General features: G+C 42.9%; 39 protein-coding genes (2 of these 39 cut by a window edge). 24 read left to right on the forward strand and 15 right to left on the reverse strand.

The genetic code is table 11. The features are described 5' to 3' along the window. From Q0R88_RS10790 to Q0R88_RS10805, 4 genes are all read left to right on the forward strand, one after another. Window positions 1-664 carry the end of a GMC family oxidoreductase gene (locus Q0R88_RS10790; RefSeq protein WP_295715926.1) on the forward strand. It extends 1,073 nt beyond the left edge of the window, so the window shows 664 of its 1,737 coding nt (coding positions 1,074-1,737); its start codon lies beyond the left edge, outside the window; its stop codon occupies window positions 662-664. Window positions 665-686: 22 nt separating this feature from the next. Then, entirely contained in the window at window positions 687-1,322 is a 636-nt protein-coding gene (locus tag Q0R88_RS10795) for a gluconate 2-dehydrogenase subunit 3 family protein (RefSeq protein ID WP_295715928.1), read from the forward strand. 415 nt (window positions 1,323-1,737) lie between these two features. Beyond that, window positions 1,738-3,429 (forward strand): serine hydrolase domain-containing protein, encoded by a 1,692-nt coding sequence (locus Q0R88_RS10800; protein WP_295715930.1) that lies wholly within the window; start codon window positions 1,738-1,740, stop codon window positions 3,427-3,429. 168 nt (window positions 3,430-3,597) lie between these two features. After that, window positions 3,598-5,058, forward strand: a complete 1,461-nt coding sequence (locus tag Q0R88_RS10805; RefSeq protein ID WP_295715932.1) for a serine hydrolase — start codon at window positions 3,598-3,600, stop codon at window positions 5,056-5,058. 63 nt (window positions 5,059-5,121) lie between these two features. Here Q0R88_RS10805 and Q0R88_RS10810 read toward each other — a convergent pair whose 3' ends face one another. Continuing rightward, the gene (locus Q0R88_RS10810; RefSeq protein WP_295715934.1) at window positions 5,122-7,620 is read right to left on the reverse strand and encodes a M1 family metallopeptidase; all 2,499 of its coding nucleotides are present in this window, start codon (window positions 7,618-7,620) and stop codon (window positions 5,122-5,124) included. 321 nt (window positions 7,621-7,941) lie between these two features. Here Q0R88_RS10810 and Q0R88_RS10815 point away from each other — a divergent pair, with 321 nt between their 5' ends. The 9 genes from Q0R88_RS10815 (at window position 7,942) to Q0R88_RS10855 (ending at window position 29,951) form a co-directional block, all read left to right on the forward strand. After that, window positions 7,942-10,704 carry an FtsX-like permease family protein gene (locus tag Q0R88_RS10815; RefSeq protein WP_295715935.1) on the forward strand — a complete coding sequence of 921 codons (2,763 nt, stop codon included), beginning with the start codon at window positions 7,942-7,944 and terminating at the stop codon, window positions 10,702-10,704. Between the two features lie 110 nt (window positions 10,705-10,814). Continuing rightward, window positions 10,815-13,244 carry an ABC transporter permease gene (locus Q0R88_RS10820; RefSeq protein ID WP_295715938.1) on the forward strand — a complete coding sequence of 810 codons (2,430 nt, stop codon included), beginning with the start codon at window positions 10,815-10,817 and terminating at the stop codon, window positions 13,242-13,244. A 254-nt stretch (window positions 13,245-13,498) separates the two neighbouring features. Then, window positions 13,499-15,886, forward strand: coding sequence for an ABC transporter permease (locus Q0R88_RS10825; protein ID WP_295715940.1), 2,388 nt, complete (start codon window positions 13,499-13,501; stop codon window positions 15,884-15,886). Window positions 15,887-15,985: 99 nt separating this feature from the next. Continuing rightward, complete coding sequence (locus Q0R88_RS10830) at window positions 15,986-18,358, forward strand: ABC transporter permease (RefSeq protein WP_295715942.1); 2,373 nt, start codon at window positions 15,986-15,988, stop codon at window positions 18,356-18,358. Window positions 18,359-18,468: 110 nt separating this feature from the next. Further along, entirely contained in the window at window positions 18,469-20,841 is a 2,373-nt protein-coding gene (locus Q0R88_RS10835) for an ABC transporter permease (protein ID WP_295715945.1), read from the forward strand. A 186-nt stretch (window positions 20,842-21,027) separates the two neighbouring features. Next, window positions 21,028-23,388 (forward strand): ABC transporter permease, encoded by a 2,361-nt coding sequence (locus tag Q0R88_RS10840; protein ID WP_295715947.1) that lies wholly within the window; start codon window positions 21,028-21,030, stop codon window positions 23,386-23,388. Between the two features lie 105 nt (window positions 23,389-23,493). Then, window positions 23,494-25,899, forward strand: coding sequence for an ABC transporter permease (locus Q0R88_RS10845; protein ID WP_295715949.1), 2,406 nt, complete (start codon window positions 23,494-23,496; stop codon window positions 25,897-25,899). 108 nt (window positions 25,900-26,007) lie between these two features. Continuing rightward, complete coding sequence (locus Q0R88_RS10850) at window positions 26,008-28,407, forward strand: ABC transporter permease (RefSeq protein ID WP_295715951.1); 2,400 nt, start codon at window positions 26,008-26,010, stop codon at window positions 28,405-28,407. A gap of 17 nt (window positions 28,408-28,424) precedes the next feature. Further along, on the forward strand, window positions 28,425-29,951 hold the full coding sequence (locus Q0R88_RS10855) for an alpha/beta hydrolase-fold protein (protein ID WP_295715954.1): 1,527 nt from the start codon (window positions 28,425-28,427) through the stop codon (window positions 29,949-29,951). Between the two features lie 104 nt (window positions 29,952-30,055). On the opposite strand, the gene Q0R88_RS10860 is transcribed toward Q0R88_RS10855, so the two are convergent. After that, on the reverse strand, window positions 30,056-30,466 hold the full coding sequence (locus Q0R88_RS10860; protein ID WP_295715956.1) for a BrxA/BrxB family bacilliredoxin: 411 nt from the start codon (window positions 30,464-30,466) through the stop codon (window positions 30,056-30,058). Window positions 30,467-30,663: 197 nt separating this feature from the next. On the opposite strand from Q0R88_RS10860, the gene Q0R88_RS10865 reads away from it, so the two are divergent. From Q0R88_RS10865 to Q0R88_RS10900, 8 genes are all read left to right on the forward strand, one after another. Continuing rightward, window positions 30,664-31,536, forward strand: a complete 873-nt coding sequence (locus Q0R88_RS10865) for a M23 family metallopeptidase (RefSeq protein ID WP_295715958.1) — start codon at window positions 30,664-30,666, stop codon at window positions 31,534-31,536. 108 nt (window positions 31,537-31,644) lie between these two features. Beyond that, window positions 31,645-32,010, forward strand: a complete 366-nt coding sequence (locus tag Q0R88_RS10870; RefSeq protein WP_295715960.1) for a polymer-forming cytoskeletal protein — start codon at window positions 31,645-31,647, stop codon at window positions 32,008-32,010. Between the two features lie 210 nt (window positions 32,011-32,220). Next, window positions 32,221-32,526, forward strand: a complete 306-nt coding sequence (locus Q0R88_RS10875; protein ID WP_295715962.1) for a GIY-YIG nuclease family protein — start codon at window positions 32,221-32,223, stop codon at window positions 32,524-32,526. 310 nt (window positions 32,527-32,836) lie between these two features. Next, the gene (gene ahcY / locus Q0R88_RS10880) at window positions 32,837-34,153 is read left to right on the forward strand and encodes an adenosylhomocysteinase (protein ID WP_295715964.1); all 1,317 of its coding nucleotides are present in this window, start codon (window positions 32,837-32,839) and stop codon (window positions 34,151-34,153) included. A gap of 322 nt (window positions 34,154-34,475) precedes the next feature. Next, window positions 34,476-36,365, forward strand: a complete 1,890-nt coding sequence (locus tag Q0R88_RS10885) for a gliding motility-associated C-terminal domain-containing protein (RefSeq protein ID WP_295715966.1) — start codon at window positions 34,476-34,478, stop codon at window positions 36,363-36,365. A 355-nt stretch (window positions 36,366-36,720) separates the two neighbouring features. Then, complete coding sequence (locus Q0R88_RS10890) at window positions 36,721-37,089, forward strand: DUF1304 domain-containing protein (RefSeq protein ID WP_295715968.1); 369 nt, start codon at window positions 36,721-36,723, stop codon at window positions 37,087-37,089. Window positions 37,090-37,150: 61 nt separating this feature from the next. After that, entirely contained in the window at window positions 37,151-37,564 is a 414-nt protein-coding gene (locus Q0R88_RS10895; RefSeq protein ID WP_295715970.1) for a DUF4844 domain-containing protein, read from the forward strand. Between the two features lie 210 nt (window positions 37,565-37,774). Further along, a complete protein-coding gene (locus tag Q0R88_RS10900) occupies window positions 37,775-38,236 on the forward strand; it encodes a hypothetical protein (RefSeq protein ID WP_295715972.1) in 462 nt (153 codons plus the stop codon). A 533-nt stretch (window positions 38,237-38,769) separates the two neighbouring features. Here Q0R88_RS10900 and Q0R88_RS10905 read toward each other — a convergent pair. From Q0R88_RS10905 to Q0R88_RS10960, 12 genes are all read right to left on the reverse strand, one after another. Continuing rightward, on the reverse strand, window positions 38,770-38,979 hold the full coding sequence (locus Q0R88_RS10905) for a hypothetical protein (RefSeq protein ID WP_295715974.1): 210 nt from the start codon (window positions 38,977-38,979) through the stop codon (window positions 38,770-38,772). Between the two features lie 153 nt (window positions 38,980-39,132). Beyond that, complete coding sequence (locus Q0R88_RS10910; RefSeq protein WP_295715976.1) at window positions 39,133-40,650, reverse strand: trypsin-like peptidase domain-containing protein; 1,518 nt, start codon at window positions 40,648-40,650, stop codon at window positions 39,133-39,135. A 1-nt stretch (window position 40,651) separates the two neighbouring features. Further along, the gene (locus tag Q0R88_RS10915) at window positions 40,652-41,779 is read right to left on the reverse strand and encodes a TlpA disulfide reductase family protein (RefSeq protein ID WP_295715978.1); all 1,128 of its coding nucleotides are present in this window, start codon (window positions 41,777-41,779) and stop codon (window positions 40,652-40,654) included. Window positions 41,780-42,036: 257 nt separating this feature from the next. Beyond that, window positions 42,037-44,760, reverse strand: a complete 2,724-nt coding sequence (locus Q0R88_RS10920) for a ligase-associated DNA damage response DEXH box helicase (protein WP_295715980.1) — start codon at window positions 44,758-44,760, stop codon at window positions 42,037-42,039. 215 nt (window positions 44,761-44,975) lie between these two features. After that, window positions 44,976-47,777 (reverse strand): PKD domain-containing protein, encoded by a 2,802-nt coding sequence (locus Q0R88_RS10925; protein ID WP_295715982.1) that lies wholly within the window; start codon window positions 47,775-47,777, stop codon window positions 44,976-44,978. Window positions 47,778-47,984: 207 nt separating this feature from the next. Further along, on the reverse strand, window positions 47,985-48,752 hold the full coding sequence (locus tag Q0R88_RS10930) for a LytTR family DNA-binding domain-containing protein (RefSeq protein ID WP_295715984.1): 768 nt from the start codon (window positions 48,750-48,752) through the stop codon (window positions 47,985-47,987). Further along, window positions 48,733-49,779, reverse strand: a complete 1,047-nt coding sequence (locus tag Q0R88_RS10935) for a histidine kinase (protein ID WP_295715986.1) — start codon at window positions 49,777-49,779, stop codon at window positions 48,733-48,735. The genes Q0R88_RS10930 and Q0R88_RS10935 overlap by 20 nt, the downstream gene beginning before the upstream one ends. Continuing rightward, window positions 49,776-50,258, reverse strand: a complete 483-nt coding sequence (locus Q0R88_RS10940; RefSeq protein ID WP_295715988.1) for a hypothetical protein — start codon at window positions 50,256-50,258, stop codon at window positions 49,776-49,778. Before Q0R88_RS10940 ends, Q0R88_RS10935 begins: the two co-directional genes overlap by 4 nt. A 2-nt stretch (window positions 50,259-50,260) precedes the next feature. After that, window positions 50,261-51,223 carry a heme-binding domain-containing protein gene (locus Q0R88_RS10945; RefSeq protein WP_295715990.1) on the reverse strand — a complete coding sequence of 321 codons (963 nt, stop codon included), beginning with the start codon at window positions 51,221-51,223 and terminating at the stop codon, window positions 50,261-50,263. A 201-nt stretch (window positions 51,224-51,424) separates the two neighbouring features. Continuing rightward, complete coding sequence (gene dnaA / locus Q0R88_RS10950) at window positions 51,425-52,852, reverse strand: chromosomal replication initiator protein DnaA (protein ID WP_091150538.1); 1,428 nt, start codon at window positions 52,850-52,852, stop codon at window positions 51,425-51,427. Between the two features lie 429 nt (window positions 52,853-53,281). Next, the gene (locus tag Q0R88_RS10955; RefSeq protein WP_295715995.1) at window positions 53,282-54,826 is read right to left on the reverse strand and encodes a methylmalonyl-CoA mutase family protein; all 1,545 of its coding nucleotides are present in this window, start codon (window positions 54,824-54,826) and stop codon (window positions 53,282-53,284) included. Between the two features lie 5 nt (window positions 54,827-54,831). Further along, a complete protein-coding gene (locus Q0R88_RS10960) occupies window positions 54,832-55,362 on the reverse strand; it encodes a hypothetical protein (RefSeq protein ID WP_295715998.1) in 531 nt (176 codons plus the stop codon). A gap of 93 nt (window positions 55,363-55,455) precedes the next feature. Between Q0R88_RS10960 and Q0R88_RS10965 the strand changes: the two genes are divergently transcribed. After that, window positions 55,456-55,803, forward strand: a complete 348-nt coding sequence (locus tag Q0R88_RS10965) for an iron-sulfur cluster assembly accessory protein (protein ID WP_295715999.1) — start codon at window positions 55,456-55,458, stop codon at window positions 55,801-55,803. Between the two features lie 369 nt (window positions 55,804-56,172). Next, on the forward strand, window positions 56,173-57,057 hold the full coding sequence (locus Q0R88_RS10970; RefSeq protein ID WP_295716002.1) for a patatin-like phospholipase family protein: 885 nt from the start codon (window positions 56,173-56,175) through the stop codon (window positions 57,055-57,057). A gap of 81 nt (window positions 57,058-57,138) precedes the next feature. Here Q0R88_RS10970 and Q0R88_RS10975 read toward each other — a convergent pair whose 3' ends face one another. Continuing rightward, the gene (locus Q0R88_RS10975) at window positions 57,139-57,294 is read right to left on the reverse strand and encodes a lmo0937 family membrane protein (protein ID WP_295716004.1); all 156 of its coding nucleotides are present in this window, start codon (window positions 57,292-57,294) and stop codon (window positions 57,139-57,141) included. Between the two features lie 276 nt (window positions 57,295-57,570). On the opposite strand from Q0R88_RS10975, the gene Q0R88_RS10980 reads away from it, so the two are divergent. Beyond that, window positions 57,571-57,671 carry the beginning of a DUF4287 domain-containing protein gene (locus tag Q0R88_RS10980; protein WP_295716006.1) on the forward strand. 130 nt of this gene lie beyond the right edge of the window, so only the first 101 of its 231 coding nucleotides appear in the window; the start codon lies at window positions 57,571-57,573; its stop codon lies off the right edge, out of view.

The raw sequence follows: 57,671 nt of genomic DNA on the forward strand, positions 1-57,671 counted from the left end.
GTGGCTTGATAATAAAAAGCTTGATTTTCCGCGAGGTTACCATATTGAATATGGTGGCGGCATGCACATGCCATCGTATGGCTTTGGCGGCGGTATCCATAATATGAATGGCGCTGTACCGGGCAGAGATGGTAAAGTGAAAGAAGCCGGTGGCTATGGCGCATCATTGAAAGATGATTACCGCCGTTTTTATGGTACCCAGTTTGGTATGGCCGGCCGTGGTACCGCTATTGCCCGTTATGATAACTATTGCGAGATAGATCCTAACGTGGTTGATAAATATGGTATCCCGGTTTTACGTTTCCATTATAAATGGGCGCCAGATGAAATTAAACAAGCCAAACACATGCAGGAAACCTTTCAGGAAATTATGCATAATATGGGTGGTGCTATATACGGTGGTCCGCAGGGGCCCGAAACCAATTATGGTTTAGAGGCACCAGGTAAGATCATTCATGAGGTAGGTACAGTACGTATGGGTAACGATCCTAAAAAATCGGCCTTAAACAAGTACTGCCAGGCACATGATTGTAAAAACCTTTTTGTAGTTGATGCCGCTCCATTTGTACAGCAGGGCGATAAAAATGCAACATGGACAATTCTTGCTTTATCTATGCGTACCGCGGAATACATATTACAGGAAAGAAAAAAATTAAACGTTTAACAAGCTAATCCAATAAAATATTATGAACAGACGTGACTCCCTAAAAGCATTAGGCTTTACCACACTTTCAGCAGGATTATTACTGGAAGCTTGTAAACCAGGTGCCCCAAAAGTTGATGAAGCGGCCCCGGCAGCAGAAGCCGCGGCAGGCAGGCAGCCCTTTGAAGTTGAACGTGATAAAAAACTTAATGCTGATAAGTTTTTCACCGCGGCCGAAATGGCTACCATTACAGTTTTGGTCGATATTATAATTCCTAAAGACGAAAAATCGGGTAGTGCATCAGATGCCAAGGTGCCCGATTTTATTGAGTTTATTGTGAAGGATATGCCCGATCATCAAACCCCAATGCGTGGTGGCCTGCGCTGGTTGGATATGCAATGCCTTAACCGTTACGGTAAAGTTTTTACCGATAGCAGCAAAGCCCAGCAAATTGAATTGATAGATATGATAGCTTACCCCAATAAGGCCAAACCAGAAATGGCCCAGGGTGTGGCATTCTTTAACCGCATGCGCGATTTAACCGCATCGGGCTTTTTCACCAGCGAAATTGGTGTTAAAGACGTAGGTTACGCCGGTAACACCCCCAACAAATGGACTGGTGTGCCTGACGATGTGTTGAAGCATTACGGCATGCAGGATGTAAAAGCCGGAGTTTAAAATATCAACAAAAAAGAGGCCGTCTCATAAGTAATTATGAGGCGGTTTTTTGTTGGGTTAGTTTTTTACCAGTTTTTGGTCTTTCTTCCGTTACCCGGTAGACAATCGCTTTTAAAAAGGAGGCACCTACGGAGCCAAAAAACAAAATATTTTTTCGCTATAAACACGTAGCTCCGCTGGAGTTGGAAATGGTTGGTGTCTTATTTACTCCGTAGGAGTAGCGTGTTTATAGCAAATACCCCCCCCCCAAAAAAAAAGCCGGGCTCCGTAGGTGCCTCCTGTTTGTTTTTAATTTAAAAACGATTGCCCTGAGCTATCTGGTCAAGTAAAAAAGGTTGAGGTTTTTTTTGTTAAATTTATCCCAGTCCGCTTGCGGCGATTATCCCAACCAAAAACTAACCTAATTATCACGTAAATGCTTAAAACACTTGTATTTTGCCTTTTCCTTTGTTTGATCCTAACAGCGGATACTAAATTACGGGCCCAGGCATTACCTGAGTCTATTGTCAAAAAAATCAATTCTCTTTTTAGAAGCTGGGACAATGCTCAAAACCCCGGTTGTGTGGTAGGCATTGTCAGGAACGACTCCCTTATTTTTTCCAAAGGATATGGAATGGCAAATCTGGAATATGCTATACCCAACTCACCAGAAACTGTATTTCACCTGGCATCAGTATCTAAACAATTCACAGCCTATGCTATTGTTTTGCTGGCGCAACAAGGTAAGCTTAACCTCGACGACGATATTCGTAAATATCTGCCGTGGTTTCCAAATCTCAAACAAAAGATAACCATCCGTAATCTGCTAAACCATACAAGCGGAATAAGAGACCAATGGCAACTGCTTGGCATTTCGGGAACCCGGATTGATGATGTGATCACCCAGGAACATATCATCAAAATTTTAAGCAAGCAGCAGGCACTCAATTTTAATCCCGGCGACAAACTCATTTACTCCAACAGCGGATATACCTTACTGGCAGAAATTGTGAAGTCGATATCCGGCCAGTCGTTAAGGAAATTTACAGACTCGGCGATATTTAAACCTTTGGGAATGACCAGCACTCATTTTCATGATGATTATACCGAGATAGAAAAGAACAGGGCGTACTCTTACGACAGAAAAGACAATACCCGTTTTAGTAATAGTATTTTAAGCTATTCTACCGTAGGGCCCACCAGTCTTTTTTCTAATATTAATGACCTGGCTAAATGGGTTATGAATTTTTACGATACCAAGGCCGGAAATCAACAATCCATATTACAGCTTACCCAAAAGGCAAAACTAAATGATGGAACTGAACTGGATTATGCGGCAGGAATTATTGCTGCAAATTATAAGGGATGGAAACAATACAAACATGATGGGGCAGATGCCGCTTACCGCACCTATATTACTGTTTTCCCGGAGCTGAAAACAGGGATTATTGTTTTAAGTAATTTGAGTGAAATATATGCCCAGGAAAAAGCCGGCCAAATTGCCGATCTTTTGATTGCTGAAAAAACAGCCCTACCAAAAGCGGAGGAAAAGAAAAGGGATGTCAAAATACCTGTTGCCGAGCTGCCCTTTATGGCAAAACAACAAGGGGATTATTTCAGTAACGAAGTGAATATGACTATGAGTTTGACGCTTAAAAATGATAGTTTGTATCAGCACATGGGAACGAATACCAATGATTACCTGCTGACAAGGGAATCGAAAAATACTTATTCTATTTTTTATGTTCCCAGTATTAAATTCAATTTCAATCAACAATCGGATAACGATTTAACCATGAATACGCCGGGTGATGCATACCATTTTACCAGATTACCAACTAAGATGCAAGCCGACGATAAAAGCTTGTTGGAATACACCGGCATTTATTATAGCCCCGAATTAGATTGTACTTATAAAATAACATTAAAAGACCACCAGCTTTATTTAATCAACAGCAAGTATAACGACACGAAGTTGACGCTATTTGGACCTGACCATTTACTTAATGATACCTGGTATATGAAGCACCTTTTAGTCACCCGGAATAAAGCAAAGAAAATTACAGGTTTTGAAGTGGATAGCTGGCGGGTAATGCATTTAAAGTTTGTTAAAACTAAAGCACTATGATCACTGCACAGCCGAATTTTTTGTTTACACCGTTCAATATCGCACAGCGCTGTTCACATGCGAACATATTTATAATGGGATGCTTTGTAATGTATTGATTGTTAATTTGTTAAATACTGGCTTTGTATTTGAGGCGGGATAATTATACACCTATATTTAATCACTCATATGAAAACTTTACGTTTATTTTTTGTGTTAATGACATTGGCTTTCAACCAATCATGTGTTTATGGGCAGGATGATACCAATGATAAAATTAAGCAGGTTGAATCCAATTTAATCAGCACCATACAATTCAAAGATGAAACACCCAAAACTTTGGAGGAACGTATGGCTTATTACAAAGTACATGGATTAAGCCTGGCCGTGATTCAAAACTATCACATACTTTGGGCAAAGGGCTATGGAACAGCAGACGAGAGTTTAAAAATACCCGTCACCCCGCAAACACTCTTTCAGGCTGCTTCCATCAGTAAATCTATCAATGCCGTAGGCGTTCTGAAGCTGGTGCAGGAAAAGAAAATAGACTTATATGCAGATATTAATACCTATTTAAAAAGCTGGAAATTTCCTTACGATAGCCTTGCTAAGGGCAAAAAAATAAGCATGGCAAACCTGTTGAGCCATACCGGCGGCTTAACCGTTCATGGTTTTCCTGGTTATGAACAAGGCAAGCCATTGCCATCAGTGGTTCAAATATTAAACGGCCAAAAGCCGGCAAACTCCGACCCAATTCGGTCCATGTACGAGCCTGGTTTAAGGTCGGAATATTCGGGGGGAGGTATTACCATTTCTCAAATGGTAGTGATGGATGTTACCCACCAGCCGTATGCAGATTATATGAAAAAAAATGTGCTGCAGCCTTTGGGCATGACCTCCAGTACTTATGCACAACCACCGGTTGGTGTAACGCCCTCTTTGTTATCTGCCGGTTATGATTCCAATGGAAAGACTATTCCCGGTAAATACCATATTTATCCCGAGCAGGCCGCTGCCGGTTTGTGGACAAATCCAACAGATTTGGCCAAGTATATTATTGAAACACAACTGGCTTATGAGGGTAAATCGGCTAAGGTATTGGATCAGCAAACTACAAAGCTCAGGTTAACGCCCTTCCAAAATGCCGACGCGGCCCTGGGCGTATTTATTACAACCACTAATGTGGATAGTACAAAATACTTTCAGCATGGGGGAGCAAATGAAGGCTTCAGGTGCCAGTATTACGGAAGCCTTAAGGATGGTAATGGTATCGTTGTAATGGTTAACTCGGATAATGGTGAAATTTTGCAGGAGGTGGTTAATAGCGTTGCCAAAGTTTACAACTTTAAAGGCTTGCTTTTAAATACCGTAAAAACATTGGTTAAAGTTAGTGACTCGGATCTGGAGAGTTATACAGGCCAATACGCGCTTAAGCCCGATTTTATAATAACCCTAAGCAGGGATGGAAACCAACTGTATGCGCAAGCTACAGGTCAGCCTAAATTTCCTATCTACCCCGAAGCGCAGAATAAATTCTTCCCTAAAAATTTCCTTGCCGATTTAGAAGTAATTAAAGATGCCACAGGGAAAGTAACTTCGGTTATCCTCTATCAAAACGGGCATAAAAACGAGGCGAAGAAAATTAAATAAGGAGATGTTATTAAAGCCATATGAAGTTTTCAAAACTTCATATGGCTTGTTTTATTCATCAATCTACTTAGCGTCTGTTATCAGTTTTATCGCCTCTTCAGCAGCTTTTATTGTTGCATCATCATGCAGCTTTTCGCTGTGGGCTTTAATATCAGTAATCAGTTTAATAGCGATATCGCCGGCGCCAAAGGCTTTGTATTTTATGCCAAGGTCCTTAAGGTCATTGATCCCTTGCTGGGCGTATGCCGGTTTTTCAACGCGGGCAGCCAACGCTCCAAATTTTCTTACCGTATTAAATTTACCCTGGGGGGTAGCATCCTCAAATTGTTTGGCTACAAATGGCCATTGGGCGTCGTTGCCATTGGTGCTGTAAACATCCAATATGGCAACGGTAAGGTTGCCTTTGTTATCCTTTTCAAAACCATTGGCCAATGTCATAGCCTGTGCAGGATCTAACAAGGCAATAGCATTTAAGGCAGCGCCCTGTACCGCGTATGATTGGCTGCTTAATGCCTGTTTAAATATATTCATATTACCTGATGCCTTTAAACTACCCAAAGCGGTAATGGCTGCAGCACGTACCAGTGTATTATCATCTGTTTGCGCCAATGAAGCCAGGATAGGCTGGGCAGCATTGCGGATAGCATCATTATCAAGCTTTAACGTTCTGATGGCTTTATTGCGCAAACCGTAGTGTTTATCCTTTAATGCGGCAATCAATATCCGTTGTCCATCTTTTTCTGTTTGCTTATCAGCGGCAGCGTTAATGGCTTCCAGCCTGTCTAAATAAAGCGGCGCGTTAAAGTATTGGAACGCAAATTCTTCCAGGGTTTTATGGTCGGTTTTTTTGGTGAGTAATATTTTATCGCCATCAACATTCACAAGATCTGGTTTTGAGGCCAGTTTAAAAGTAAGGGTATCATTCTGGTCGTTCATCCATACTTTGTGGCGTGTTTTTTTGCCACCCGCGTAGATGTCAATAGCCATTGGCAGTTTAAAGATCTGTCCGTCCTGGCTTTGCTGCAGGTAAACGGTTTGGGTTTTAGTGGCATCATCCCATTTATAGCTGATATCCAATATAGGGTGACCGGCACCATAATACCATTGATTAAAGAACCAGTTAAGGTCAAGTCCGCTGGCTTGTTCAAGGGCTAATCGTAATTGCTGGGCTTCGCCATTTTTGAAGGCGTTGGTAGTAAGGTAAATATTCAATCCTTTATAAAAGGCTTCATTACCTAAATAGTTGCGCAGCATGTTCAGGATCCTACCACCTTTTTGATAGGTCACTACATCAAAAACATCCTCCTTATCGGCATAATGAAAACGAACCAGGTTCTTGTTGCGGGCATCAGGCGATCTTAAATAGTTTTGCATATCAGCATAGTTATGCTCATCGGCCACATCTTTGCCATATTTATGCTCGGCCCAAATGGTTTCGCTAAAGTTGGCGAAAGACTCATTGACGGTAAGGTTGCTCCAGCTTTCGGCAGTTACATAATCGCCAAACCATTGGTGGAAAAGTTCATGAACAATGGTGCTGCGGCCATCATTGTAATAGGCATCCAAAAGCTCGCGCGGAGTGGCCTGTACATAAGCGCCATGCAAGGTAGCTGAAGTGTTTTCCATAGCTCCGCTTACATAATCGCGCACTACAATTTGCGAATACTTGTTCCAAGGATAATCAACCCCTAAGGTTTTGGAGTAAAACTCAATAGCCTCGGGTGTCATCCCAAAAATTTCTTTGGCGTATGGGGCGTATTTTGGTTCCAGGTAATAGCTCACTTCTTTATTGCGCCATTTATCCTTATAGATCTTAAAATCACCAACAGCCATCATGAACAGGTATGGCGAGTGTGGCAACTCCATTTTCCAGGTATCGGTACGGGTGCCATCGGCATTCTTCTGTTGCGATGCCAGCCTGCCGTTTGATAGCGTAACGTATTTGGCAGGTACGGTCATGCTGATCTCTTCGGTAGTTTTTTGGCTTGGCTTATCAATGGTAGGGAACCAGGCAGATGAGCTTTCAGTTTCGCCCTGCGTCCATATCTGGGTTGGTTTATCCTTTTCGGTACCATCGGGATTAATAAAATACAGACCCTTGGCATCATTTATGGCAGCGCTGCCTTTTTCTTTCAGCTCGTTTGGCTTGGCGGTATAATCAATATAAATGGTATAGCTTTCGTTGTTATGATAAACCTTATCCAGTTTAATGGCAACGCTCAGGCTATCCTCATAAGTAAACTTAAGCGGGATGTTTTTGCCGTTTTTTACAACCGAAATGTTTTTAAGGTCCATACCCTTGGCATCAAGCCTAAGGCTATCGGTAGGGTAAAAATGAGGTTTTAAAGTAACCCATTCTTTGCCATACATATAGCGTTTTTTGTAATCGAAACGCACATCAAGTTTGGTGTGAATCAAATCGTTAACCTTTTTGGGTGTTTCGCGATAAATTTTCAGTGCCGGGTTTTCGGCCGGGGGCGCTTGCTGCGCCTGGGATGAGGTGAAAACTGCTGTGAGCATGCATGATAGCAGCAGTGTGGAAATGGGTTTCAGATCAGTCATATTTTTTTGTAATGATGCAAGGTAACAATGGATGGATAAAACAATTATACATCCGCATGGCCAAAAAGTTTTCGGCCATAAAATACCTAAGACGCTGCAAAATATTTTATGTTACCAACGATAGCAATTTTTTGCCCGCTCTATCTGGTCCGGAAAAAACTATACACCATGTAAAAGCGTACACCACCTGTTCGTATTCGTACAGTAGAGGCTGTTAAATCTATTTAATATATTGATAATAAGCTATTTAAATAAATGGCACATATTTTATTCTATGTGTTTGGTAGAATATGCGCATTTACCTAAAGCAATTTACAAAGTATGAACATAGAAGATCATGTTTGGAGCCTTGCAGCAAAAAAAATGGCTAATGAAGCGTCGGAAGATGAGCTGCAGGAGTTAGATATGCTGCTGGTGAAAAATCCACACCTGAAAACTGCAGTAATGTTAATGTATGACTGGTGGGAGGATGAGCCGCAAGCTGCCAAAACCAATAATTATTTGCTTTTTGAGCGAATAATGAAAAAGATAAAACCGGTTGAAGAGGGTTCAAAACTAAATTCAATTAAGCCTGTGCCTCCACGACCCGAATATATAGAAACAAAGAAGCCGATAAATAAAATTCACTTTTTAATTAACACGGGGATGATTAAAAATTATGTAAAGATCGCTTTTAGGCAATTGCGCAAACAAAAAATGTACACGGCCATAAAAATTGGTGGCTTTGCATTTAGCATTGCTGCCTGTTTACTCATTGCTTTGTATATCCGTAACGAAGTTAGCTTTGACAAAAGCTACCCTGATGCCAACCGAATTTACCGTATTGTGGGAGAATACCAGGATGTTGGCATTCACGAAAAAGGTGTGGATTGGCCCGCAGTGATGGGCAGAACGGTAAAATCTGATTTTCCTGAAGTGGAGAAGTTTGGCAGGCTGATGCCTAATTCGCTGTTTTGGGGCGCCGGCAGTAATGAGCTTAAACGTGCCGATGGGGTGGAGAATACCCATGAAGAAGGTTTTGCTTATGCAGATCAATCACTTCTGGATATATTAAAACTACCTATGGCTTATGGTGATAGGGCTCATGCGCTTACCGAGCCTTTAACCATGGTGATATCAAAAAGCAAAGCCAGTAAATACTTCCCCGGCCAAAACCCTGTTGGCAAGGTAATGTACCTTAACAATAATAAAAGCAGGCCATATAAAATTGGCGGTGTGATGGAGGATCTTCCCGAAACATCGCATTTACGCTATGATTTTTTACTGACACTTACAGGCATTGAGTATTGGAATGGCGAACAGACAACCTGGGGAGCAAGCAACTATAGCGTTTACCTGCTGATGAAACCGGGAGTTAATATCCCGGCTTTTAACAAAAAACTCACCGATGGCATAATTAAAAATTATTATATCCCCGATATGCTAAAGAACGGGGATAAAAACGCGCTTAGGATTGCCGGGCATATGAAAATGTTCATGCAGAATGTAAAAGATATCAACCTTAAATCATATGATATCCACGATGGCATGTCGCATGGGGATATTCGTTTTGTGTGGCTGTTTGGCGCTGTTGCTGGTTTTATATTACTTATTGCTTGTATCAATTTCATCAACCTTTCTACCGCTAAATCTGCCAACCGGGCAAAAGAGGTAGGCTTACGCAAAGTGGTAGGCTCGCAGCGCAGCGGGCTCATCAGCCAGTTTTTAACAGAATCATTATTGTATAGTTTTTTCTCGTTTGTGCTGGGCTTAATATTGGCTGCAATACTACTGCCTTATTTTAATGTGCTGGCGTCAAAAACACTCAGCATACCATGGCAACAATGGTGGTTGCTGCCCACCGTATTGGTTTCGGCAACGGTAATCGGGGTGGTTGCGGGCATCTACCCGGCATTTTACCTGTCGGGCTTTAAACCTGTAGAAGTGCTTAAAGGCAGGTTAAGTGTGGGCAGTAAAAGTTCGGTGCTTAGAAACGGGTTAGTGGTTTTTCAATTTACAACATCCATTATTCTCATCATTAGCACAGTTGTTATTTATAATCAAATGCAGTTTATCCTCAATAAAAAGGTTGGATTTGAGAAAGACCAGGTATTGATGATCCAGGGTACAAACACGCTGGAGAATGAGGTTAAGAATTTTAAAAACGAATTGCTAAAACTCTCATCTGTAAAAAGTGTATCCATCAGCGATTTTCTGCCTGTATCGGGCACCAAGCGTAATGGCAACGAGTTTCACAACGAAGGTAAAGAAAAAATAGAGGCCGGCGTCGGCGGGCAGTTCTGGGATGTAGATGCGGATTATATCAAAACCTTCGGCATGAAGATAGTTGCCGGCCGTAATTTCAATCCAACCATGAAAACCGATTCGGACGCGTATATCATCAATCAAACGATGGCTAAAAAGCTCAACCTCAAAAATCCGGTAGGAAAACGGATCTCCAACTACGGGCGGCCAAAGCTGATCATCGGTGTGGTACAGGATTTTAATTTCGAATCGTTGAGAGACAGGTTAGATCCTTTGGTAATGCACCTGGGTAACAGTAACTCTATTGTATCTGTAAAAATAAAAACCGGCGATGTGAAAAGCACACTGGCGCAGATCACCTCAACCTGGAAAAACTTTTCGCCCAACCAGCCTATTCGTTACACGTTTATGGATGAGCGCTTTGCCAATATGTATGCCGATGTGCAGCGCATGGGCCGCATATTTACCAGCTTTGCCGTACTCGCCATTATTATAGCCTGCCTTGGCCTGTTTGCTTTAGCAGCCTTTATGGCCGAGCAGCGCAGCAAGGAGATAGGCATCCGTAAGGTGCTGGGCGCAAGCATTGGTAATATAACAACGCTGCTGTCAATGAATTTTATAAAGCTGGTATTCCTGGCCATTATTATAGCATCGCCAATAGCCTGGTGGGCTATGAACAAGTGGCTGCAGGATTTTAATCCCAGCAACCGCATCAGCATAAGCTGGTGGATGTTTGCCCTTGCGGGGATAACGGCTATACTGATAGCGGTATTTACAGTAAGCTATCAAAGCATAAAAGCCGCGCTAATGAACCCCGTAAATAGTTTAAAAGCGGAGTAAAAGCTTAAAGCCGAAGGCATAAAGCTGAAAGCAAAAAAATTGAACAGTTAAATTAACGACGAAAAAGCTTTAGGCTTTATGCCTTTAGCTTTAAGCTAACCAACATAACAATGATTAAGAGTTATTTAAAAACAGCATGGCGGTTTTTGTTGAAAAACAAAACATTTAGCTTCATCAATATTATTGGCCTGGCTACGGGCACGTTGTGTTGCCTTTATATTTTGTTGTACGTACAGGATCAGTATAACTATGATAAGCAGCATAAAAATGTAAAAGATATATACCGTATTACTACCGATTTGGAGTTGACCGGCGATAAGCACCATGGCGCGGCAAGCTCGCCGCCTATTACTCCGGCCATGAAAAGTGATTTTGCCGAAGTGGTACAATATACACGCGTGGTAACTACCGAAGGTTTCGGGGCGAAACAACACCTGCTGCGCTACAAGGAGAAGTCATTTTACCAACAGGACGCAGCGTACGTCGACTCCACTTTTTTTGATATGTTTAACTATCATTTTGTAGGTGGCAACGCCTCAAGGGTATTGGCCGAACCTTACACCATTGTGCTTTTAAAACCCGTTGCCGATAAGCTTTTTGGGAAAGAAGAGCCGGTAGGTAAAATGATATCCATCGATAACTCATTTGGTAAACATGATTTTAAGGTAACCGGCGTGATTGATGAAAGCGCAGGCAAAACGCATATTCATGCCAATATGTTTATGGCGATGAACAGCGGCGGTCTGGGCCAATATGTGCGCCAAAACAATACCTGGGGCGGCAATAACTTTTTGTATGCCTACATTAAGCTGCGCCCGGATGCCAACCCAGCGACATTTGAAAAAAAGCTGCCCGAGTTTTTAAATAAATACGGCGCCGCCCAAATGAGGGAAATAGGCATGAAGAAATCGCTGCACCTGCAGCCGGTTTCCACTATACACACCACGCCGGGTTTTGAACATGAGCTTACCAAAACGCTCGATCCCTCGTTTCTTTATATCCTGATATTGATTGCTGTAATGATCCAGGTTATCGCCTGTATCAATTTCATGAACCTGTCAACCGCCCGCGCATCCAAACGGGCTAAGGAAGTTGGCGTGCGTAAAGTAATAGGCGCCGGACAGGGCGATTTAATTAAACAGTTTTTAGGCGAATCGTTTTTGCTGGCGTTAATTGGTGTAGCTATAGCGTTGCCATTGTTAATGGTGTTGCTGCCCTATTTAAACCAGATCACCAATACCGAGATCCGGCTATCGCTTTTTACCAATTACAAACTCTGGATCATGCTGATCAGCCTTGTGTTGGTTACCGGGTTGGTGGCGGGCAGCTATCCTGCATTCTACTTATCGGCATTCAAGGCCATAAAAGTGATTAAGGGGAATTTTACCAGCCATATTTCAGCAGCAGGGATCCGCAAATCATTGGTGGTTTTCCAGTTTGTGTTATCAATAGTGCTGGTTACCGGTATCATTGTTATCTACAGTCAGCTTAGTTTTATTAAAAATAAAGATTTAGGCTTTGATGTAAAGCAAAAGCTCATCTTCAACTTTTATACGGGCGGCACGCAAGCCAAAATGAAAAATTTCGCAAATGATTTAAAGTCGTTGGCCGAGGTTAAGATTGTAAGCAATGCCGATAATTATTTAAGCCAGTTTGTACCGCATGACCATGGTGTTTACCCGGCCGGTGGTAACATGACCACTGCTATTGATGCCCAAAATATAAATACCGACGAATTTTTTGCAAAGGCCAATGGCATCAAAATCATCAGCGGCCGCGATTTTCGGGATCATGATTCAACCCGGGTGCTCATCAACGAAACGCTGGCCAAAAGGCTGGGCTTAAACCCGCAAACCGCGCCAGGTAAAAGGTTGTACACCAAATACGAGCCAAACCCCGAAACTTTCGTTGAAGTGGCAGGCGTAATGAAGGATTTTAATTACAACTCGCTGCATAGCGAAGTAAAACCATTTATGCTGGTGTATGATAAAAGCATCAACGATTTTAATACGATGGTTGTAGCTACCGATAGCAAAAATTATAAAGCATTATTAACCAAAATAGAAGGCCTTTGGCGTAAAGATATTGCAGATGCCCCTTTTGAATATTCGTTTTTAGATACCGAAGTACAAAAACAGTACGAAAACGAGGTCATGCTATCGCGCATCATCAACACCTTTACGCTGGCAGCAATTGTGATTTCATGTTTGGGCTTGTTTGGTTTAGCCGCATTTAGCGCCGAACAGCGGAGTAAAGAAATAGGCATCCGTAAAGTATTGGGCGCCAGCGTAACCGGCATTGTGCAACTATTATCAACCGACTTTTTAAAACTGGTTATCATAGCTTTCGTTTTAGCCACACCTTTAGCCTGGTGGGGCATGAACAAGTGGCTGCAGGCATTTGAATACCGCGTGCCCATCAGCTGGTGGATGTTTGCCCTTGCGGGTATCCTGGCAGCTATTGTTGCCTTGTTTACCGTAAGTTTCCAGGCTATAAAAGCCGCGCTGATGAATCCGGTGAAGAGTTTGAAAACGGAGTGAAGGAAAGAGAGTTAAGAATCAAGAATCAAGACAGAAGCAGCATGGCGGTGAAGACTCACCCGACGAGGCTGCGCCCGTCACCCTCTCTTCTGCTGCGCAGGAAAGAGGGGTTTTGAATCAGGCGAACTCCCTCTTTCCACCGCAGGTGAAGAGAGGGTGGTCCAGCGAAGCGAAGACCGGGTGAGTCTTCGCCAGTATACAGAGCCGGTACTTATCCCGAACGATAAGCGTACAAATTAGGATTTCAAAATATTATGATAAAAAACTATTTAAAAACAGCCTGGCGTAACCTTATAAAAAATAAAGTTAACTCATTTATTAATATCGCGGGCCTATCTGTTGGTATGGCTGTGGCTATCCTTATCGGGCTATGGATCTGGGACGAATTATCGTTTGATCAATATCACCAAAACTATAACCGCATTGCCCTGGTTGAGCAAAATTTAAAAAATAACGGCAACATCGATACCTGGGCAGCTACGCCCTACCCATTGGCTAACGAACTGCGCAAAAACTACGGCAGTAATTTTAAAGCTGTGGCAATGGCCGCCGGTTTGGGCAATCACCTGTTAAGTTTAGGCGATAAAAAGCTGAATAAAAGGGGCGTTTATTTTGAGCCGCAAGCGCCCGAAATGCTTACACTTAAAATGTTAAAGGGAACCCGCGATGGGCTTAAAGATCCTTACTCGGTTTTAATATCCGCATCAAATGCCAAAGCCTATTTTGGTGATGCCGATCCGATGAACAAAGTTTTAAAGATTGATAACAAGCTCGATGTAAAAGTAACCGGGGTTTATGAGGATTTGCCCCGTAACTCAACCTTTGCCGATGTCTCGTTCATTGCGCCATGGCAACTCTATTTTAATAACACCGAATGGGTGCGTACAGCTGCCGACCCATGGCGGCCAAATGCCTTCCAGATATTTGTTCAATTGATTGATAATACCAGCTTTGCCGATGTATCGCTAAAAATAAAGGATGCCAAATTGCGCAACCTCAATACCGAACTGGCCAAAAAGAAGCCCCAGCTATTTTTACACCCGATGAGCAAATGGCATTTATACAGCGATTTTAAAAATGGTGTAAACATTGGTGGTCGGGTTAAATACGTTTGGTTGTTTGGTATTATTGGGGTGTTTGTATTGCTGCTGGCATGCATCAATTTTATGAACCTGAGTACTGCCCGTAGTGAAAAACGAGCCAAAGAGGTAGGGATCCGCAAGGCAATCGGCTCATTACGCAGCCAGCTCATTTACCAGTTTTTTAGCGAGTCGCTATTATTTGTGGTATTGGCGCTTGCCTTATCCATATTGTTGGTTCAGCTCAGTTTGCCATTTTTTAATTCGGTATCTGATAAAAGCATGTCTGTTTTGTGGAGCAGCCCTTTGTTTTGGTTAATGGTTGTGGGCTTTAGCTTATTTACCGGGTTAATTGCCGGCAGTTATCCCGCATTATACTTGTCATCATTTGAGCCTATTAAAGTTTTAAAAGGATCATTTAGGGTAGGCCGTTTTGCCGCCGTGCCGCGCAAGGTGCTGGTTGTAATCCAATTTACGGTATCTATTACGCTCATCATCGGTACTATAATTGTTTTCAGGCAGATACAGTTTGCTAAAGACAGGCCTATCGGCTATAGCCGCGATGGCCTGGTTTCTATACCGGTACTTAATGAGGATATTCATAAGCACCTGGATGTGGTAACAGCCGAATTGCTAAAAAGCGAGGCCGTTGTATCTGTGGCCGAAGCGGGTGCCTCCCCAACAGAATATAGCTTAAGCAGCAGTGGCTTTGACTGGAAGGGCAAAGACCCTAATATGAGTGTTGATTTTCCGACTGAAGGCGTTTCTTATGATTATGAAAAAACCATTGGCTGGAGCTTTAAGCAAGGCAGGGGTTTCTCGCGGTCGTTCCTTACGGATTCATCAGGCCTGGTGATCAATGAAACCGCTGCACGCTTTATGGGCTTTAATAATAATGCCGTTGGCGAAACCATTAAATGGAACGGCGATCAATTAAAGGTAATAGGCGTAATTAAAGATATGATTGTAAACTCGCCTTATGAAGAGGTAAGACCGTTCATTTACTACCTCTCCAAAAATTCGGAATCTACCATACTGTTAAAAATTAACCCGAAAGTTAGTGCAACAGAAGCACTTGGTAAAATAGAGCATGTTTTTAAACTATATAACCCTTCACAGCCTTTTGAATACCACTTTGTTGACGATGAATACGCCAAAAAATTTGGCAACGAGCAACGCATCGGTAAACTGGCGGCTTGTTTTGCTGGTTTAGCCATCTTTATCAGCTGCCTGGGTTTATTCGGCATGGCATCCTTTTTAGCAGAGCAGAGAATTAAAGAGATAGGTGTACGCAAGGTACTTGGCGCATCGGTATTTAGCCTGTGGCGCTTAATGTCTACAGATTTTGTGGTGCTGGTTATTATTGCCATACTGATAGCAACCCCGGTTTCTTATTACTTTATGTACGGCTGGCTGCAAGGTTATCAATACCATGCCGGCATGGCCTGGTGGATATATGCTGCTGCTGCTATTGGCGCCATGGCAATCACTTTATTAACAGTGAGCTATCAAAGCATCCGGGCAGCCATGCTAAACCCTGTGAAGAGTTTGAAAACAGAATAGGAGAGAATCAAGAGTTAAGAATCAAGACAGGAAGCAAGTGGGGAAGGCCGATAGAAAGGCACCAATGAACTAATGAACAAGTAAACCAATGAACTAATCATGATCAGGAATTATTTAAAAATAGCGTGGCGTAACATCATCAAAAACAAGGCGCACACTTTTATTAATATCGCGGGGCTGTCGGTAGGCTTAGCTTGCAGCCTGCTCATTTTGCTTTGGGTGCAAAACGAATTGGAGATTGATGCTTACCATAAAAATAGCAAACGCCTGTTTTCGGTATTTGAAAGGCAGTACTACGATAATAAAGTTTTTGGACAATATGGTACACCTGGATTGCTGCCCGATGAACTTAAAAAACAGATACCAGAAATTGAAGCCGTCACCGGGATAGCCTATGGTGGCGATAATACCTTTAAGGTTGGCGACAAGGTTTTGAAGATGAGCGGTACCTCCGCGGGCGAAGATTGTTTTAAAATGTTCTCCATCCCTTTATTACATGGCGACGTTAAAACTGCATTAAGTTCTCCTTTAAGTTTAGCAATATCGCGCAAAATGGCAGAGGCTTTTTTTGGCAGCACACAAACGGCTGTTGGTAAAACCATCCGCTACGAAAACCGAAAAGACTTTACCGTTACCGCTGTTTTTGAAGATATGCCCAAAACATCCTCGCAGCGCTACGATTTTTTAATCAACTGGACCAGCTTTTTGGCCGACAACAGCTGGGCTGCACAATGGGGAAATAACGGGCCGGCAACAATTATCATGCTGCGGGCTGATGCCGACCCAGCAAAAGTTGAAAAAAAGCTGACTCATTTTTTAGATAACCTGAATAAAGATCAGAAAAAGGGCACGTTTACTCTTGAGCTTGGCATGCAGCCTTTTGCCGATGGATACCTGCATGGTAATTTTGAAAACGGCAAAATTACAGGCGGGCGGATAGAATATGTACACCTGTTCTCTATTGTAGCTGTTTTTATATTACTGATAGCCTGTATCAATTTTATGAATTTGAGTACGGCACGGTCTGTAAAACGGGCACGCGAAATAGGTGTTCGTAAAGTGGTTGGCGCTGTCCGTTCTGTACTGGTAAAACAGTTTATAGGCGAATCTATGCTCATCACTTTATTGGCAGTTATAGTTTCGTTGCTCCTATTGGTGCTATTATTACCTGTATTTAACGAAATTACCCAAAAGGAGATCGATTTGCCGTTTCGCCAGTTTGATTTTTGGCTTAAGCTTGTAGGGTTAACACTTGTTACCGGGTTTATATCCGGCAGCTATCCCGCGTTATTTTTATCATCTTTTAACCCGGTGAATGTTTTAAAAGGGACAATTAAATTAGATAGCGGCACCACTATATTTCGCAAGGGCTTGGTCGTATTTCAGTTTACTTTATCGGTAATATTGATAACTGCCACCATTATTGTTTCAAAACAAATGGCCTTTGTACAATCAAAAAACCTGGGTTATGATAGGGAAAACCTGATCTATATCCCAATGGATGGCGAGCTTATACCCAAATACGCTTCCTTTAAAAACGAAGCGCTTAAAACGCCGGGCGTTCAATTGGTAACCCGGATAACCGCCACGCCAACCAATATGCAAAACGGCACAGGGGGTGTAACCTGGGATGGTAAAGATCCTAATGTAAATATTGAGTTTACACAGGCATCTGTAGGATACGATTTTGTGAAAACCATGAAATTAAAAATGGTAACGGGACGCGATTATTCTACGGCTTTCGGTACCGACTCGGCCGGATATCTTATCAACGAGGCTGCTTTGAAAAGAATAAATTATAAAGATCCCATAGGTAAACCGCTTACACTTTGGGGTAAGCATGGTAAGATCATTGGCGTACTAACAGATTTTCATTTCCGGTCGATGCATGAGCAAATCCCACCCTTAGTGATCAGGTTTGGCGAAAAAGAGGGTTATGGCAATATCCTGGTACGTACACAGCCAGGCAAAACCCGCGAAGCTTTGGCCGGTATCGAAAAGCTTTGTAAACAGCTCAACCCTTCGTTCCCTTTTTCCTATACCTTTTCGGATGAAGAGTACCAGAAAATGTATCAAAACGAACAGATCATCAGCAAGCTGTCAGATGCATTTGCTTTCCTGGCCATATTTATATCATGCCTTGGCCTGTTAGGCTTAGCTATGTTTACCGCTGAGCAGCGAATTAAAGAGATTGGCATTCGTAAAGTATTGGGCGCAAGTGTACGCTCGCTGTTTAGCCTGCTATCGTCGGAGTTTTTAATATTGGTAGTGATATCCTTATTTATAGCCTTGCCTATATCATGGTATGCTATGGGGGCCTGGCTACAGGGTTTTGCTTACCAAACGCCCATGCAATGGTGGGTATTTGCCCTGGCTGGGGGTATCATCATGGTAATAGCCCTGGCAACAGTAAGTTTCCAGGCTATAAAAGCGGCATTAATCAACCCGATAAAAAGTTTGAGAAGCGAGTAGGAAAGAGTTAAGAATCAAGAGTCAGGAATCAAGACAAATGTTAAGTGGCGTTATTGAAGGCTCAGCAAACTGACAAAACCAATGAACCAATGAACTAATGAACCAACGCGATGATAAAAAATTATTTAAAAATAGCGTGGCGCAATCTTGTTAAGAACAAGGTGCACTCGTTTATAAATATTACCGGCCTTTCGGTTGGTCTGGCTTGCAGCCTGCTTATTTTATTGTGGGTGCAAAATGAGTTGAGCATTGATGGCTATCATCAAAATGGCGACCGGCTATATAAAGTTTATGAACGTGAATACTACGATCATAAAATAGATGGCAATTATGATACACCGGGCATGATGGGCGCCGAATTGAAAAAAGGACTGCCCGAAGTGGAATATGCCATTAACATGGAGGATGGAAATGATGATCACACTTTTAGGGTAAATAATAAAATATTGAAGGTGGATGGCACCTTTGCCGGAGCCGATATTTTTAATATGTTCAGCTACCCGCTTGTAAAAGGCGAAGCAGGTACTGCATTAAATTCGCCTTTAAGCATGGCTATATCGCAAAAAATGGCAGCTATGTTTTTTGGCAATCCCGATATGGCCATGGGCAAAACCATCCGGTTTGAAAACAAAAAAGATTTTACAGTTACGGCTGTGTTTAAGGATCTGCCGGAAAACACTTCACGAAAATTTGAATACGTAATTAATTGGGACGCCTATTTAGCCGAAAATCCCGGTTCAAAAAGTTGGAATAACAGCGGACCTTTAACGTTCGTAATGCTACGCAAGGATGCAAACCCTGTGTTGGTGGATAAGAAAATAACACACTTTTTAGATACTTACCGAACCCAGGAAAAAAGTTATCGTGTTGAACATGGCCTGCAGCGTTTTGACCAGGTTTACCTGCACGCCAATTTTGAAGATGGCAAAATAACCGGCGGCCGTATCGAATATGTGCGTCTGTTTAGTATCATAGCCTTATTTGTATTGCTTATTGCCTGTATTAATTTCATGAACCTTACAACAGCACAATCTGTTAAAAGGGCCCGGGAGATTGGAGTACGCAAGGTAATGGGCGCTGTAAGAGGCGTGTTGATCAGGCAGTTTATTGGCGAATCGTTACTGCTTACCGTACTGGCTGTTGTGGTAGCTGTGGTTTTAACTGCTGTGCTTTTGCCGGTATTTAACCAGGTTACTCAAAAGGAAATAGTTGTGCCTTTTGGCGAGGTTTCTTTTTGGCTTAAACTAATTGTAATTACACTAATTACCGGCTTAATTTCGGGTAGTTACCCGGCGCTTTTCTTGTCATCATTTAACCCGGTTAAAGTACTGAAGGGAACATTAAAGCTTGATGCCGGCGCGGTATGGTTTCGCAAGGGGCTGGTTGTAATGCAGTTTATACTTTCGTCTGTATTGATCATTGCTACCATAGTTGTATCAAAACAAATAAACTTTATACAAACCAGGAACCTGGGTTATGATCGTGAAAACCTTGTGTATATCCCTATCGAGGGCGATTTGGGTGCCAAATACGATATTTTTAAAAACGAAGCGATGGGTATACCCGGTATTAAATCGGTTAGCCAAATGTCAAATAACCCCACATTTATTGATAATAGTACTATTGGCGTTACCTGGGAAGGGAAGGACCCTAACAACACCGTGGCTTTTCCCAATATTGCGGTTGGGTATAATTTTGTGCATACCTTGAAGCTGAAAATGTTATCTGGGCGCGATTTCTCTGCCGATTATCCTGCCGATTCCAATAACTATATCATTAACCAGGTAACGCAACAAAAATTAGGTTTTGCAGATCCCGTTGGGAAATCGATAACGATGTGGGGGAGGAAAGGGAAAATAATCGGACTGGTAAAAGATTTTCATTTTCAATCGCTGCATAAACAAATCCTCCCGTTGATCATTCGCCCGGTTCGGGGAAAATTGAGTCGGGGAAATATCCTGGTACGCACCCAGGCAGGCAAAACAAAAGAAGCATTGGCCGCCCTCTCAAAACTTTGTAAAGAGATAAATCCAAATTTTGCTTTCAGCTATAATTTTTCTGACGAGCGATATCAAAGGCTATACAGGAGCGAACAGATCGTTGGTCGCCTGTCGAACATATTTGCGTTCCTGGCCATATTTATATCGTGCCTGGGGCTGTTAGGTTTAGCCATGTTTACGGCCGAACAGCGGATTAAAGAAATAGGTGTACGCAAAGTACTGGGAGCGAGTATAGCATCCATATTCGGGTTACTGTCGTCAGAGTTTTTGGCCTTGGTAATAACGGCGATGCTCATCGCAACGCCTATTGCCTGGTATGCCATGAATAGCTGGCTACAAGGTTTTGCTTACCGCACTACTATACAGTGGTGGATGTTTGCCCTATCGGGAGCACTTATAGTATTAATAGCCCTGGCAACAGTAAGTGTACAGGCCATAAAGGCTGCGTTGGTTAACCCGATAAAAAGTTTGAGAAGCGAGTAAGGAAAGAGTTAAGAATTAAGAGTCAGGAATCAAGACAGAAGCAACAGGGAAGGGCTGAAAGAAAGTTTGAGAAGCGAGTAAGGAGCTGAAAGCCGAAGGCTTAAAGCTAAAAGCAATGGACAGGATTATATTATATAAAAGGCTTTAGGCTTTTGGCCTTTAGCATTAGGCTTAAAAATCAATACGATGATAAAAAATTATTTAAAAATCGCATGGCGCAACATTGTAAAAAATAAGGTTCATACCTTTATTAATGTGGCGGGGCTTTCTGTTGGTATGGCGGTGGCCATGCTTATCGGGCTGTGGATCTGGGATGAACTATCCTTTGATAAGTATCACCAAAACTATGATCATGTGGCGCAGCTGATGACCACTCAAACGGCCAATGGTGAAACGGTAACTTTCGGATCAACCGTGGTGCCGCTTAGTGCAGAACTGCGAACCAAATACGCGGCCGATTTTAAAATGACCGCCCTTACCTGGGAGAGTACACATATACTGGCCGTTGGCGATAAAAAAATCTCGCAAAACGGCATGTGGGCCGAACCTGATCTGCCGTATATTCTTTCATTAAAAATGATAAAAGGGAGCTATGCCAACTTTAAAGATCCTTCATCTTTTGTATTATCGCAATCAGTAGCTATCGCCCTTTTTGGCGATGCCGATCCTATAAATAAGGTAGTACGGATTGATAACAAAACCGATATGAAGGTAGCCGGCGTTTACCAGGATCTGCCTCATAATACCACCTTTTATCCAACTAAATTTATGCTGCCCTGGAGCAGTCCGGCAAATTGGTGGAACAAGCAAAGTGGTGCATGGGATAACCATGGCTGCCATTTATTCGCACTGATGAACGCGAATGCCGATTTTGATAAAGTATCGGCAAAGATCAGGAACATTACCAAGCCTCATTTTAAAATGAACGACGAGGTAATGCAAATACATCCCATGGCCAAATGGCACTTGTACAGCGATTTTAAAAATGGTAAAGCAGTTGGCGGCCGTATTGAGCTGGTATGGTTGTTCGGGATCATCGGTACGTTTGTATTGCTGTTGGCCTGTATCAATTTTATGAACCTGAGCACCGCCCGCAGCGAAAAACGTGCTAAAGAAGTGGGAATCCGCAAAGCGATTGGCTCTGTTCGCTCGCAACTGGTGAAACAGTTTTTGAGCGAATCGCTGATGTTTGCGTTTTTGGCTTTGGTGGTTACGCTCGTTGTTGTTTTAGTGACCCTGCCATATTTTAATAACCTTGCCGATAAGCAAATTGCCATGCCATTTGCTAACCCCTGGTTTTGGGCAGCCGCTTTGAGCTTTACCTTTTTTACCGGAATTATTGCAGGTAGCTACCCTGCATTTTACCTTTCGGCCTTTGAGCCAATTAAAGTATTAAAAGGGACTTTCCGTGTTGGGCGCTTCGCTTCGCTGCCACGCAAGGTTTTGGTGGTTGTGCAGTTTACGGTATCTATTGTGCTCATTATCGGTACCATTATCGTTTTTAGGCAAATTCAGTTTGCGCGCAGCAGGCCTATCGGCTATACCCGCGAAGGCTTAATTACGGTGGGTATGAACACCCCCGAAATTTATGGCCATTATGAAGCCATGCGGAACGACCTGATCCAAACAGGTGCCGTGGCCGATATGACGGAATCAAACAGTTCAACAACCCAGGTATGGTCAAACAATGGTGGCTTTGAATGGGCTGGTAAAGCCCCCGGCTTCGATCCAACATTTGGTACAATAGCTGTAACTTATGATTATGGCAAAACCGTTGGCTGGAAGATAATTGAAGGCCGCGACTTTTCGAGAAGTTTTCCTACAGATACCGGGGCGTTTATATTAAATGAATCGGCAGTAAAACTAAGCGGACTTAAAAACCCTATTGGCAAAATCATGCATTGGGCAGGTAAAAATCACGTTGTAACCGGTGTGGTAAAAGATATGGTAATGGAATCGCCATATAAATCTACTATCGCTACCGTTTTTCACATGAATCCGACCTGGGTTAACGTCATCACCTTGCGCATAAACCCTAAAATGCCTATGCGCGAAGCCCTGGGCAAAATTGAGCCCGTATTTAAAAAATATAACCCCGGCAGCCCTTTTGAGTTTAAGTTTAATGATGATGAATATGCGCACAAGTTTAGTGACGAGCAGCGCATTGGTAACCTGGCTACCGTGTTTGCGGTGCTGGCCATCTTTATCAGTTGTCTTGGTCTGTTTGGGCTCGCCTCGTTTGTTGCCGAACAACGCATAAAGGAGATAGGGGTGCGTAAAGTGCTTGGTGCATCGGTAGCAAACCTGTGGCGTTTACTGTCAACAGAGTTTGTGGTGCTGGTGGCTATTTCATTACTTATTGCAATCCCTGCCGCTTATTACTTTATGAGTGGCTGGCTTCAGCAATACCAATACCGGTCGCCAATATCCTGGTGGATTTTTGCACTATCTGGTACTGGGGCAATTGCCATTACTTTAATTACGGTAAGCTTTCAGGCAATCAAAGCAGCGCTGACTAACCCGGTTAAAAGCCTGCGCTCGGAATAGAGTCAAGAATTAAGAGTCAAGAAACAAGACAGAAGTTAAGTGGGGTTATTGCAGGCTCCACAAACTGACAGAACCAATGAACAAGTAACTAATGAACCAACAGTGATGATAACAAACTATCTGAAGATCGCCTGGCGAAACCTTACCCGTAACAGAGCGCATACTTTTATAAATATAACTGGCCTCTCGGTGGGTATGGCTGTGGCTATGCTTATTGGTTTGTGGATATGGGATGAACTATCATATGATAAATATTTTAAAAATTATGACCGCATTGTGCAGGTAATGCAACATCAAACTTTTAATGGTAATGTAGGCACACAATCGGATATACCTATGCCATTGGGTTATAAACTGCGGGATGACTATAAGAATGATTTTAAGTACGTGGTACTATCTACCTGGACATACGCACACATTCTCGCATTCGGTGATAAAAAATTAACCCAACAGGGAAACTATATGCAGGCCGAAGCACCGGACCTGTTCACCTTAAAAATGATCAAAGGAACACGAGCAGGGCTAAAAGATCCATCGTCTATCATTCTCTCTGCATCACTGGCTAAGGCCCTTTTTGGTGATACTGATCCCATGTTTAAAGCCTTAAAGATCGACAATAAATGGAACGTTAAGGTTACCGGCGTTTACGAAGATCTGCCGCATAATAACAGCTTAGCTGAAATAGCATTTATTGCACCCTGGGATCTGTACATGACTACCTATGAAAAAACAAACATTACAAAATGGGGTAATAATTCATGGCAGCTATTTGCACAGCTAAGCCCCAATGCAGATATAAACAAGGTATCGGCTATAAACAAGGTATCGGCCAGGATAAAAGATTTGAAACTGAATGCTTTTACCGCTGAGGGCAATAAGCTGGGTTTATCATTTAAGCCAGCTGTGTTTTTGCACCCGATAAGCAAATGGCATTTATATTCGGAGTTTAAAAATGGTATTAATACCGGTGGTGCCATACAATTTGTATGGATGTTTGGCATTATTGGTGTATTTGTATTATTGCTGGCTTGTATCAATTTCATGAACCTAAGCACGGCCCGGTCCGAAAAACGGGCCAAAGAAGTAGGTATACGCAAAACGGTAGGATCGTTGCGAAGCCAGCTTATTGGTCAATTTTTGGTAGAGTCGGTGCTGATCTCGGCATTTGCGTTCCTGTTTTCCATACTTCTTGTACTGCTTATTTTACCCTGGTTTAACCAGGTAGCCAATAAAACCATGCAGGTATTATGGGCCAACCCGATGTTTTGGGTACTGGGAATTGGCTTTAGCCTGGTAACCGGCCTTATTGCGGGTAGCTATCCTGCCTTTTACCTGTCATCATTTAAGCCGGTGAAAGTTTTAAAAGGAACATTTAAGGCCGGGCGTTTTGCTGCTTTGCCGCGTAAAGTACTGGTGATATTGCAATTTACGGTTTCGGTTACTTTAATCATAGGTACTATCATTGTTTTCAGACAGGTGCAATTCACCAAGAACAGACCAATAGGTTATGATCGCACCGGCCTTATACAGATAGAAATGAAAACGGATGCCATTCATCAGCACTTTACAGCAGTAAGGAATGACCTGCTGCAGTCGGGAGCAATAGTTGAAATGGCCGAGTCTGATAGTCCGTTAACAGGAGTATATTCCAATAATAGTGGTCTTACCTGGAGGGATAAGGACCCCAGTTTACAGGATGATTTTGGCACTGTTGCTGTGAGCCCCGAATTTGGAAAAACAGCTGGCTGGAAACTTACCGACGGACGCGATTTTTCAAGAGATATTTTAACAGATTCATCGGGAATAGTACTGAATGAAGCGGCTGTAAAATTCATGAACTTTAAACACCCGGTTGGCGAAACCATTAAATGGTACAAAAATTTTAAAGTTATAGGCGTAGTGAAGGATATGGTTATGTCATCACCATATGACCCCGTAAAACCAACTATATTTTATATAATTCCCTACGCTCCAGGGATAGTTGATGTCAGGCTGAACACCCGCAAAAGCGCCAGCGAAGCATTACATAAAATTGAAGCTGTATTTAAACAGTATGACCCGGCCAGCCCTTTCGAATATAAATTTACAGATGATCAATACGCCCAAAAATTTGCGAATGAAGAGCGTGTTGGCAAACTGGCGGGTTTCTTTACCCTGCTGGCTATTTTCATTAGTTGCATGGGCCTGTTTGGTATGGCATCGTTTATGGCCGAACAGCGTACTAAAGAGATTGGCGTGCGCAAGGTGCTTGGCGCATCAGTATTTGGTTTGTGGCGCTTACTGTCGTTAGATTTTGTGGTGCTGGTTTCTATATCATTACTGATAGCTATACCAACCGCTTACTATTTTATGCAAGGCTGGATAAAAGATTACAAGTACCACGCCGAGCTTTCCTGGTGGATTTTTGGGGCGACTGCCATCGGTTCTATCACGATCACCCTGCTTACGGTAAGCTACCAAAGTATTAAGGCCGCGTTGATGAACCCGGTGAAAAGTTTGAGGAGCGAATAACAGCAAAGAATTAAGAATTAAGAGTTAAGACAGCGGCGGTAGGAACTGGGGCAGACAGAAAGGTACCAATGAACTAATGAACAAGTGAACCAATGAACTAATACAGCAATGATAACAAACTATCTGAAGATCGCCTGGCGAAACCTTACCCGTAACAGGGCGCATACTTTTATTAACGTTGCCGGCCTATCGGTGGGTATGGCAGTGGCTATGCTTATTGGTTTGTGGATATGGGATGAGTTATCATATGATAAATACTATCAAAGCCATGACCGTATTGTGCAGGTAATGCAGCATCAAACCGTTAACGGTAATGTGTTTACGCAAACCGCTATTCCCCTGCCTTTAGGTGCAAAACTGAAGCAGGATTACAAACGCGATTTTAAATACGTGGTATTATCGACCTGGACAGGCGGTCATATCATTGCAAATGGATATAAAAAGCTAAAGCAGCAGGGTAACTATATGCAGGCGGAAGCCCCTGACCTGCTCACTTTAAAAATGCTGAAGGGAACCCGCTCTGGCTTAAAAGATCCATCGTCTATTTTGCTTTCCGCATCACTGGCTAAGGCATTGTTTGGGAATGCCGACCCCATGTTGCAACCTGTAAAAATTGATAATAAATGGAACGTTAAGGTTACCGGCGTTTATGCAGATATGCCCCATAATACCAGTTTTAGCGAATTGGCCTTTATTGCCCCATGGGATCTGTACATGACCACCGAGCCGTGGCTAAAAAGAAATATTGCAAATTGGGATAATAATTCATGGCAGATATTTGCTCAGCTGGTCCCCAATGCTCATATAGATAAGGTATCTGCTCATATAAAAAACATAAAATGGGATGCCATTATTGCCGAACGCGCCAATAAGTTATTTCTCGCTTCTAAACCCGCCATTTTTTTACATCCAATGAGTAAGTGGCATTTATACTCGGAGTTTAAAAACGGTATTAATACAGGAGGGGCTATACAATTTGTATGGATGTTTGGTATTATTGGGGTGTTTGTACTGTTGCTTGCCTGTATTAATTTCATGAACCTGAGCACTGCCCGCAGCGAAAAACGGGCAAAAGAAGTAGGTATTCGCAAAACGGTTGGCTCATTGCGCAGCCAGCTCATAGGTCAGTTTTTTCTCGAATCGCTATTGATCACCTCATTTGCCTTTTTGTTTTCAATATTGATTGTGCAGCTTATTTTGCCCTGGTTTAACCAGGTTGCTGATAAAACCATGTATATACTTTGGGGCAACCCGGTGTTTTGGCTGTTAGGTATAAGCTTTAGTTTGCTAACCGGGTTAATAGCCGGCAGTTATCCGGCCTTTTACCTGTCGTCGTTTCAGCCTGTAAAAGTGCTGAAGGGGACATTTAAGGCTGGTCGTTTTGCGTCTATTCCCCGTAAGGTACTGGTGGTTTTGCAGTTTACTGTTTCGGTTACTTTAATTATAGGTACTATCATCGTTTTCAGGCAGGTACAGTTTGCCAAAAACAGGCCAATTGGTTATAACCGTACCGGGCTGATACAGGTTAGTATGAATACTGATGATATTCATAAACATTTTAGCGCTGTGAGGAATGAGCTGCTTCGATCGGGCGCGATAGTTGAAGTTGCTGAATCTAACAGCCCGTTAACAGCGGTATGGTCAAACAGCAGCGGGTTTAGCTGGAAAGATAAAGATCCCAACCTGCAGGATGATTTTGGAGTTATACCGATAAGCCCCGAATTTGGAAAAGTGGCCGGATGGCAAATTACCGATGGCCGTGATTTTTCGAGAACGATTTTAAGCGATTCATCGGGTGTAATACTGAACGAGGCAGCAGTGAAATTCATGAACCTGAAACACCCTGTAGGTGAAATTATAAAAAACGGAAGTCAGGGTATTAAGGTCATCGGTGTTATAAAGGATATGGTAATGTCATCGCCCTATGAACCTGTAAAACCAAGCATGTTTTTTATGATCAATTATGCAGGTGAGTTGATTGATATCAGAATAAACCCTAAAATAAGCGCCAGCGAAGCATTGGGCAAAATTGAGCCTATATTTAAGCAATATAACCCGGGCAGCCCCTTTGATTTTAAGTTTACAGATGAAGAGTACGCCCAAAAATTTGCGAATGAAGAGCGTATTGGCAAGCTGGCGGGATTCTTTACCCTGCTGGCTATTTTCATTAGTTGTATGGGCTTGTTTGGTATGGCATCGTTTATGGCCGAGCAGCGTACAAAAGAGATTGGCGTGCGCAAGGTGCTTGGCGCATCAGTATTTGGTTTGTGGCGCTTACTGTCGTTAGATTTTGTGGTGCTGGTTTCTATATCATTACTGATAGCTATACCAATCGCTTACTATTTTATGCAAAGTTGGATAAAAGATTACAAGTATCACGCTGAGCTTTCCTGGTGGATTTTTGGGGCGACTGCTATCGGTTCTATCACGATCACCCTGCTTACGGTAAGCTACCAAAGTATTAAGGCCGCGTTGATGAACCCCGTAAAAAGTTTGAGGAGCGAATAACGAATAATGCAATAAAAATGAAAAATACAATTCGCGTTTTTTTGATCCTGCTAACAATGATTGGTAGCCTGGGTAACATGGCCAAAGCGCAGGATACTGTTCTTCGAATACCCGTTAATGCAAGGCTCGACTCTTTGAAGTCGGGTATATTAAACCAGGAAAGGCTTATACAGGTATTTATTCCACCCAAATACAAACCGGGGAGTACCGATAAATATGATGTGCTGTATGTGCTTGATGGTGGCAACTGGAATACAGGTTTAATAAACGAGGTTCAGCGCTTTTTAGAGGGAGAAGGCAATATGCCTCCAATCATAATTGTAAGCGTTTTGGGTATCGACAGAAACAAAGACCTTACACCAACTCATTTAGAAGGTTGGAAAACATCGGGAGGGGCGGACAAATTTCTTGGGTTTATTAAAAATGAGTTGATCCCCTATGTTGATAAAACATACCCCTCCAATGGCGATAATACGCTTTGGGGGCATTCATTGGGCGGCTTGTTTGTGATGTACGCGCTGTTAAATGAGCCAAAAGTGTTTAAATCGTATATTGCTGTCGACCCCAGCTTCTGGTGGGATAATAACTATCTGCCAAAAATAGCGGCCGGTAAGCTGCCCGCCTTAGCCGGTTCAAATACCACACTTTTTATAAGCGGCCGGGAGGGTAAGGATGGTAAATCGATGAAGATTGATACCATGGATACCATCCTTCAAAAAAGTGCTCCCGCAGGTTTGACCTGGAAAATTCTTATGTATCCCGATGAAACACATAGTTCGGTAAGGCTTAAAAGCATTTATGACGGGTTAAAGTTTACCTATGCCGGCTCCATCGGTTCTATTGAATTTCACCCGATGAATGGTATTGTTTTGAAAGACAAACCCATTAAAATATGGTATTTTAACGACACCACAAAAGTGCGTTATACGCTTGATGGAACAGCCCCCACAATCTTATCTGCAAAGGCACGGTCCGAGATAACTTTAACCGGCGCCGCCACGATTACTTTTAAACGTTTCACCAGGCGTAACCGCTATAATAAAACCTCAACGGGTAATTTTACTGTCGAAAAAACGCTTCGCCCTGTTTCAAAGCAGAACAACGCAAAACCGGGCGGGTTTAACTTTGCCTATTATGAGGGAGAGTGGGATAAATGGCCGGATCTTAAAAACGTAAAACCCACGAAGACAGGGATAACAAACAAAGAGTTTGATGTAAATAATCTTCCGCGGAAAAATAATTTCGCCCTGGTTATTGATGGATTATTGGAAGCAAAGGAAGATGGTTATTATATTTTTGCATTAGATGCCGACAACGGATCAAAACTATCTCTCGGTAATAAGCCATTGATAATTACGGATAGTTTACATCGCGACGGAAAATCATTCATACTTCCGCTAACAAAGGGGTTTTACCCTTTCAGGCTGGAGTACCTGCATAAAACCGGTGACCGTAAATTGAAGCTGGTGTACCTTACCCCCGGTAGCATGGCGGCTAAAAATCCTGTCACAATCCCCCTGGATTTGCAGTATAACCGTAATTAGTGGGGAACGATTGATAAAAGAAAAGATCCGGTATTTTCACACCGGATCTTTTCTTTTATTCTTTCTTTTTAGCTTTCAGCTTTCAGCCATCGGCTTTAAGCTAATTAGCAGTATTGCTCAAAAGCACCGATCAGGTTATCGGCTATCATTTGTGCTGGGCGGCCTTCTATCTGGTGGCGCTCAATAATGTGTACCAGTTTACCATCTTTAAATAAAGCCATTGCCGGTGATGATGGAGGATAAGGCAACATGTAGTTACGTGCAGCATCAACAGCCTCTTTTTCCATACCTGCAAAAACAGTCACAAATTTATCTGGGTGTTTCTCATTGGCAGCAGCAATCCTGGCAGCAGGACGCGCGTTAGCAGCAGCGCAACCGCATACAGAATTTACCATTACAAATACAGTTCCTTCGCTTTCAATTGCGTTTTTTACTGCGTCGGCATCTTTCAACTCCTTAAATCCTACCCTGGTCAAATCTTCCCGCATTGGGGCAACTAAATATTCTGGATACATAATGTGTTTCTTTTTTACAATTTATCAATAACAAAAATAAGAAATGATTAACAGTTTACGTTTAAAAAACGCAATAATAACATTTTGCTGACTATATACATTTTAACGTAACCATCAGGCCATAAGTTGTTTGTTTATAATCATATTGATTTATACACAGTAATAGTTATATTGCAGACCCTAATTAATTGATTTTGATGAAACAAAAGACATCTGATATCAGTACTGTTGTTATTATTAACAAAAATCAACAGCCTACCCGTTCTTTACAAATAAAAACAAAACACTTGAGCAGGCTTAAGCATTATGCGCTCGGCATCTTGTCGGTAATAGTGGTTTTGGTGGGATGTATTATTTATTTAAGATCGCAAAACACGCAGCAGGAAATCGAAAAGCAAAAACTGCTACAGCAAATTGTAAAGCTTAAGGGTGCTATCCCGGCACAGGTTGTGGCGCCGGCCAATAATAAAGAAGGGAGCGCGCAATCCTATATTCAGGCTATTGAAGGCAAGTTAAAAACCATCAATGATTATTTACGCCGCCGTGGACTAAAAGGTTTCATCACCAAAGGGCTTGGTGGCGATAGCAATGCCGAAGGTAAAAAACTATCCGACAACGAAGTCTACTCCCTGTATAACGATTACCTCAATCACCTGATGGGTACCATTGCTTTTACGCCGATGGGATACCCCCGCATCAGTTCATTTACCTCGTTTTTTGGTTACCGCAGCGATCCATTTGATACCGGTAACGCCGAGTTTCATCCGGGTATTGATTTTAAAGGCAAACGGGGTGATGAAGTAAAATGTACCGCAAGCGGCAAGATAGTTTTTGCAGGTTGGGCCGGTGGATATGGCAACTGCATCCGCATTCAGCACATCAACAATATCCAAACAGTTTACGGGCACCTATCCAAAATAAAGGTAAAAGTAGGGCAGGAAGTAAACGTAGGCGACGAGATAGGTCTGGTAGGTTCAACCGGCCACTCCACCGGTGCGCATTTACATTACGAAGTACGCGTGAACGGCAAACCTGTAAACCCGGTTAAATATTTAACGTTAAATAAATAGGTGAATGGGGAGTGGTGAATAGTGAGTAGGAGGTTAATGTTAAATAAACTTACTACTCACTATTCACCACTAATCATTCACTGCTCACCATACACCCCTCACAACAATATGTCTATTTTCGGAAAAAAAGATAAAGTGGCACTTGATCTTCAGGCAATATCAACCCTTATAAGCGAGGGCAGTATTTTAGATGGCAGTTTGAATGCACCTGCATTTGCCCGTATTGATGGGTTGGTAAATGGCGACGTAACGGTTGACGAAGGCCTGATCCTTGGCGAAAAAGGGCAGGTAAAGGGTAACATCATCACCAAAGAGATAGTTGTTTACGGCACCGTTAACGGCGATATCCAAACCGGATCCCTGGAAATAAAAGCAAGCGGCGAAATTACCGGCAGCATTAAAACCCAAACCCTGCTGGTTGAAACAGGCGGCGTTTATAATGGGCAGCTAACTATGCAGGCGGCAACGAAATAGGGGAAGGTGTTTTTTTAATTTCCCCTATTTTAAAATACTTTGTGTGTGCACATCTTTTTTAATAAAAGAAATTGTCATTTCGAATGAGCGGGTTAGGGTAGTGCGAGGGCGCGAAGAGAAATCTTCTGCGACTATGTATGTCCGCCCTATGTAACAAACTATCTCTCCGTAAGAATAAAAATCTTGTATACGAGCCATATCGTTTAAAACATGTGGAATCACAATTATTATGTCTACATTACCACTAATCCTGCAAAGACTGTATTATATATTGGGGTTACTAACGATATAGGTGTTAGGTTGCGTCAGCATAAAGAAAATAAAGGCACCAGGAAATCTTTTACAGGTCAATACTATTGCTATAATTTAGTTTATTATGAGCATTTCTCACATATTGAACATGCAATCGAAAGGGAAAAAGAAATTAAGAAATGGCGCAGGGAAAAGAAAAACGCGTTGATAGGATCCTTAAACCCCGATTGGGTTTTCCTGAATAACCAGGTGGGGGATGATTAATCGATGGCCTAAATAAAATAGCAAGGTTGTCATTTCAAATGAGGAACGGAGGAATCTTCTACAGCCCAGCAAAGTCTGTATAAACGCAGTATAAGATTTCTCGTTCGCGCCGCGCTCAGTCCCGCCCTTGCTCACTCGAAATGACAATTCGGTTTATAAAACTTTTTCTTTCGCCCAGGCTTTTCCTCCCTTGCTCTATCGAAATGGGAAATTCGATTTTTTGCAACTTTCCCTATAACAGCAAACCTCACTATTCTTCATTTCATTTTCACAAACTTATAAGTTAAATTTGCATCAAAATTGAAATGATATGTCATCAGTAGAAACTGCATTTGTTAAATACAAAGTAAAAGACCTTTCGTTAGCCGAATGGGGCCGCAAGGAGATTGAACTGGCCGAGGCTGAAATGCCGGGCTTAATGGCTTTACGCCAGGAGTACGGACCAAGCCAGCCTTTGAAAGGTGCACGTATTGCAGGCTGCCTGCACATGACCATCCAAACAGCTGTATTAATTGAAACATTGATTGAGCTTGGCGCCGAAGTTACCTGGTCGTCATGTAATATATTTTCAACCCAGGATCATGCCGCCGCCGCTATTGCTGCTGCAGGTATTTCTGTTTATGCCTGGAAAGGTATGAATGCCGAAGAATTTGACTGGTGTATTGAGCAAACCTTATTTTTTGGCGAAGACCGCAAGCCATTGAACATGATTTTGGATGATGGCGGCGATTTAACCAACATGGTATTAGACAGGTTCCCGGAACTGATCGCCGAGATCAAAGGTCTTTCTGAAGAAACTACTACAGGTGTTCACCGCTTATATGAGCGCATGAAAGCCGGTACATTGCCAATGCCTGCAATTAACGTGAACGATTCTGTTACCAAATCAAAATTTGATAATAAATATGGTTGCCGCGAATCGTTAGTTGATGCTATTCGCCGTGCAACAGACGTGATGATGGCCGGTAAAGTAGCCGTAGTATGCGGTTATGGCGACGTAGGTAAAGGTTCTGCCGATAGCTTAAGAAACTCTGGTGTGCGCGTTATTGTTACCGAAATTGACCCTATCTGCGCATTACAGGCAGCTATGGAAGGTTTCGAGGTTAAAAAATTAGGCACCGCCATTAAAGAAGCCGATATTGTGGTTACTGCAACAGGCAACAAAAACATCGTTCGCGAAGAGCACTTCCGTGCCTTGAAAGATAAAGCCATTGTTTGTAACATCGGTCACTTTGATAATGAGATTGATATGGCCTGGTTAAACGGTACTTACGGCAATACCAAAATTGAAATTAAACCACAGGTTGATAAATACACCATTGATGGCAGCGATGTTATCGTGTTGGCCGAAGGCCGTTTGGTTAATTTAGGTTGTGCTACAGGTCACCCAAGCTTTGTAATGAGTAACTCATTCACCAACCAAACTTTGGCCCAGCTGGAGCTTTGGACAAACAATGCAGCTTACAAAAACGAGGTTTACACTTTACCAAAACACCTTGATGAAAAAGTTGCCCGTTTACACCTTGCTAAAATTGGTGTAGAGCTGGAAGTACTTGATCAGGATCAGGCTGAATACATCGGCGTAACCGTTGATGGTCCGTTTAAACCGGAGTACTACAGGTACTAATTTTTAAGTAAAAGGCAAAAGCCGAAAGGTTTTTGCATGGATATACAAAAGGCATGGTTTTAGGATCATGCCTTTTTGTTGACAGGCAGATGGGGTTAATTTACTAATGCCGCCGGTCCTGCTACTTTCGTAAGGAGGTGTTGGTTATTGCGCAAAGACATCTGTTAATGAACAGACAAATTAAGTTATTCTATGGTTACGATGCACTTACACCGGGTATGAGGGAACGATATCATGTATTTTTAATGGTATTATATTTATCAGCTTTAAAAAAAATTATGGTAGTTAATGTTATTTTTAATATGCAGGTTAACAAAGCTGCATGAAAAAATATCTGCGTTTAATAAGTGCCATTGTATTTTCACTGATTGCCACAGTTGGTGCGCAGTCTGCGCAGCAGGTAAAGCATATATTATCAACAACGGCTGCACCGCAAATTATTGTTGGCGATGTAGCAGGCGTCATTTCGGCCTGTGCCGGTACACCATCTGTAAGCCCGGCTATTCAACAATTCCCGGTTTCGGCAAGTGGTTTATCTGCCGATGTAACGGTTACAGCCCCCAATAATTTTGAGATCTCGCTTGTTGCCAATGGAACTTATAGCAATAGTGTAACGCTTACGCAAACCTCAGGGCTGATCTCCAATATCATCATTTATGTGCGATCATCGGCGCAGGCCGTAACAGGCAATATATCCGGAGATGTCATGCTAAGTTCGGGTTCGGTTAGCCAAACAGCAAAGGTAACTGGTTATATCACCGTGTTACCTTTGGTTAATCCGGTCGCTAATCAAACCAAACAAAACGGGCAACTTACAGATGCCGTTAATTTTACCGGTACAGCAGGCAGTTACGCGTGGACAAATGATAATACAACTATTGGTTTAGCCCCCAACGGTACCGGGAACATCGGCAAATTCATTGCGGTAAATACAGGCACCATGCCTGTTACTGCTAATATTACGGTTAGTCCGGTGCCTGCAAATTATGCCTATGCACCCAACGCTTTATCAAATTCAGTTTCATTAATAAATACCATTACCAACAAAGTAGAGCAAGATATCGCCCAGGGGATACCGGATCATTCAAACCCGTCGAGGGTAGTGCTGAGCCCCGATAAAAGCCTGCTTTATGTGGCCAATCCGGGCTCAAATACAGTAACAGTAATCAGTACAGCTACCAATAAAGTACTTACTGCTTTTGCCGCAGGGGTTAACCCAACGGGCATGGTGATAAGTCCAGATGGCAGCAGGCTATATGTTAGTGGTGGTACATCTAACCGCTTAAGTGTTATTGATGCCAATACGCACGCCATTGTAAAAACGGTTACAACCGGCCTTAACCCTGCTGATCTGGCCATCAGTGCCGATGGTAAAAAACTATACATCATCAATGAGGGTTCAAATGCAGTTCAGTTTTATGATACTGCCACTAATATCTTTGAATATGGTTTAGTTACCGGTATAACCCCAAACAGTATCACCATAAGCCCGGATAACAAGGAGCTATATATAGCCAATTATAATTCACATGATATAGCGGTGGTTGATATTGCCAGCAGGTTACTTACTTATAAAATTGACGTTGCAACGCCGGCAGGGGGCGTTGCCATAAGTCAGGATGGCACCCGGTTATACGTATCAAACATAACAGCAAAAAAGGTTACCGTTATCAACACCTTAACCAATAACATACTTACTACTGTAGATGTTGGCGATAGCCCATCCGATATTACCATTAGCAGCGACGGAAGCAAGGTTTACGTGGTTAATTCGCTTTCGGCTTATATATCGGTTATAGATGCGGCAACCAATATAGCTACGCAGCAAATTTCTGTGCAACCCGGCGGAAATTTCATGGCTATATTCAGTGATAATTTATGCGCTGGTTTGCCGGTGCAGTTTACCATCACTGTTGATCCTTTGCCAACGCCTCCTGCAACCCCGGGGGATATCAGCATTCCCAATAGCTTTTCGCCAAATGGCGACGGCAGAAATGATCTGTTGGAGATAAAAAATTTAAGCGCTTACCCTCGTAATACGGTTGAAGTATTCAACAGGTATGGGCAAAGGCTGTTCAGATCAATTGGTTACAATATTGCCTGGGATGGCACTTTTAAGGGACAGCCCGTTCCGGAGGGTACCTATTATTATATTATCAATCTTAAAAATGGCAACAAATCGTTGTCGGGGAGTGTAACCATCGTCAGGTAATCGGAGTGGGTTGAAAAAAGGAAAAAAAAAGAAAATAGCGGACGTCGTGCCGTCCGTCGGCTGACGGATCGGCATCCCACAGGACAGATAAACCACCTGCAATGTTCGCTGCCTAATATCACCTAATTGCGTCTTGCTACTTGATATTAATTACTTGCTACTAATGTGGGCGTTCCCTGCGGGCCGGGTTTTACGCTCATACTACACAGGCCTTAACCACTTTGGCCGGTATCCGCTGCACCCCCTAACGCAAGAAAGGGATGACATCGGGCGCCGGTATAAAAACTAAATGTTTCGGACTCGTTAAATAGACTGTAATTCCCTAAATTAGAAAAACCTAACCAATTAGAAAATAATGGAGATAATAGCCAAAATTTTAGTAGGACTCGTTGCAGTCGAACACTTATATATCCTTTATATGGAAATGTTTGCCTGGGAAACACTTGGCCGAAAAACATTTAAGGGCGCTCTTCCCGATAGCTTATTCTCCCCAACAAAAGGGCTTGCTGCTAACCAGGGCTTGTATAATGGTTTTTTATCCGCGGGTCTTATCTGGACATTCTTCATTTCGGATAAATTATGGGCGTTTAACATCAGCGTGTTTTTCTTAAGCTGCGTAATTACTGCAGGTTTATACGGAGCGCTTACAGCAAGCAAAAAAATATTTTTTTCACAGGCATTGCCAGCAATTATTGCTCTTGCTTTTGTGTTGCTTAGTAGGTAATATGCTTTATGTGCGCTACTGCGTTGTTTATTACCGCATTACATATATATTCGGTCGCCTTATGAAATCACTATTCACCTTAATGTTCATAGCTGTAATGACAACAGTTTGCGCCCAGGAGCAATCAACAATGAAAGTAAATCCTGACGCCCGGCAAAAGCTCAGCCAGTTTATTCAGCAATCGAAATTTGACGGCGAGCCTAATACCTCATTTAATGGTCTATCGAACCCCAAATTAAAACCTCAGTTGAATGCCCTTTTAAACCTGGCCGCGAAAGATTTTTTAGCAACAGTGAGTATGCATCCAACCGAAAAGAAATTCCAGGATAATATAAAAAAGGGTTTAGACAGGTTTAATACCTACGCTGATGAACTGGATACGGAAGACAAGGAAAGGATATGCCATTATTTTGAAGAGTTAATGGATTGCGTTGGACTGCAAAGTTCCAATGGTCTGTTAAATAAATGGATTTAGGGGTTTGACCCTGCAAAGAAGAATTAGGCTCAAAACGGCGATAATTTCAGGCTGATACCAGTTAATAACATAGCGCGTCACGAATACCCCAACGCACATGGCCGGCGCTGCATGCTCGTGTCAGTCAGCGTATGCGGCGTGGGGCTGCGGGCGGCGTACTCGTGACTAAAGAGATTATACCCATAATTATAGGCCATAAAAGATAAAGAGATGAAGAAATTATTAATTATTTGTATTGCGCTCGGTGTTTCAACAAATAGTCTTTATGCTCAGAATAAAACCATTAAGGGAAGAGTGATCGATGATTTTTTGGAAACGACCCCAGGAGTGCTAATTATGATTAATGACACTGTTGAAGTAGGCAAAACAGATCTAAACGGTTTTTTCCAAATAGAGATACCTGTTTCCGTGAAAAAAATATTATTTAATACAGTTGGAATAGAGTTGGCATCTATAGAACTTGTAGATGAATGTGATGAAGTAGAGGTTGTAATGATGTTAAGAGATTCTTATGATTTTATAAAGCTCAAGAAGATAGATAGACTTCGAATGAAAAGATTTAAGCAGCTGCCAGAATTACATAAAGAAGCATTTGAGAAAGGTATTTTTAAAACGGATAAGGCTTGTTATACACAAGAGTTTATACCTTATTATAAGAAAAAACAAAAGTGATATGAATTCCCTTTCGCTGTCACAAGCCAGGAGCCTTGGCAGCGGTTGACTTAACCTCAGATGATCTTTAATTTTTCGTTATAAAGATTATAATTTTTATGTCAGGAATTGATCAACTACCATGTAATTGTGTCAAAGAAACGCCGGCAACTTTTTGATTGCCGGCGTTTATCTTGAACTAAGGGAAATTGAGAAGAGCTATTAAGCTTATAGCTCGTCGCAGCTTTTAGCCGGTGTAATATGCATCTAATTATCCAAATGTTAACAACATAGCCCGTCACGAGTACCCCAACGCACATGTCCGGCGCTGCATTCTCGCGCCAAATGGTGTCGGGGAACTTTACGACCATAACGGAAAGTCTACTTTTCACATCACCGTGTCCGGTCAGATCAATTTTGCAGCGCATTTAAAAAAAACACATACAACTATTCAAAAATATCGAAAATGCATTAGCTTAAACAAATCAACTAATTAAACCCCGGCGAAAATGCAGAAAAACGCCGGAGTAATAATTTATGTGCAGTTTAACTGTTTATTTATAAACCAGAATCACCAGTTCAAGTACCTTTACATAACTCAAAACGATCTTTGACCGCACCGCATTGAGCTGTTTTTTACAGATCCGGAAAATGTTGCGGTGATTGGTGCTATCCTTGTCCATCAGGTCGTAACACTCTGTAACTTCTTTTACGACGCTTTTCTTGATTTGTTCATCGAGCCAGGTCTTGACCTTTGCATTCAACGCTGCTTTATTAAACATCCTGCTACTTTACTTTATAATAGCACTAATATACGGCTATTTGAATTCAGCACCCCGGATTATCTAAATGATCAAACACATGCTAAAGGGCATGACCTATAATCTTAAGGCTTTAGAGATTTATGCTCCATGATATTATCGCGAATTGACTACGATAAAGTCTTTGATAGCTTGTGTGCTAATCAATACAGAATTAGCTCTGCTAAAGCGTGCTATATTAATGCCTATGAAATGATTCTGCATATCAAATACAGGGCCTCCGCATTGTTCGGGGCGCAAGATCAGGTCGGTACTGTAAATATTCCTGAACCCATCATTACGCTGGCTGCTGCCACCGGCAAAATGGTAAGCCGGATGATCATGAACTATTAATGGCGGATAAGTGAGCACGACGCTTTTCAATATGTTTTTTGAGCCTCTTTGCAGTTTAAGTTGCAGTGTGTCGCCTGGCCAATGAGCTTTCAATGAGTCATTCAGACCAGGGATTATATCCCCGGAGCGAATATCCAGCTGCGCCGCCGGTGAACCAGGGCGAACAAAATAAATTTTTTCAGGGCTGCTGCCATGTTGAGGTGTAGCGCCTAAAAAGCCGGCACTATTAATTTTTCGAAGGCCGATCGGGCCACCGCTAACTATACCTGTCACCACTGAATCTATTACGGGTGCAAACAAGACCTCCCCAGGATCGGGGCTGATGATCTGCTTAATTTTTAGGCCCTTAAGCTTTTGCGCCGGACGGATCAACACAAGGTCATGTTCTTTGTCCCGCGCTATTACTATGCCCGGTTTACCAAGAATAAAAACTGAATCGCCGACTATTGAACTCTTTGAAACTACGAACGATTGAATCACTGTCCCAAGCACTGTTTGCGCTTTACCATCTAACCGACTTGTGATCCTGACACAGGTACCGGTATAAGTTCCGGCTTTGGGCCAGGTAAACTCCAGAGTTCTATTATCTTTCTGGACGGTGTCTGCCCGCTCAGGCCAGTTTCGATAAATAACCGGTTTCTGTAGCGCCGACCAATATTCCTGGTACAAATTTACTGGCACATCATAATTTTCCGATTCCGGGATTCCGATCGCACTGTGTAACCCTATGAGCTCTCCACTTAAATTAAAGAGAGGACCGCCTGAATCACCTGGTTCCATCAAAGCTGTTGACCGGATAAATCCGCGGCTATTCAATGGTTCGATAACCTTGCCAAGACGAATAGTGGGCTGTTCCTGGTCAAGGCTTTCAGGGTAGGCAATGCTAAGGCAGGGTTGATCCTTATGCAGATCAGCTAAACTCATCACTACTCCCGGATGGTTTGTGCCTTTCAAAATTCTCATGAGCGCTACGTCAGGACGTGTTTTGTCTTCAGACAATTCAATCTTTCCCAGCGCCTCCGCGATGGTTTCTTCACCGTTTGGAAAAAAGATTTTGTAGGTGCTGCCGGGCGTAATAACATGAGCGGCTGTAAGGATATAATTGCCTTTTACCACTACGCCACTGAACTGTGCACTGGTGCGTTGTTGTTGCAAAGTATCGAAACCCCATATACGGACACAGGCGGGCCGGACTTTATCCACTGTTGATTTAAGATCCTGAGCAGCTGCATAACGGTTAATTATGAAACTACACAGGATCAGGAGAAAGCGTGACTGCATCTTAATTCTTAAAAAGTTCTGCCAGTTTTTTATTAAGATCTTCACCGCGAAGATTGGTGCTGATGAGTTTGCCTTCACGATCTACCAGGAAGGTTGCAGGTATCGCTGAAACACCATAAAGACGGGCGACGCTGTTGCTGCTGCCATTCAGATCACTGACTTGCTGCCATCCCATGCCTTCCTGCTGCACAGCCTTCAGCCATTTGTCACGGCTGCTGTCCAGTGATACAGATAGGATCTCGAACCCTTTATCTTTATACATTTTATACTGGCTCAAGAGGTTTGGGATCTCCTGGCGGCAAGGTGAACACCAGCTGGCCCAGAAATCAACCAGCACGATCTTGCCTTTATAGCTGGCTAAAGAAACCGCTTTACCTGCCGGGTTTACTTGTGTGAAAACTGGTGCAGCCGCTCCAATTTTAAGGCGGTAATGCGCCTCTATAAGCTCCTTGATGGACTTGCCATTATCTGTTGCCTGGATTGCCGGGCTGAAGGTTTTGAATACCTGTTCGGCTATCGTAACAGTTTTATCATTTGCAGCGGTACCGAACAGCGCAACCGGTGCAAAGAAAGAATCCGGATGGGTTTTGGCGAACTCCAGGTTATTGACTTGAAGATCAGCAACCATTTTATAGTGGTGGCGAGCCACCTGGTTGGTGAACGCGGTATCGTTCACAAGTTCGGGTGCAGCAGCGATCTCCGCATTGGAAATATGGTCAATATCCCATGGCATCGGACCTACGGCTTTCACATAAGCCGAATATTCTTCATAGGTTTTAGAACCGCTCATTCGCGCGTTTGCCAAAGAGTCCTTAGAGTCAATATTCAGCGTTTCGTTTGCAAAATTAAAATAGATAACATCCCCGCCATGAGTAGCGATTTCACGTCCAAGGCCTTTATGATCAAGTGCTAACCGTACTGAACTGTAGGGATTCATTTGACCGGTAAAGTGAAAAGTCCCGCTGGCCAATGTAGTCGAATCCTCATGACCTTTACCATCTGTCATAAAGCTTAAATAAACTTTTTTACCGTTGAGATTACCAATCTGCCCGTTAATAGTAAAGTGGGAAGTTTGTGCCGCAGCGTTCAATGCAGCCATGCTTAAAATAATGCTTAATAGTTTTTTCATACATTTTTTGTGAAATCCTTTTAATACATGATCTCCGAAAACGAAAAGAGCCCATCAGGTGCAAAACTTTATTTCGCTATCTTGATTAACAGGAAGTCAATCTCTACTTCTGTTCAATAAATTGACCAGGTGAATCCTATCAAGAACTGACGAAGCCATGCGGTTTTCAAGCCATTCAAAGTCCCAGTAAAAACGCATAACCTCTAGGCAGCCCGTGAAAACCTATTTTAGGAGCGAACACTCACCTGTACACCTGTTTAATACCCTTTCTTCCGGGTAATTCCCGGCTTCCTGCTTTTTTTACTTTCATTAACCTCACCAACGCCTTCGGCCCCATAGCTCCTGGCCATTTTGGCAATGCGTTCTTCCATGGTTTCGGTGGTTAGTCGTTCCCTTCCCAGGCTGTCAACCATAATAGGGAACGCGAATGGGGTAGGGCGTTCAATCGTTTTCAGGATAATGGTTTGGGTGCCAATGCGCTGTAAGGCAGCCCTCAACCTAAATTCTTCCAACTGAAAAGCCAGGGCCTCATTATAGGCCTGCCGTACCAGCAAATTATTTGGCTCGTACTCGCTAAACACCTCGAACAGTAGCGAGGTAGATGCCTGCAAATGCTTGTTCTTCACCTGCTGACCGGGGTAACCTGTAAATACCAGTCCGCCGATATGGGCGATATCCCTGAAACGGCGGCGGGCCATTTCGTTGGCATTCAGGCTGTGCTGAATATCATCTATCAGGTTATCTATAGAAAAAAAACTGGTATCTTCCAGCACCCGCTCAATGGGTACGTCCTCATCGGTAAGCAGCTCGAAGCCATAATCATTCATGGCGATAGAGAAGCTGGCATTCTTGATCTTGCTGATGCGATAGGCCAGTAGTGATGCCATGCCTTCATGCACCAACCGCCCCTCAAACGGATAAAACAACAGGTGATGCCCTTGGCGCGATTTAAACGATTCAATCAAAAACTCATGGCTCTGCGGCAAATGCGACAGTTCCTGCTGTAATTTAAATAAAGGTTTAAGGGCTATCACTTCTATATCCTTCTCGATACCATGAGCAACCTCATCCAGCTTATCACGAAATACAGCCGATAGTTGAGAAGACAAAGGCATGCGGCCACCATTCCAACTCGGTATAAGCCCCTTGGTTGAATTTGATTTTTTAACATAGGCAGTCATCTCCTTCACCCTGATAAACTCCAGGCTACGGCCTGCAAACCAAAAGGTACTGCCCGGTTTGAGCTTGGATACAAAGGATTCTTCGATGGTGCCTAAACTGCCCCCGCTAAGCCATTTTACCCTGATGCTTAATTCGCTGGTAATAGTGCCTATACTTAACCTGTGCCGCATAGCCACCCGGCGGCTGTTCACCTTATATAAGCCGTCCTCAATCTCCACCTTTAAAAACTCATCGTACTGGGCCAACGTTTTGCCGCCGCTGGTTATAAACTCCAAAAGCTCGCCAAATTCCTTGCTGGTGAGGTCGGCAAAGGCATAGGTGCCTTTTACTTCTTTAAACAGTTCGTCGGCCCTGAAACCATCCGATACCGCCAGCGTAACCATATACTGGATCAGTACATCCATAGTAAGCAGCATCGGGTCGCGGCTTTCAAAAATGCCTTTCTTGATGCCTTCCTTAAGCGCTGCGCCTTCCAAAAGCTCCAGTGAGTGGGTGGGTACAAAATACGCTCTTGATACGGCCCCCGGGTGGTGGCCGCTTCGCCCGGCACGCTGCATAAAGCGGGCAACACCTTTGGGGCTGCCCACCTGTACCACAGTATCAACCGGCCTGAAATCAACCCCAAGATCCAGGCTCGAAGTGCATACTACAACTTTCAGCGCCTCGGCGTGCAGGGCCTGCTCAACCCAGTTGCGTAACTCGTTATCCAGCGAGCCGTGGTGCATGGCCATGATACCGGCATACTCCGGGTAATTATCTAAAATAGCATGATACCAGATCTCTGATTGCGAACGGGTGTTGGTAAATATCAGCGTAGTTTTACTGCGGGCCACTATCTCCATTACCTGCGGCAGCAATTTTAAGCCGATATGCCCCGCCCAGGAATAATTTTCGACGTTATCCGGGATGATGGATTTTATCTCCAGTTTTTTTTCCAGGTTGGCCCGTACCATTTTAACCTGCTCCGGAGGAAAATCGTTACCTAATAAAACCTCGGCTGCCTGCTCCAGGTTGCCAATGGTGGCACTGATACCCCAGATTTTGAGTTGGCGGTTGGCGGTTTGCAGTGGGCAGGTCTCAGTTGGCAGTGGGCAGTTGGCAGAGGGCAGTTCTGGATTTGCAGTCTTATGCAGAGATTTATCTTGATTTTTTTTTTCCGCTGCTAACTGAGGACTGCTGTCTGCTAACTCTTCACCTCCCATTGCCGGCTGCTCCCTGTTAACTGCTAACTGAGAACTGCCAAGAGAGGCAAGCGCTTTAAGCCGGGACAAACCCAACTCCACCTGTACACCTCGTTTAGTGCCTAACAGTTCATGCCACTCATCAATGACCACTACCTGTAAGCTGTTGAATATTTTGGGATATTCCTTTTGAGCCAACATCAGGTGCAGGCTCTCGGGTGTGGTGAGCAGTACTTCTGGCAACTTTTTCTTGAGGGCTGCTTTTTCTGCAGCCGGGGTGTCACCTGTTCGGGTAGCAATGCGCCAGGGTAATCCCATTTCATCGCAGGCTTCCTGCATGGCTTTACGGATATCGTTGGTTAAAGCCCGCAGCGGGGTTATCCACAGCATGAGTAAGCCGTTGTTTTTTTGCGTAGTATAGGTATCTGGGTGTTTATTAATAAAATCGGCCAGGAAGGGTAAAAACAAGGCATAGGTTTTACCGCTGCCGGTAGGCGCGTTCAGCAAACCCGAATAGCCGGCAAGATAGGTAGTCTCCATTTCCTGCTGAAACGGGAACTGATGCCAGTTTTTTTGCTTGTACCATTGCTGTATAACCTGCCGGCCTTTTCCTATCATCGTTTAATTAACAAAGGAATAACACTTTAGTTGGATAATCAAAAAATTAGCGTGCCGCAAGAGGTTATTTCTGTACGTGACCTGATTTACCCGCCATGGTTGTATACATGGGCTCCATAGGTGTAAGTAGCTTATGATTACCTTAATATTAAAAAATAGCAGGATGCGCGTTAGAGGTAGTATAATTTCGGGCGGAGAAATTACACCTTGCCATTTTACCTGATGATGGTTAATGAGCCAGATAGGGTGCTTCGCCCGTGTTTGGGGTTGATGATGTAATAATACACGCCGCCGGGTACCTGCGTGCCGTTGTAGGTGCCATCCCAGGGAACGGTATACCCTGTTGATGCAAATAATTTGGCCCCATAACGGTTATAAACTTCAACCGTGCAATTGGTGTAGGTATCAAGGTATTTAATATTCCATTGATCGTTAACGCCATCGCCATTGGGCGAAAACGCGTTTGGCACTACCGGCCCCTGCAATACCGAAACGTTTACCTGCCCGCTTACCGTGCATCCGGCGCTGTTGCTTACCGTTATGGTATATGTAATATCCTGCAGTGGGGTAACCGTTGGGTTTAATACGGTTGCATCGTTCAGGTAAGTAGTCGGATTCCAGGAATAAGTAAGGCCGTCGCCCTTAGCTGTTGCGGGCAGACTTGCACTTCCGCCGGCGAGTACAGTAATGTCTGGTCCAGCGGTAATAACCGGTATGGGATTAACCGTAATGGGTTGGCTTACCGTAACAGGGCAGCCATTTGTCGCACTATAAACGTAATTGATGGTAAAGGTACCTGCCCCGGCTGTGGCCGGATCAAACAATCCGGTATTGCTTACGCCGGTGCCTGTGTAAACACCTGTGCCGGCTACCCCTGCAATTTCCTGCGCTGCCAGCTGCACGGTACCGCCATTGATGCACACGGCCGATGGCGCGGTGAAAGTTAACTCGGGCACAGCAAGCAAAGTAATGGTTTTATCCATAACAGATACGCAACTGCCGCCCGAATAAGCTATCATACGCACCTGGTAATTTTGTGTGGCCGGGGTATGGAAGGCAGTGTAGGTATGGTAGTAAATTTTACCATAGGCCGGGCTTTGGTCTGTAACTACGGTGGTAGGGCTATTACCATAGTCATAATACCATTCCACTTTGGTAATGCTGCCAAAATCTACTGTTGATGTATTGGTAAATGTAACCTGTTGATCGCTGCAAAGTGTTGAGGTGTTGGCTACGGTAAATGAGGCTACGGGAATTGATCCGTTTACGGTAAAGTTTTGGGTTAGGGCGGAGGTACAGCCGCTTGCCGATGTTACCGTAAGCGTAACCGGGTACACTGCTGCCTGTGTGTATTTATGCGGTGGGTTTTTTAATGTAGATGTATTGGGGTTAGCTGTTGTAGCATTGGCATCGCCAAAATTCCATAGATAGGTAAAGCCGCTGGTGTTATTATCTGCAATGGTGCTGTTATCTGTAAAAGTTGCAGAGGCATCGGCCAGGCAAACATCGGGCATAGTGAATGCCGCAACAGGCAGGGGACTTATGGTAATGCTTTTTGTAGTGGTGGCCGTGCATCCGCCGGAGTTGGTTATGGTAAGCTTTACACTATAGGTGCCGGCAGTGTTGTATAGGTGCTCAAATGCCGTGCTGCTGGTTTTGGTTTCAGTAGTTCCATCGCCATAGACCCAAAGTCGGCTGGTTATGGTTCCGGTGGTGGTTGTGGATTGATCTGTAACAGTAACCGCTTTGGTTAAACAATCCGGTGTGGAAAAGCCGAAGGCTGCAACCGGCAAGGCGCTGATAGTTATGGTTTTAGTTGCTATAGACGCTGTGCAGCCGGTATTGCCCGCCACGGTGAGTGAAGCTGTATAGGTGCCGGTTTGGGTGTATGTATGGCTTGGGTTTTGCAGCGCCGAGGTTTGCCCGTCGCCAAAATTCCAGGCCCATGAGGTTATGGTTGATCCGTTGGTAACAGAAGCATCTGTAAATACGGTGGCGGTGCCCAGGCAGGTAGCGTTCGGTACGGTAAAACCGGCTACAGGTGATGGCGTTACTACTAAAGTAAGGTTGTTGGACGCAACAACACAGTTGGCCGAAGTAATGTTGCCAGTTGTTGCCGAAACCAGCCGGTACTTATAGGTGCCAGCCGTAGTGGGTGAGCTTATGGTGTAGGTGGTTGCTGTACCGGCGGTGCCCAGGTCTGTCCAGCTGCCGTTGGCATACATTTGTAGTTTTTGTACATATCCACTGGCCAGGGTGCTGGTGGCTTTAATAGTATAGCTTTGTGCCGAACCTGCGCATGTGGTAACTGTACCATTGGCCGACGCGGTAAAAACAGCCGAAACTGTTGATCCATACGGGCTAAAGGTAATATCATCCACCGCGAAATCATTACCCTGTGTGCCGCTGGCATTGCTAACCAATTTAATAATCACATCGCCTGTGCCTGCGGGCAAGGTAAAGTTGGCAGTATAATTATGCCATACGTTGCCAGAAGGCACATCGCCGGTTGGTACCCCGCTGCCCAGCTCTGTTACGCCATCGGCGGCGTAGATATGGAAAATCATATTGGGTAATATGCCGCCCGATGCCAATACATTCTTAATCCACACGCCAAACTGGTATTGTGTATTACCACACAAACCCGGCACGGTTCGGGTGTATACGGTACCGGCAGTCAGGTTGCCGTTTACCACCATCATATAGCCGTTGGTATTGCCGGTGGTTTCGTAATCATGGTCATAACTGGTAACAAAACCTCCGTGAACCGTGGTGGTACTTTGATTGGTGATGGTATAATAATTTTCGCCAATCTGGCCGCTGCCGCTGTAAACATAAGTGGTGGTGCCCGAGTCGGCAGATAACGCACCGCCACGGGAGGCTGTGCCTGATCCAAAAGTGATTTTAACAACCGGATCGCCCAGGCTTTGCGCCCGGGCGCTGTTACCTAAAAATAGCGTAAATAAAAAGCATGCAACAAAGACAAGGGGTTTTTCGGGCTTTAAGGCAACCAACATTTATAAGCATCATTAATTATGGTGGATTAACGCACCAAAGCGCGCCGCTGCTTAACCAACATGCGCAGGTAAGCAGCTCTTGAAGCTTAAAGATGTTTCAACAATTGCATATGCACAGCTAAGTGTCGATTAATGGGGCAATTGAATCGGTAAATGATTCGCTATGAAAGTGCTGTTGGGCGGTTGGGCATTATGGCGGCTTGGGTTTTACCGGTTTTCCAGCCAATCTAAAAACGCTGTTGCTTTATCTTTTCCTATTAGTAACTGATCCGGACTGGGGATAACCAGCCTGATTAATAATTTACGTGCAAAATAATGTTCTACTTCTTTTACCGCGTTGAAGTTGATGAGGTATTGCCTGCTTAACCTGAAAAACTGACTGGCTGATAAAAGTTTGTGTACTTCATCTAAAGATTGTGATATGGGGTACTCCTGGAGGTCAAATGTGGTGATGGTAGGTGTTTCGTTCCGGATATAAAAAAAAGCGATATTCTCTGTTGCAATAGTTACATACTTGTTGTTCTTAAATACCAGGAAACTCTTTTTATCCTGTTTATTATCAAGCCGGTTGAGTAAGGCTTCAATTCCAGGCAGATCATTCTTAGGGCCCTGGAAAAAGCTCTGTAACTTACTTACCTTATCAAAAGCCTGCAAAATGTTTTCCTTTAAAAATGGTTTAAGTATATAGTCTATACCATTTGCTTTAAAGGCGTCTATGGCATAATCATCATAAGCGGTACAAAATATTACAGGCGATTCAATTTTCACTTCTTTAAATATCTCAAAGCATAAACCATCTGCCAGCTGGATATCCATAAAGATCAGATCGGGCCTGGCATTGGTATTAAGGAAGCTGATGGCTGTGGCCACACTTTGTATCGAGGCTATTATTTGCGCGCCCGGTTGTACCGCAACAATAAGCCGGGCAAGTGCTTTCGCGGTTTTAACCTCGTCTTCAATGATGAGTATAGTCATATATTACAGGTAAATAAACCTTAAAGGATGTACCATCGGCAACTACATCTACTTTTTTATGCAAAAGGTGCAGGTAACGCTGGTTAATATTTTCTAACCCTACCCCGGTAGATGATTCCGGTGTTTTTTTGAGTTGCAATTGATTTGTTATCACCAGCATTTCTCCTTCAGAATACAAGGCAATGTTTAAAGGCTGCTCCAACGAAACTACATTATGTTTAATGCAATTTTCAACCAGTAACTGTAACGTAAATGGTGGTATGTATGATGACAGATGTTGGTTGCTAATTTTAAAAGTAATTTGGATGCCATCTTCAAAACGGGCCTTTAGTAAATACAGGTAGGCATTTAGTATGTCTAATTCTTCGGATAATGGAATGATATCCATTTTTCTGCTTTCTAATGAAAAGCGATAAAAATCAGCCAGTTTAACTATAAAATCGGCTACATGCTCATCTCCAATATCCACCATTGACTTCAGTGTTGTAAGACTATTAAACAAGAAATGGGGATTTACCTGTTGTTTTAGCAATTCATACTGCGCCCCAAGGTTGTCTGTTTTAATCCGATCCATTTCAAAGCCCATTAACTGCGCGCTATAACTTTGGTATAGCAAATACAGAAACATGTAGATGGTTAAGTTGATCAATACCCCCCTAAACTCATACATCAACGTCATGGATTGAAAATGGTAATAAGGAAATAGCGCCTGGTGAACAGCAACAAGTATCAGCATCAGCATAATGCCTAAAAACAAACTACTGCTTAGCCGCCGGTTAAAAAAACGCGTAGTAATTTGCTGATTAGAAAATTTGGGCAGACTGTAAATGTTAAAATACCAAACAAACAGCGAAAATAAAAAAGCGATGGATGCATCTACAACCAGCTCAATTCCCCGGATATGTAGCTGAAGTATTTTGGGTACCGATGCCAAGATCCCCATGAACAGCGAGCTGAACCAGATGATGCGGGCCGATACCCTGAATACTTTTTTGTTATTAGTTTTAACGTACCCGGTAAAAATCATGGCATTACAGATGGTTGCTGCTCAAAGATATATTTAATTCTATCTTGCTGATGAAGTGTATCCGGGTTTGCAACCAAATCTTTGCCTTCAATTTTTTTGTAGCTGATGACGGTATGGTTGACTATAGCCGTAGTTTTTACAAGTTCCACACTACTCAGGTCGCCGGGAATTTTAGCGCCAAACCAATGGTCATCGTCCTGTTGTTTCCAGGTAACTAATGCAAATACTTCGCCCGCCGGATGGTTTTTTAAGCCGGCTATTGCATTTTTTAAACCAAGCTCATTGGCATACAGGGTTGACATGGTACCCCGTTTTTTATTGATTGACGACGACATCACTTTTAAGCCTAAAGCTTCAAATTGAAATGATGGGGGAAGCGAGGCTTTTTTGTTGATCAGATCGGCACTGTTAGTTTTGTGACCGCAGGCGGATGACAAAATGGCTATTCCGGCTAAGAGCATATATATTGATCTTTTCATGATTATTGGTGTTTAAGGGGTTGGGTAAATACAAAATCCTCATCGGCCAAAGGTTTATGGCAGCTTACACATTCGCGGGCAAACATTACATCGGTACCATAAGGCACCAGTTTAGGGGTTTTAAAGCGGGCGAAACCCCAGCCTTTAGTTGTTTTGTATTTTTGATCGTCTTTAATCATGTATTCTATCTGCTTAAAAGCGCCGGTGTGTACCTCTCCATCTTTATCGGCAAGCTGGTCCCAAGCTACTTTGGCAAATATGGTTCCGTTTGGCCAGGGATTAATATGATTCTCCTTAATAGCCTTAGTAGCCACATCATTACCAAATATCACCCGCATGGTACCATTATCAAAACGCTCGGTTGTACTTATAGGTTGCCAGTTTTTGTAATCGGGAATGTAGGTAACGCTGTTAAGCGCGGTGGGCAGTTTACCCGCAGCAACTTTTCCTTTTTGCCAGTGCTGGTATTGTTTATCCAAAGCATTTATTTTTGCGGTATCCGCGGGTTTATTCACAACCATATCGGCCATGTACTTTTTTAGCACGACAAGATCATTGGCCGACACCTTTGCCGATGAATGTACCAGCACATAATCTTTAACCGGCATTGCGCCTGCCGAGATCTGGTTAACAGCCTCCCATAGTTTCGCTTTCTGATCGGCAGGGGCAAGGTTTTTCCATGTAGAAAAATTAAGACCCGCCCGGCCATCCTTAACATGCTGCGCCACCTGCCAGTAAATGGGGGCTACTTTATCATACCATCGCAGGTTTGTTTGGTTGGAGTGGCAATCGTAACAAGCGCGTATAATAATGGCTTTAACGTCGGCAGGAGCTTCAAAGTCGCCGGTTGCCGGTGAGTTTTTAATTTCGGGATGAATAAATTGGATCCCGGAAAAAGCGATAATTAAAACAATAACCAGTATGAAATAATTTCGCTTGCTGGTTTGGTTTACTAACTTCCTCATTGTGAAATACTTTTATACAAAGGAAGCATGAATACAGCGGATAGCAAAGCGCTTTTATGTTCAATACGGCAAAATAACAGGGCAAACCGGCATTGCGGAGGTTGATGGTGGGGATTGCCTTTTGTATAGGAAATTCTTTCTGCACAAAAAAGCCCTGCATAGTTTATGCAAGGCTTGTAGTAATATGGTTAGCAGGTTAGTTTATGACATTTTTAGTTTTTTCTGAATATCAGCAACGTAACCTTTAAATTTCTTGTCGGTGTCGATAAGGTCTTCAACAGTTTGGCAGGCATAGATCACGGTAGAGTGGTCGCGGCCGCCAAAGAAATGGCCTATTGATTTTAATGAACTTTTGGTATGGGCTTTTGCAAGGTACATTGAAATTTGGCGGGCCTGCACAATTTCGCGTTTGCGGGTTTGTGATTTCACCATTTCAATAGGCACTTCAAAGTATTCGCAAACCAGGCTTTGTATGTACTCCATCGAAATTTCTTTTGATGAGTTCTTCACAAAGTTTTTCAACATTTGTTTAGCAAGGTTCAGGTCTATCTCCTTACGGTTAAGGGTTGATTGTGCCAATAATGATACCATAGCACCTTCCAGCTCACGTACATTGTTATCAATGTTATGGGCTACATATTCAATAACATCGTTTGATAGTTCAATACCATCCTGGTAGATTTTGTTCTTGAGGATAGCCATACGGGTTTCCAGATCAGGGATCTGTAAATCGGCGGATAGGCCCCATTTAAATCTTGATAATAGTCTTTCTTCTAAACCGGCCAGGTCTTTAGGGGCTTTGTCTGATGTAATGATCAGCTGTTTGCCGCTTTGGTGCAGGTGGTTAAATATGTGGAAGAAGAAATCCTGTGTTTTTTCTTTACCGGCAAAGTTGTGCACATCATCCATGATGAGTACATCAATGGCCTGGTAAAAATTTACAAAATCGTTAATGTTGTTATGTTTCAGCGCGTCAACAAATTGTTGAGTAAATTTCTCGCATGATACATAAAGTACCAATTTATCGGGTAGCGAACGTTTGATCTCGTTACCGATGGCCTGGGCAAGGTGAGTTTTACCTAAACCTACACCACCATAGATCATTAAAGGGTTAAATGAAGTGCCACCCGGTTTTGCGGCTACAGCGTAACCTGCAGAGCGGGCCAAACGGTTACAGTCACCTTCAACAAAGTTTTCGAAGGTGTAGTTCCTGTTCAGTTGCGGATCTACATTTAATTTTTTCAAGCCGGGAATCACAAAAGGGTTTTTGATATCCTTATTGATTGAAATAGGTATCGGCATTGACTGATACTTTGACTCGGCGCCATTTCCGTTCGAGGGCATATTAGTTGTATAGGGTTTACTTGATGATGATTGCTCAACAACAATATTATACTCCAAACGTCCTTCGTCCCCTAATTGTTTTTTTATTGTTTTGCGCAGCAAGCCTACGTAGTGCTCCTCAAGCCATTCGTAAAAAAACAAACTTGGTACTTGTATGGTTAAAACACTCCCCTCCATCCTTAAGGCTTTTATCGGCTCAAACCAGGTTTTGAAGCTCTGTGCCGGTATGTTGTCCTTTATGATCTGAAGACAGCTATTCCAAACGTTAGTACAAGTTTTTTCCATGTATATATAAGTAATTATTTGATTTCCAACCCCTCAGCCAACATCTTTTGGGACTGCTACGGAACATCGAATATTGCCAAAAAAAGCTTATAAAAAAATTAAATTTTCACTTTTTTAACATTTCTCAAGTTATCAACAAAAGTTGTTTTTAAATATAAAATTTGTATATAAGGCTTTATTTTGTATTGAGAAACGCAATTGTATAAATTTTTAATTAATTTTTTTTTTTCTTTCAGAGCAAAAAACGGTAAAAAAGCGGCTTTTTTTTGACGTTGTTATACGCCAAAATTGAGGCAATTGTTGAGCCATATTAGCCGTTTGTACTAAACTAAAAACTAAAGCGCTGGACCAGTGCCGAATACAATTAAAATCTGATATTTATTAAATGTGGCAAGCTATCTGCACAATTTCAAAAGCCACGGCACGATATCAATATTCTCCAAAAACGCTGCGTAGTGTATCTGCGATCTCTCCTAAGGTAGCGTAGTTTTCAACCGAAGATACTATAAAGGGCATCAAATTTTCGGTGCCCGAAGCAGCCATCTTCAATAGTTGCAGATTATCTTTAACAGCGTTGTTGTTTCTTTTGTTTTTAAGTTTTGTGATTTTTTCCATCTGCATTTTACGGATGGAGTCATCAACCCTGAACACGTTGCGGGGAGCATCTTCTTGCTGGACGAATTTGTTTACGCCAACCAAAACTTTCTCGCCGTTTTCGATATCGATCTGGTACTGGTAGGCAGATGCAGCTATTTCCTGCTGTATATAGTCTTGTTCAATAGCTTTCACTGCGCCGCCCATGGCGTCTATCTTATCTATATACAATTGTGCGGCGGCTTCAACCTCGTTGGTGAGCGATTCTATAAAATAAGAACCAGCCAGCGGATCCACGGTATCGGTAACGCCGCTTTCAAAAGCGATGATCTGCTGGGTGCGCAGGGCTATTTTTGCAGCAGCTTCGGTAGGTAATGACAATGCTTCGTCATAACCATTGGTATGTAGTGATTGTGTGCCGCCCAATACGGCTGCCAGCGCCTGGTTACTTACACGTATAATATTATTTAGGGGCTGCTGGGCGGTTAAGGTTGAGCCACCGGTTTGGGTATGGAAACGGAGCTTTTGCGCTCCGGCATCAGTCGCGCCCAACTCCTTGGTTATATGCGCCCACATTCGCCTTGCAGCCCTGAACTTGGCTATCTCCTCAAAAAAATTATTATGGCAATTGAAAAAGAAAGAGAGGCGTTTGGCAAATACATTTATATCCAACCCCTTATCCAGTGCTGCTTTTAAATATGCTTTACCATTGGCTAATGTAAAGGCCAGCTCCTGCACGGCCGTTGAGCCGGCCTCGCGGATATGGTATCCCGATATGGATATGGTGTTCCATTTGGGCACCTCTTTACTGCAATATTCAAACACATCGGTAATGAGCCGCATGGATGGGGTAGGCGGGTATATATATGTACCGCGCGCGGCATACTCCTTTAGTATATCGTTTTGTACTGTTCCCGAGATCTGGTGCAGATCGGCCCCTTGCTTTTTGGCGAGAGCAATATACATGGCCAGCAATATAGGCGCGGTGGCGTTAATGGTCATGCTGGTGGTAATATCCTTTAATTGGATGCCATCAAACAGAATCTCGATATCTTCTAACGAATCAATGGCTACGCCTACTTTGCCAACTTCGCCCTCTGATAGTTCATGGTCGCTGTCGTATCCAATTTGTGTGGGAAGATCAAAGGCCACAGATAAGCCGGTTGTGCCCTGAGTTAATAAATAATGGTAACGTTTGTTTGATTCTTCGGCTGTTGAAAATCCGGCGTACTGGCGCATGGTCCAGGCTTTGCCCCGGTACATGTCTTTCTGGATACCGCGTGTAAAAGGGAACTCGCCGGGGAGTTCATCCATTTGCGATGGCCCGGTGTATACTTCCTTAATTTCGATACCAGATGTGGTGCTGAATTTTTTAGCCATTGCGTTTAAAATAATTCTTCCAGATCCTGCCTAACCAGGTTGACGGCTATCTCGTACGGATCATCTTCCAGCTGACTTAAATGAATGAGCACGGTTTTGCTTAGTTCCATGCCGGTTGAATTTTCGGGCATGGCCTTTACCGCGTTGTTTACCAGGCTCAGGGTGTCTTCTTTAACGCGTTTGAGCACAGCCCAAACCCTGCTGCTCACGTATATTTGCTGCGTAACATTATGCTGAAATTCGTTACGGATTTCGTTTACCACGATGATGTGCAATTCGGCTGCTGATAAGCCGCCAACGTTGAGGCGGATAAGCATATTAGCAGGGTTAATACGCTCAATAAATAATACAACCCGCTCATACGCCTGCAAGCGTAGAGGCAATGTTTGTGTACTAACACTGCGTTTGAGCTCCAATATTTGTAACTGGCTTTGTTTATCCAGGTAAGGTTTAAACAGGTAAAAAGCTATCCATACTACACCGGCCCCGGCAATGGTGAATTTTAAAATATCAAGTAAATAAAGAGGTGTTAGCATGTTTTTTTAAAATGTTAAGCTGAGGTCATAAAATACCCGTGGATGTAAAAATCCACATTTTACCTTATATTTGTATAGTTAAATAAAAATAAGATGAGCACTGCTGTTGAAATTGCACCGGTATCCTTTACAGAGGGAGCCGTTAAAGAACTTTTTAAATTGAAGGATCAGCAAGAGATAGGTGAAGACTTTGGCCTGCGTGTTGGTGTTGAAGGTGGTGGCTGCTCTGGCATGAACTACATTTTAGGTTTCGATCAGAAAAAGGATGGAGACCAGGAATTTATCATTGATGGTATAAAGGTTTTTATGCATAAAGCACATGGCATGTACCTGATGGGGATGCAGATTAATTTCCAGGATGGCTTAAACGCGCGTGGGTTTACCTTTAATAATCCTAACGCTGCCAGTACCTGTGGTTGCGGAACTTCGTTTTCGGTATAAATAAATAAAATCAGGATATAAGAACCGTGTGCATCAGGCATGCGGTTTTTATATCATATAATATCTCCACAGTTTAGCTATGGTATTTGCTGCTCATAGTCTGTGTTCCTTCCTCTTTCTTAGTTAGTTTCTTATTTTGGGTGGTTATCGTTGTGATGCGCTTTTTACTGTGGCTGCATTTCATAAACGCATTTGCCGTTATAAACCATAGGCAAAAGATACTTCAAAACGGAGTTATACAATAATTGCACAGTTACTATACAATTACTGGTAAGGTAAGTTTCCAAACAATTTTGCTGTTATTTGTTACATTTACTATACGCATTAATAGTTTAAGCAAGGCTGTCAATGCAACCAATTATTTGTTAAATGAAACAAAATATATCCTTAGTATTATCGGGTGGCGGGGCCAGGGGCATAGCTCATATTGGTGTAATTGAAGAATTGGAGCGACAGGGATTTAATATAATTTCGGTTGCTGGTACATCAATGGGGGCTGTTGTTGGCGGTGTATATGCTTTAGGGCAAATGGAAGCCTATAAAAGCTGGCTTTACACACTTGATAAACTAAAAGTGTTCGGTCTTATTGATTTTAGTTTTAGTGCACAGGGGATGGTTAAGGGGGATAAGCTTTTTAATACCATAAAAGCGTTTATCAATGATGCCAATATTGAAGATCTTAACATACCGTATGCAGCCGTAGCGGCCGATATCATTAATAAAAAAGAAGTGGTTTTTACGGAGGGGAGCATTTATGATGCTATCAGGGCATCAATTGCCATTCCTACTGTTTTTACGCCGGTAAAGTATGCTGATGGTTTATTGGTTGATGGGGGTATTATCAACAACCTGCCTATTGAACATGTAAAAAGGCAACCGGGAGATATATTAGTGGCCGTAAATGTAAACGCGATGATTCCTGTTGATAAGCCGGTGGTATGCCAAAATGTGATGGAAGTAAAACATTCCCTTTACCGCCAAAAAATCAAAGATTTTTATCGTCAGCTTTATACGGTGAAGCCACCCAATCACGAAGAAAAGCTGGGCTATTTTAACGTGATCAATAAAACCTTAAATTTAATGACCTATCATACCACGAAGCTTGCCCTTGAAAAATATTCGCCCAATATCCTGGTCAATATATCGCATGAGTATTGTAGTACCTATGATTTTTATAAGGCCGAGGAAATGGTTGAAGCCGGCAGGTACGCAGCCAAAAATGCCATCGACGCATATAAAGAAGGCCTTGATTAAAATTTAAAACCCCGGCATACCTTGGCAAACCGGGGTTGTTTCAGCCTCGCTGATGATTTTATTACTGGTTGGTTAGCAGGTTTATATAGCTGTATCCGTGCGTAAAAAGCCCAGAATCAATGCAATAATAGCAATAACCAATAGTACGTGGATTAAGCCACCTACTGAATAAACAAATGCGCCTACTGCCCATCCTATAATGAGGATAACGGCAACGATATACAAAATTGATCTCATGGTAGATATTTTAAAGTGTTAGTAAATGATTGTTAAGAACTGATTCGATTAATCAATTACAATTTAAATACCAATTACATTTTTTACTTTGAAGTGTAGTATAACCTGTCGCGGAGAGGTGAATTTTGTACTCAAAATAAGTTATATAGCTTAGTATTCTATACAACTTTAAGGGATAAGCAGCTATATGCCATCCAATTAAGGGGGGAGACGTAATTTTATTGACCTTTCTTTACAATTTTATATATTTAGGCTGATAAACCTATAATACCCATTATGTCATTCCTGGGATATTTAAATACGATAAAAGCAAAAACGGGCAAAGGCCCGGCAGATTTCAGGGCACTTGCCGAAGAAAAAGGCATCACCCAAAATGG

Origin of the sequence: Mucilaginibacter sp. (assembly GCF_025362475.1) — a bacterium.
In the GTDB taxonomy this organism is placed as follows: domain Bacteria; phylum Bacteroidota; class Bacteroidia; order Sphingobacteriales; family Sphingobacteriaceae; genus Mucilaginibacter.

What these genes read in the sequence shown, in the direction of transcription:
- Q0R88_RS10815 (WP_295715935.1), top strand. Translation starts at nt 7,942, where the DNA reads ATGAACATAGAAGATCATGTTTGGAGCCTTGCAGCAAAAAAAATGGCT.
- Q0R88_RS10885 (WP_295715966.1), top strand. Translation starts at nt 34,476, where the DNA reads ATGAAAAAATATCTGCGTTTAATAAGTGCCATTGTATTTTCACTGATT.
- ahcY (WP_295715964.1), top strand. Translation starts at nt 32,837, where the DNA reads ATGTCATCAGTAGAAACTGCATTTGTTAAATACAAAGTAAAAGACCTT.
- Q0R88_RS10925 (WP_295715982.1), bottom strand. Translation starts at nt 47,777, where the DNA reads ATGTTGGTTGCCTTAAAGCCCGAAAAACCCCTTGTCTTTGTTGCATGC.
- Q0R88_RS10920 (WP_295715980.1), bottom strand. Translation starts at nt 44,760, where the DNA reads ATGATAGGAAAAGGCCGGCAGGTTATACAGCAATGGTACAAGCAAAAA.
- Q0R88_RS10795 (WP_295715928.1), top strand. Translation starts at nt 687, where the DNA reads ATGAACAGACGTGACTCCCTAAAAGCATTAGGCTTTACCACACTTTCA.
- Q0R88_RS10890 (WP_295715968.1), top strand. Translation starts at nt 36,721, where the DNA reads ATGGAGATAATAGCCAAAATTTTAGTAGGACTCGTTGCAGTCGAACAC.
- Q0R88_RS10975 (WP_295716004.1), bottom strand. Translation starts at nt 57,294, where the DNA reads ATGAGATCAATTTTGTATATCGTTGCCGTTATCCTCATTATAGGATGG.
- Q0R88_RS10845 (WP_295715949.1), top strand. Translation starts at nt 23,494, where the DNA reads ATGATAACAAACTATCTGAAGATCGCCTGGCGAAACCTTACCCGTAAC.
- Q0R88_RS10955 (WP_295715995.1), bottom strand. Translation starts at nt 54,826, where the DNA reads ATGGCTAAAAAATTCAGCACCACATCTGGTATCGAAATTAAGGAAGTA.
- Q0R88_RS10935 (WP_295715986.1), bottom strand. Translation starts at nt 49,779, where the DNA reads ATGATTTTTACCGGGTACGTTAAAACTAATAACAAAAAAGTATTCAGG.
- Q0R88_RS10965 (WP_295715999.1), top strand. Translation starts at nt 55,456, where the DNA reads ATGAGCACTGCTGTTGAAATTGCACCGGTATCCTTTACAGAGGGAGCC.
- Q0R88_RS10825 (WP_295715940.1), top strand. Translation starts at nt 13,499, where the DNA reads ATGATAAAAAACTATTTAAAAACAGCCTGGCGTAACCTTATAAAAAAT.
- Q0R88_RS10970 (WP_295716002.1), top strand. Translation starts at nt 56,173, where the DNA reads ATGAAACAAAATATATCCTTAGTATTATCGGGTGGCGGGGCCAGGGGC.
- Q0R88_RS10850 (WP_295715951.1), top strand. Translation starts at nt 26,008, where the DNA reads ATGATAACAAACTATCTGAAGATCGCCTGGCGAAACCTTACCCGTAAC.
- dnaA (WP_091150538.1), bottom strand. Translation starts at nt 52,852, where the DNA reads ATGGAAAAAACTTGTACTAACGTTTGGAATAGCTGTCTTCAGATCATA.
- Q0R88_RS10895 (WP_295715970.1), top strand. Translation starts at nt 37,151, where the DNA reads ATGAAATCACTATTCACCTTAATGTTCATAGCTGTAATGACAACAGTT.
- Q0R88_RS10855 (WP_295715954.1), top strand. Translation starts at nt 28,425, where the DNA reads ATGAAAAATACAATTCGCGTTTTTTTGATCCTGCTAACAATGATTGGT.
- Q0R88_RS10910 (WP_295715976.1), bottom strand. Translation starts at nt 40,650, where the DNA reads ATGCAGTCACGCTTTCTCCTGATCCTGTGTAGTTTCATAATTAACCGT.
- Q0R88_RS10900 (WP_295715972.1), top strand. Translation starts at nt 37,775, where the DNA reads ATGAAGAAATTATTAATTATTTGTATTGCGCTCGGTGTTTCAACAAAT.
- Q0R88_RS10805 (WP_295715932.1), top strand. Translation starts at nt 3,598, where the DNA reads ATGAAAACTTTACGTTTATTTTTTGTGTTAATGACATTGGCTTTCAAC.
- Q0R88_RS10915 (WP_295715978.1), bottom strand. Translation starts at nt 41,779, where the DNA reads ATGAAAAAACTATTAAGCATTATTTTAAGCATGGCTGCATTGAACGCT.
- Q0R88_RS10930 (WP_295715984.1), bottom strand. Translation starts at nt 48,752, where the DNA reads ATGACTATACTCATCATTGAAGACGAGGTTAAAACCGCGAAAGCACTT.
- Q0R88_RS10960 (WP_295715998.1), bottom strand. Translation starts at nt 55,362, where the DNA reads ATGCTAACACCTCTTTATTTACTTGATATTTTAAAATTCACCATTGCC.
- Q0R88_RS10810 (WP_295715934.1), bottom strand. Translation starts at nt 7,620, where the DNA reads ATGACTGATCTGAAACCCATTTCCACACTGCTGCTATCATGCATGCTC.
- Q0R88_RS10840 (WP_295715947.1), top strand. Translation starts at nt 21,028, where the DNA reads ATGATAAAAAATTATTTAAAAATCGCATGGCGCAACATTGTAAAAAAT.
- Q0R88_RS10875 (WP_295715962.1), top strand. Translation starts at nt 32,221, where the DNA reads ATGTGGAATCACAATTATTATGTCTACATTACCACTAATCCTGCAAAG.
- Q0R88_RS10820 (WP_295715938.1), top strand. Translation starts at nt 10,815, where the DNA reads ATGATTAAGAGTTATTTAAAAACAGCATGGCGGTTTTTGTTGAAAAAC.
- Q0R88_RS10940 (WP_295715988.1), bottom strand. Translation starts at nt 50,258, where the DNA reads ATGAAAAGATCAATATATATGCTCTTAGCCGGAATAGCCATTTTGTCA.
- Q0R88_RS10860 (WP_295715956.1), bottom strand. Translation starts at nt 30,466, where the DNA reads ATGTATCCAGAATATTTAGTTGCCCCAATGCGGGAAGATTTGACCAGG.
- Q0R88_RS10870 (WP_295715960.1), top strand. Translation starts at nt 31,645, where the DNA reads ATGTCTATTTTCGGAAAAAAAGATAAAGTGGCACTTGATCTTCAGGCA.
- Q0R88_RS10800 (WP_295715930.1), top strand. Translation starts at nt 1,738, where the DNA reads ATGCTTAAAACACTTGTATTTTGCCTTTTCCTTTGTTTGATCCTAACA.
- Q0R88_RS10835 (WP_295715945.1), top strand. Translation starts at nt 18,469, where the DNA reads ATGATAAAAAATTATTTAAAAATAGCGTGGCGCAATCTTGTTAAGAAC.
- Q0R88_RS10945 (WP_295715990.1), bottom strand. Translation starts at nt 51,223, where the DNA reads ATGAGGAAGTTAGTAAACCAAACCAGCAAGCGAAATTATTTCATACTG.
- Q0R88_RS10830 (WP_295715942.1), top strand. Translation starts at nt 15,986, where the DNA reads ATGATCAGGAATTATTTAAAAATAGCGTGGCGTAACATCATCAAAAAC.
- Q0R88_RS10865 (WP_295715958.1), top strand. Translation starts at nt 30,664, where the DNA reads ATGAAACAAAAGACATCTGATATCAGTACTGTTGTTATTATTAACAAA.